Annotated in this window: 54 protein-coding genes and 4 tRNA genes; 33 read left to right on the forward strand and 25 right to left on the reverse strand. The window is 70.1% G+C overall.

What is annotated here, in order from left to right; genetic code table 11:
* From ACPT94_RS10630 to ACPT94_RS10645, 4 genes are all read right to left on the reverse strand, one after another.
* Positions 1–1,924, reverse strand: a 1,924-nt coding sequence (locus tag ACPT94_RS10630) for a 2-oxoacid:acceptor oxidoreductase subunit alpha (protein WP_425245716.1), incomplete at its 3' end; no start/stop codon positions are given.
* A 281-nt stretch (positions 1,925–2,205) separates the two neighbouring features.
* On the reverse strand, positions 2,206–2,865 hold the full coding sequence (locus tag ACPT94_RS10635) for a LuxR C-terminal-related transcriptional regulator (protein ID WP_360332665.1): 660 nt from the start codon (positions 2,863–2,865) through the stop codon (positions 2,206–2,208).
* A gap of 976 nt (positions 2,866–3,841) precedes the next feature.
* Positions 3,842–5,197, reverse strand: a complete 1,356-nt coding sequence (locus ACPT94_RS10640; protein WP_425245717.1) for a sensor histidine kinase — start codon at positions 5,195–5,197, stop codon at positions 3,842–3,844.
* 146 nt (positions 5,198–5,343) lie between these two features.
* Positions 5,344–6,603, reverse strand: coding sequence for a sensor histidine kinase (locus ACPT94_RS10645; protein ID WP_360331969.1), 1,260 nt, complete (start codon positions 6,601–6,603; stop codon positions 5,344–5,346).
* Between the two features lie 184 nt (positions 6,604–6,787).
* Between ACPT94_RS10645 and ACPT94_RS10650 the strand changes: the two genes are divergently transcribed.
* From ACPT94_RS10650 to ACPT94_RS10705, 12 genes are all read left to right on the forward strand, one after another.
* Positions 6,788–7,207 (forward strand): NADH-quinone oxidoreductase subunit A, encoded by a 420-nt coding sequence (locus ACPT94_RS10650; RefSeq protein WP_360331972.1) that lies wholly within the window; start codon positions 6,788–6,790, stop codon positions 7,205–7,207.
* Positions 7,198–7,827, forward strand: coding sequence for an NADH-quinone oxidoreductase subunit B (locus ACPT94_RS10655; protein WP_360331975.1), 630 nt, complete (start codon positions 7,198–7,200; stop codon positions 7,825–7,827). Before ACPT94_RS10650 ends, ACPT94_RS10655 begins: the two co-directional genes overlap by 10 nt.
* Positions 7,824–9,785, forward strand: a complete 1,962-nt coding sequence (locus ACPT94_RS10660; RefSeq protein WP_360331978.1) for an NADH-quinone oxidoreductase subunit C — start codon at positions 7,824–7,826, stop codon at positions 9,783–9,785. Before ACPT94_RS10655 ends, ACPT94_RS10660 begins: the two co-directional genes overlap by 4 nt.
* Positions 9,782–10,750, forward strand: a complete 969-nt coding sequence (locus tag ACPT94_RS10665) for a complex I subunit 1/NuoH family protein (protein ID WP_360331981.1) — start codon at positions 9,782–9,784, stop codon at positions 10,748–10,750. Before ACPT94_RS10660 ends, ACPT94_RS10665 begins: the two co-directional genes overlap by 4 nt.
* Positions 10,751–10,752: 2 nt before the next feature.
* On the forward strand, positions 10,753–11,322 hold the full coding sequence (locus tag ACPT94_RS10670; RefSeq protein WP_360331984.1) for a NuoI/complex I 23 kDa subunit family protein: 570 nt from the start codon (positions 10,753–10,755) through the stop codon (positions 11,320–11,322).
* The gene (locus ACPT94_RS10675; RefSeq protein WP_360331987.1) at positions 11,319–11,975 is read left to right on the forward strand and encodes an NADH-quinone oxidoreductase subunit J family protein; all 657 of its coding nucleotides are present in this window, start codon (positions 11,319–11,321) and stop codon (positions 11,973–11,975) included. The genes ACPT94_RS10670 and ACPT94_RS10675 overlap by 4 nt, the downstream gene beginning before the upstream one ends.
* Positions 11,975–12,382, forward strand: coding sequence for an NADH-quinone oxidoreductase subunit NuoK (gene nuoK / locus ACPT94_RS10680; protein WP_360331990.1), 408 nt, complete (start codon positions 11,975–11,977; stop codon positions 12,380–12,382). The genes ACPT94_RS10675 and nuoK overlap by 1 nt, the downstream gene beginning before the upstream one ends.
* A complete protein-coding gene (locus ACPT94_RS10685) occupies positions 12,379–14,373 on the forward strand; it encodes an NADH-quinone oxidoreductase subunit 5 family protein (protein WP_360331993.1) in 1,995 nt (664 codons plus the stop codon). The genes nuoK and ACPT94_RS10685 overlap by 4 nt, the downstream gene beginning before the upstream one ends.
* Before the next feature lie 6 nt (positions 14,374–14,379).
* Positions 14,380–15,954: an NADH-quinone oxidoreductase subunit M gene (locus tag ACPT94_RS10690; RefSeq protein ID WP_360331996.1), complete on the forward strand. Its 1,575-nt coding sequence runs from the start codon at positions 14,380–14,382 to the stop codon at positions 15,952–15,954.
* Positions 15,951–17,474 carry an NADH-quinone oxidoreductase subunit N gene (locus tag ACPT94_RS10695; RefSeq protein WP_360331999.1) on the forward strand — a complete coding sequence of 508 codons (1,524 nt, stop codon included), beginning with the start codon at positions 15,951–15,953 and terminating at the stop codon, positions 17,472–17,474. The genes ACPT94_RS10690 and ACPT94_RS10695 overlap by 4 nt, the downstream gene beginning before the upstream one ends.
* A 182-nt stretch (positions 17,475–17,656) precedes the next feature.
* Positions 17,657–18,520, forward strand: coding sequence for a zinc metalloprotease HtpX (gene htpX / locus ACPT94_RS10700; RefSeq protein WP_360332002.1), 864 nt, complete (start codon positions 17,657–17,659; stop codon positions 18,518–18,520).
* A complete protein-coding gene (locus ACPT94_RS10705) occupies positions 18,517–18,909 on the forward strand; it encodes a YccF domain-containing protein (protein ID WP_360332005.1) in 393 nt (130 codons plus the stop codon). The genes htpX and ACPT94_RS10705 overlap by 4 nt, the downstream gene beginning before the upstream one ends.
* 245 nt (positions 18,910–19,154) lie before the next feature.
* Here the strand turns inward: ACPT94_RS10705 and ACPT94_RS10710 are convergent, their stop codons facing one another.
* Positions 19,155–20,411 carry an APC family permease gene (locus ACPT94_RS10710; protein ID WP_360332008.1) on the reverse strand — a complete coding sequence of 419 codons (1,257 nt, stop codon included), beginning with the start codon at positions 20,409–20,411 and terminating at the stop codon, positions 19,155–19,157.
* A gap of 221 nt (positions 20,412–20,632) precedes the next feature.
* On the opposite strand from ACPT94_RS10710, the gene ACPT94_RS10715 reads away from it, so the two are divergent.
* A complete protein-coding gene (locus ACPT94_RS10715) occupies positions 20,633–20,899 on the forward strand; it encodes a GlsB/YeaQ/YmgE family stress response membrane protein (protein WP_360332011.1) in 267 nt (88 codons plus the stop codon).
* 102 nt (positions 20,900–21,001) lie between these two features.
* On the opposite strand, the gene ACPT94_RS10720 is transcribed toward ACPT94_RS10715, so the two are convergent.
* Positions 21,002–21,490 carry a YajQ family cyclic di-GMP-binding protein gene (locus ACPT94_RS10720; protein ID WP_360332014.1) on the reverse strand — a complete coding sequence of 163 codons (489 nt, stop codon included), beginning with the start codon at positions 21,488–21,490 and terminating at the stop codon, positions 21,002–21,004.
* Positions 21,491–21,713: 223 nt separating this feature from the next.
* Between ACPT94_RS10720 and ACPT94_RS10725 the strand changes: the two genes are divergently transcribed.
* Positions 21,714–21,795, forward strand: a tRNA-Tyr gene (locus tag ACPT94_RS10725).
* Between the two features lie 93 nt (positions 21,796–21,888).
* Here ACPT94_RS10725 and ACPT94_RS10730 read toward each other — a convergent pair.
* Positions 21,889–22,179 (reverse strand): hypothetical protein, encoded by a 291-nt coding sequence (locus tag ACPT94_RS10730; RefSeq protein WP_360332017.1) that lies wholly within the window; start codon positions 22,177–22,179, stop codon positions 21,889–21,891.
* A 98-nt stretch (positions 22,180–22,277) separates the two neighbouring features.
* Between ACPT94_RS10730 and ACPT94_RS10735 the strand changes: the two genes are divergently transcribed.
* Entirely contained in the window at positions 22,278–22,490 is a 213-nt protein-coding gene (locus ACPT94_RS10735) for a hypothetical protein (protein ID WP_425245718.1), read from the forward strand.
* A gap of 19 nt (positions 22,491–22,509) precedes the next feature.
* On the opposite strand, the gene ACPT94_RS10740 is transcribed toward ACPT94_RS10735, so the two are convergent.
* Both ACPT94_RS10740 and ACPT94_RS10745 read right to left on the reverse strand, forming a co-directional pair.
* Positions 22,510–23,166, reverse strand: a complete 657-nt coding sequence (locus ACPT94_RS10740) for an SDR family oxidoreductase (RefSeq protein WP_360332023.1) — start codon at positions 23,164–23,166, stop codon at positions 22,510–22,512.
* Positions 23,167–23,347: 181 nt separating this feature from the next.
* Positions 23,348–24,598: an amidohydrolase family protein gene (locus ACPT94_RS10745; protein ID WP_360332026.1), complete on the reverse strand. Its 1,251-nt coding sequence runs from the start codon at positions 24,596–24,598 to the stop codon at positions 23,348–23,350.
* 232 nt (positions 24,599–24,830) lie between these two features.
* Here ACPT94_RS10745 and ACPT94_RS10750 point away from each other — a divergent pair.
* From ACPT94_RS10750 to ACPT94_RS10775, 6 genes are all read left to right on the forward strand, one after another.
* Positions 24,831–24,903: transfer RNA gene (locus ACPT94_RS10750), tRNA-Thr, on the forward strand.
* Positions 24,904–24,949: 46 nt separating this feature from the next.
* Positions 24,950–25,022: transfer RNA gene (locus tag ACPT94_RS10755), tRNA-Met, on the forward strand.
* An 89-nt stretch (positions 25,023–25,111) separates the two neighbouring features.
* Entirely contained in the window at positions 25,112–25,276 is a 165-nt protein-coding gene (gene rpmG, locus ACPT94_RS10760; protein ID WP_003948671.1) for a 50S ribosomal protein L33, read from the forward strand.
* A 118-nt stretch (positions 25,277–25,394) separates the two neighbouring features.
* Entirely contained in the window at positions 25,395–25,847 is a 453-nt protein-coding gene (locus ACPT94_RS10765) for an FAS1-like dehydratase domain-containing protein (RefSeq protein ID WP_360332029.1), read from the forward strand.
* A 1-nt stretch (position 25,848) separates the two neighbouring features.
* Complete coding sequence (locus ACPT94_RS10770; protein WP_360332031.1) at positions 25,849–26,277, forward strand: MaoC family dehydratase; 429 nt, start codon at positions 25,849–25,851, stop codon at positions 26,275–26,277.
* Positions 26,278–26,373: 96 nt separating this feature from the next.
* Entirely contained in the window at positions 26,374–27,429 is a 1,056-nt protein-coding gene (locus ACPT94_RS10775; RefSeq protein WP_425245719.1) for a UDP-N-acetylmuramate dehydrogenase, read from the forward strand.
* Positions 27,430–27,554: 125 nt separating this feature from the next.
* On the opposite strand, the gene ACPT94_RS10780 is transcribed toward ACPT94_RS10775, so the two are convergent.
* Positions 27,555–28,583 (reverse strand): adenosine deaminase, encoded by a 1,029-nt coding sequence (locus ACPT94_RS10780; RefSeq protein ID WP_360332037.1) that lies wholly within the window; start codon positions 28,581–28,583, stop codon positions 27,555–27,557.
* 119 nt (positions 28,584–28,702) lie between these two features.
* On the reverse strand, positions 28,703–29,929 hold the full coding sequence (locus ACPT94_RS10785; RefSeq protein WP_360332040.1) for a pyridoxal phosphate-dependent aminotransferase: 1,227 nt from the start codon (positions 29,927–29,929) through the stop codon (positions 28,703–28,705).
* Positions 29,930–30,225: 296 nt separating this feature from the next.
* Here ACPT94_RS10785 and ACPT94_RS10790 point away from each other — a divergent pair.
* The 11 genes from ACPT94_RS10790 to ACPT94_RS10840 all read left to right on the forward strand — a co-directional run bounded on the left by ACPT94_RS10790 (position 30,226) and on the right by ACPT94_RS10840 (position 44,442).
* A tRNA-Trp gene (locus tag ACPT94_RS10790) sits at positions 30,226–30,298 on the forward strand.
* A gap of 108 nt (positions 30,299–30,406) precedes the next feature.
* Positions 30,407–30,694 carry a preprotein translocase subunit SecE gene (gene secE, locus ACPT94_RS10795; protein ID WP_360332043.1) on the forward strand — a complete coding sequence of 96 codons (288 nt, stop codon included), beginning with the start codon at positions 30,407–30,409 and terminating at the stop codon, positions 30,692–30,694.
* Between the two features lie 79 nt (positions 30,695–30,773).
* On the forward strand, positions 30,774–31,598 hold the full coding sequence (gene nusG / locus ACPT94_RS10800) for a transcription termination/antitermination protein NusG (protein WP_425245720.1): 825 nt from the start codon (positions 30,774–30,776) through the stop codon (positions 31,596–31,598).
* Positions 31,599–31,767: 169 nt separating this feature from the next.
* On the forward strand, positions 31,768–32,202 hold the full coding sequence (gene rplK, locus ACPT94_RS10805) for a 50S ribosomal protein L11 (protein ID WP_003998857.1): 435 nt from the start codon (positions 31,768–31,770) through the stop codon (positions 32,200–32,202).
* A gap of 113 nt (positions 32,203–32,315) precedes the next feature.
* Positions 32,316–33,041: a 50S ribosomal protein L1 gene (gene rplA, locus ACPT94_RS10810; protein ID WP_360332049.1), complete on the forward strand. Its 726-nt coding sequence runs from the start codon at positions 32,316–32,318 to the stop codon at positions 33,039–33,041.
* A gap of 124 nt (positions 33,042–33,165) precedes the next feature.
* Positions 33,166–34,017: an SCO4651 family lipoprotein gene (locus ACPT94_RS10815; protein WP_360332052.1), complete on the forward strand. Its 852-nt coding sequence runs from the start codon at positions 33,166–33,168 to the stop codon at positions 34,015–34,017.
* 101 nt (positions 34,018–34,118) lie between these two features.
* A complete protein-coding gene (locus ACPT94_RS10820; RefSeq protein WP_360332055.1) occupies positions 34,119–34,943 on the forward strand; it encodes an SCO4651 family lipoprotein in 825 nt (274 codons plus the stop codon).
* Between the two features lie 420 nt (positions 34,944–35,363).
* Positions 35,364–35,894 carry a 50S ribosomal protein L10 gene (rplJ, locus tag ACPT94_RS10825; protein WP_360332057.1) on the forward strand — a complete coding sequence of 177 codons (531 nt, stop codon included), beginning with the start codon at positions 35,364–35,366 and terminating at the stop codon, positions 35,892–35,894.
* 121 nt (positions 35,895–36,015) lie between these two features.
* Positions 36,016–36,402, forward strand: coding sequence for a 50S ribosomal protein L7/L12 (rplL, locus tag ACPT94_RS10830; RefSeq protein ID WP_360332668.1), 387 nt, complete (start codon positions 36,016–36,018; stop codon positions 36,400–36,402).
* A gap of 557 nt (positions 36,403–36,959) precedes the next feature.
* Positions 36,960–40,445, forward strand: coding sequence for a DNA-directed RNA polymerase subunit beta (gene rpoB / locus ACPT94_RS10835; protein WP_360332060.1), 3,486 nt, complete (start codon positions 36,960–36,962; stop codon positions 40,443–40,445).
* Positions 40,446–40,542: 97 nt separating this feature from the next.
* Positions 40,543–44,442, forward strand: a complete 3,900-nt coding sequence (locus ACPT94_RS10840) for a DNA-directed RNA polymerase subunit beta' (RefSeq protein ID WP_360332063.1) — start codon at positions 40,543–40,545, stop codon at positions 44,440–44,442.
* Between the two features lie 67 nt (positions 44,443–44,509).
* On the opposite strand, the gene ACPT94_RS10845 is transcribed toward ACPT94_RS10840, so the two are convergent.
* The 11 genes from ACPT94_RS10845 to ACPT94_RS10895 all read right to left on the reverse strand — a co-directional run bounded on the left by ACPT94_RS10845 (position 44,510) and on the right by ACPT94_RS10895 (position 54,368).
* Positions 44,510–44,770 (reverse strand): hypothetical protein, encoded by a 261-nt coding sequence (locus ACPT94_RS10845; protein ID WP_360332066.1) that lies wholly within the window; start codon positions 44,768–44,770, stop codon positions 44,510–44,512.
* Positions 44,767–45,003, reverse strand: coding sequence for a hypothetical protein (locus ACPT94_RS10850; RefSeq protein ID WP_425245721.1), 237 nt, complete (start codon positions 45,001–45,003; stop codon positions 44,767–44,769). Before ACPT94_RS10850 ends, ACPT94_RS10845 begins: the two co-directional genes overlap by 4 nt.
* A 24-nt stretch (positions 45,004–45,027) precedes the next feature.
* On the reverse strand, positions 45,028–45,903 hold the full coding sequence (locus tag ACPT94_RS10855) for a peptidoglycan-binding protein (RefSeq protein ID WP_425245722.1): 876 nt from the start codon (positions 45,901–45,903) through the stop codon (positions 45,028–45,030).
* Positions 45,904–45,997: 94 nt separating this feature from the next.
* Positions 45,998–46,714, reverse strand: a complete 717-nt coding sequence (locus ACPT94_RS10860) for a hypothetical protein (protein ID WP_425245723.1) — start codon at positions 46,712–46,714, stop codon at positions 45,998–46,000.
* Positions 46,714–47,847, reverse strand: a complete 1,134-nt coding sequence (locus ACPT94_RS10865) for a hypothetical protein (RefSeq protein WP_360332077.1) — start codon at positions 47,845–47,847, stop codon at positions 46,714–46,716. The genes ACPT94_RS10860 and ACPT94_RS10865 overlap by 1 nt, the downstream gene beginning before the upstream one ends.
* 28 nt (positions 47,848–47,875) lie before the next feature.
* The gene (locus ACPT94_RS10870) at positions 47,876–48,892 is read right to left on the reverse strand and encodes a hypothetical protein (protein WP_360332079.1); all 1,017 of its coding nucleotides are present in this window, start codon (positions 48,890–48,892) and stop codon (positions 47,876–47,878) included.
* Positions 48,893–48,973: 81 nt separating this feature from the next.
* The gene (locus ACPT94_RS10875) at positions 48,974–50,188 is read right to left on the reverse strand and encodes a hypothetical protein (protein WP_360332082.1); all 1,215 of its coding nucleotides are present in this window, start codon (positions 50,186–50,188) and stop codon (positions 48,974–48,976) included.
* Between the two features lie 40 nt (positions 50,189–50,228).
* Positions 50,229–51,146 (reverse strand): phage distal tail protein, encoded by a 918-nt coding sequence (locus ACPT94_RS10880; RefSeq protein ID WP_425245724.1) that lies wholly within the window; start codon positions 51,144–51,146, stop codon positions 50,229–50,231.
* Positions 51,147–51,164: 18 nt separating this feature from the next.
* On the reverse strand, positions 51,165–52,436 hold the full coding sequence (locus ACPT94_RS10885) for a phage tail tape measure protein (protein WP_425245725.1): 1,272 nt from the start codon (positions 52,434–52,436) through the stop codon (positions 51,165–51,167).
* Entirely contained in the window at positions 52,433–53,629 is a 1,197-nt protein-coding gene (locus tag ACPT94_RS10890) for a phage tail protein (protein ID WP_425245726.1), read from the reverse strand. The genes ACPT94_RS10885 and ACPT94_RS10890 overlap by 4 nt, the downstream gene beginning before the upstream one ends.
* 22 nt (positions 53,630–53,651) lie before the next feature.
* On the reverse strand, positions 53,652–54,368 hold the full coding sequence (locus ACPT94_RS10895) for a hypothetical protein (protein ID WP_425245727.1): 717 nt from the start codon (positions 54,366–54,368) through the stop codon (positions 53,652–53,654).
* Positions 54,369–54,525: 157 nt separating this feature from the next.
* Between ACPT94_RS10895 and ACPT94_RS10900 the strand changes: the two genes are divergently transcribed.
* Positions 54,526–54,717 (forward strand): hypothetical protein, encoded by a 192-nt coding sequence (locus ACPT94_RS10900; protein ID WP_360332096.1) that lies wholly within the window; start codon positions 54,526–54,528, stop codon positions 54,715–54,717.
* A 16-nt stretch (positions 54,718–54,733) separates the two neighbouring features.
* Here ACPT94_RS10900 and ACPT94_RS10905 read toward each other — a convergent pair whose 3' ends face one another.
* The 3 genes from ACPT94_RS10905 to ACPT94_RS10915 all read right to left on the reverse strand — a co-directional run bounded on the left by ACPT94_RS10905 (position 54,734) and on the right by ACPT94_RS10915 (position 56,097).
* A complete protein-coding gene (locus ACPT94_RS10905) occupies positions 54,734–54,943 on the reverse strand; it encodes a hypothetical protein (protein ID WP_360332098.1) in 210 nt (69 codons plus the stop codon).
* Between the two features lie 366 nt (positions 54,944–55,309).
* Positions 55,310–55,690 (reverse strand): hypothetical protein, encoded by a 381-nt coding sequence (locus tag ACPT94_RS10910; protein WP_425245728.1) that lies wholly within the window; start codon positions 55,688–55,690, stop codon positions 55,310–55,312.
* 116 nt (positions 55,691–55,806) lie between these two features.
* Entirely contained in the window at positions 55,807–56,097 is a 291-nt protein-coding gene (locus ACPT94_RS10915) for a hypothetical protein (RefSeq protein WP_360332101.1), read from the reverse strand.
* Positions 56,098–56,235 lie beyond the last annotated feature (138 nt).

Raw genomic sequence — 56,235 nt, forward strand, 5'->3', positions numbered from 1 at the left:
CATCGATGGCCTCCTTGAGGGCCGCGGCGAGCTGTTCGGCCTTGAACGGCATGCCGTTGACCTGGTTGTACGAGTGCGCGTCGACCAGGTACTTCGCCCGGATCAGGGTGGCGAGCTGGCCGAGGTTCATCTCGGGGATCACGACCTTGTCGTACGCCTTCAGTACCGCGCCGAGGTTCTTCGGGAACGGGTTCAGGTGGCGCAGGTGGGCCTGCGCGATCTCCTGCCCGGCGGTGCGCAGCCGTCGTACGGCCGCGGTGATGGGCCCGTAGGTGGAGCCCCAGCCCAGCACCAGGGTCCTCGCGCCGTGCGGGTCGTCGACCTCCAGGTCCGGCACCTCGATGCCGTCGATCTTGGCCTGGCGGGTACGGACCATGAAGTCGTGGTTGGCCGGGGCGTAGGAGATGTTCCCGGTGCCGTCTTCCTTCTCGATGCCGCCGATGCGGTGCTCCAGGCCCGGTGTCCCCGGGATCGCCCACGGCCGGGCCAGGGTCTTGGGGTCGCGTTTGTAGGGCCAGAACACCTCGGTGCCGTCGTCGAGGGTGTGGTTGGGGCCCTGCGCGAACTGCACGCTCAGGTCCGGCAGCTCGTCGATCTCGGGGATCCGCCAGGGCTCGGAGCCGTTGGCGAGGTAGCCGTCCGACAGCAGGAACACCGGTGTGCGGTAGGCCAGTGCGATCCGGGCCGCCTCCAGCGCCGCGTCGAAGCAGTCGGCCGGGGTGCGGGGGGCGATCACCGGCACCGGCGCCTCGCCGTTGCGGCCGTACATCGCCTGCAGCAGGTCCGCCTGCTCGGTCTTGGTCGGCAGACCCGTCGACGGGCCGCCGCGCTGGATGTCGACGATCAGCAGCGGCAGCTCCAGCGACACCGCCAGCCCGATCGTCTCGCTCTTCAGCGCCACACCCGGGCCCGACGTGGTGGTCACCGCGAGGGATCCGCCGAAGGCGGCTCCCAGGGCCGCGCCGATGCCGGCGATCTCGTCCTCGGCCTGGAAGGTGCGCACCCCGAAGTTCTTGTGCCGGCTGAGCTCGTGCAGGATGTCCGAGGCCGGGGTGATGGGGTAGGAGCCCAAGAACAGCGGCAGGTCGGCCTGGCGGGAGGCCGCGACCAGCCCGTAGGCCAGGGCGAGGTTGCCGGAGATGTTGCGGTAGGTGCCCACGGGGAAGGCTGTCGCCGCCGGAGCCACCTCGTAGGAGACGGCGAAGTCCTCGGTGGTCTCGCCGAAGTTCCAGCCCGCGCGGAAGGCGGCGATGTTGGCGGCCGCGATGTCCGGCTTCTTGGCGAACTTCGTTCTGAGGAACTTCTCCGTGCCCTCGGTCGGCCGGTGGTACATCCACGACAGCAGCCCCAGCGCGAACATGTTCTTGCTGCGCTCGGCCTCCTTACGGCTGAGGTCGAACTCCCCCAGCGCCTCCACCGTCAGCGTGGTCAGCGGCACCGGGTGCAGCTGGTAGCCGTCGAGGGAGCCGTCCTCCAGCGGCGAGACGTCGTAGCCGACCTTCTGCATCGCCCGCCGGGTGAACTCGTCCGTGTTGACGATGATCTCCGCACCGCGCGGCAGGTCGCCGATGTTCGCCTTCAACGCCGCCGGGTTCATCGCCACGAGCACGTTGGGCGCGTCACCGGGGGTGAGGATGTCGTGGTCGGCGAAGTGCAGCTGGAAGGAGGAGACGCCGGGAAGGGTACCGGCGGGCGCGCGGATCTCGGCGGGGAAGTTCGGCAGCGTCGACAGGTCGTTGCCGAACGACGCCGTCTCCGAGGTGAAACGGTCACCGGTGAGCTGCATACCGTCACCCGAGTCCCCCGCGAACCTGATGATCACCCGGTCGAGACGGCGCACGTCCTTCGACCCGGCCGGTTTGCGCTGCTCTCCTACTACGGTTCCGTCGGCCTGTTCCGCTGCGCTGCTGACCTGACTGGTCACTGAACTGGACCTCCCTCGAGGTGGCTGTCCCGGAGCGGCCTTCCGGAAGGCCCTCCTGGATCAACCCTACGTCGGTGAGGGTCGCCTTCCCTCGGCCATTCGTATGACGGTCACTCTTCTGAGACGGCCCGGCGCCCTGACTTGTCATGATTTCCCGCCCCCCGGCGCTGTACCGGGAGACGCACCGGCCCGCTCACCGGTTCTCGTGAGATACGCCGACCGGCTCGCGGCTCGCTTGTGACGAGCCGGTCGCCGCCTGACGAGGGCACAGTGCCACTCCGCTACGAATTGAGGTAGGTAAGGACCGCCAGAACGCGGCGGTGATCCCCGTCACTGGGGGAGAGGCCGAGCTTCAGGAAGATGTTGCTGACGTGCTTCTCGACCGCCCCGTCGCTCACCACCAACTGCTTGGCGATCGCCGAGTTCGTCCGCCCCTCGGCCATCAGCCCCAGGACCTCCCGCTCACGCGGGGTGAGCCCGGCCAGCACGTCCTGCTTACGGCTGCGCCCCAGCAGCTGCGCGACCACCTCGGGATCGAGAGCCGTACCGCCCTCGGCGACCCGCACCACCGCGTCCACGAACTCCCGCACCTCGGCCACCCGGTCCTTCAGCAGATAACCCACTCCCCGGCTGGAACCGGCCAGCAGTTCGGTCGCGTACCGCTCCTCCACATACTGCGACAGCACCAGCACCCCCAGCCCCGGATGCGCCCTGCGCAGCTGTACGGCGGCCCGCACGCCCTCGTCCGTGTGCGTCGGCGGCATCCGCACATCCGCAACGACCACGTCGGGCAGCGCACCCTCCGCGTCCAACTCGGTGACCGTCTTCACCAGCGCCTCGGCGTCCCCGACCCCCGCCACCACGTCATGCCCCCGGTCGGTCAGCAACCGGGTCAGCCCCTCCCGCAACAACACCGAGTCCTCAGCGATGACCACCCGCACCCTGACCTCCACGCTCTCCGGCCCCCCGCCCACGTCCCTGTCCACCCGTCTGGTCGAACAGCCCCAGCATTCCAGCAATGCGACGGAGCGCGCCTTGACGACGGGGGGTTTCGGCCGTTTGAGAGGAGGGAGAGGGAGACGCGGGTCGGGGGACGGGGACTGGGGCCCGGTGGGAGCATCTCAGCCGGTCAGGGGCACCCGACGAGACCCGGTCACCAGATCCTCAGCCCACCCGCCGCGTTCGAGAACAAGCCACGGCCATCCCGATCCCCCACCCGCCCGGCGGCGAGCCTCTCCCCGCCGGGCGAGGCGATCCGGTCCGTTCGAGGCCGACTGGTGAGCGCTGGTCAGGGTGGTCCAGTCCGTTCGAGGCCGATTGGCGAGCGCTGGTCAGGGTGGTCCAGTCCGTCGGAGGCCGATTGGCGAGCGCTGGTCAGGGTGGTCCAGTCCGTCGGAGGCCGATTGGTGAGCGCTGGTCAGGGTGGTCCAGTCCGTCGGAGGCCGATTGGTGAGCGCCGGTCAGGGCAACTCACCCCCTCCGGTGCCCTGTGAGCTGGGCCGGTGAAAACCAGCCCGTCTGGGGGCACCACCTCTAGGGAGGGGAGTTCGAGGACGGACGAGGCCCGTTCAGGGCCGAAGCGGGGTGCGGGGCGGCAGCCCCGCAAGGGTGCAAGGGCGCGGCCCCCACTGGGGTGCAGGGTGGCGGCCCCGCTGAGGGCGCAGGGTGGCGGACTCCGCGTGGGGTGCGGGGGCGCGGCCCCGCTGGGAGTGCAGGTTGGTGGAGCCCGCGTGGAGTGCAGGGGCGCGTCCCTGCAGGGTTACAGGGGCGCAGCCCCGCCGGGGTGCAGGGCACAGCCTCGTAGGGGTCCAGGGGGCGCAGCCCCCGGCGGGGTCGAAGGGGCGGAGCCCCTGGAGGACGGGAAGGGTAGGGGCGGCGGGGGCGAAACCTGCTGGGGCGAACCCCCCACCCCCAGCCCTACGCCCGCCAGGGCAACTCCGCAGTAACCCGCGTAGGCCCCCCCACCGGCGAATCCACCACCAGGATCCCGTCCACCGCGTCCAACCGCCCGGCCAACCCCGCCAGCCCCGACCCGCCGGAGGCATCCGCACCCCCCACCCCGTCATCGACAACCTGGACCATCAGCCGGTTCTCCACCCGCCACACATCGACCGAGGCCGACCGCGCCCCACTGTGCTTGCTGATGTTCTGCAGCAGCTCGGAGACGGTGAAGTAGGCGATCCCCTCGATGGCCGGCGCCGGCCGCTGCGCCAGATCCACCTCCACCTGCACCGGCACCGTGCACCGGGAAGCCACCGCCGACAGTGCCGCGTCCAGCCCCCGGTCCGTCAGCACCGCGGGGTGAATCCCCCGCGCCAGATCCCGCAGCTCCTGCAGCGCCGTCTTCACCTCACCGTGCGCCTCGTCCACCATCCGCGCCGCCGCCTGCGGGTCCTCCCGCAGCTTCTCCTTCGCCAGCCCGAGATCCATCGCCAGCGCCACCAGCCGCGCCTGCGCCCCGTCGTGCAGATCCCGCTCGATGCGCCGCAGGTCGGCCGCCGCCGTGTCCACCACGACCCCCCGGTCGGACTCCAGCTCCACCACGCGCGACGCCAGCCGCGACGGCCCGAGCAGCCCGTGCACCAGCACTCGGTCCACCGTCGTCAGCGCCCGCACGATCCACGGCGTGGCCATCGTGACCAGCAGCCCCACCAGCACGGTCACAGTGATCTCGAACGGGTTGTCGAGATAGATCTGGTGCTGCTCGTCGCCGTACAGCTGGAGCCCGCCCTGACCGCCGTACACCGGGAAGAGCCAGAACCACAGCGGGTACGTCAGCATCGACCACCCGTACGTCCAGAAGACCACCGCGACGCAGAAGGAGAACACCGCCCACGGCAGGTGCACCACCGCGTACAGCACATGCCGCCAGGACGCGCCGCTCTTGAGGACGGCGCCCATCCAGGCCGACGCGCCCTTGCCGCGCAGCCGCAGCGGCTCGGGGGGAGCCACATCGAGGCCGAGCAGCCCGCGCGCCCGGGTCCGCTCCAGCGACCCGAAGCCCCGGCACACGGCCAGCCCCGCCGCCAGCACCGGGATGCCGACGAACGTCACCAGCAGGCCGGCCCCCAGCGCCAGCATCGTGACGGCGAAGGTGAACAGCGTGATGCTGATCGGCAGGCTCAGCAGCACATAGGCGAACTCGCGCCATGCGCGCGCCTCGACCGGCGCCCGCAGCGCCAGCGGCAGCCGATGCCGCCGCTCGCCGCCGCCGGATCCATGTCCGTCGGCGTACCGCGTGTAGTCCCCGTACTCGCTGTACTGCGTGGCCATCGGCGTGGTCCGTTCTACTCGTCTCGTCCGCAAGGTCGGCAGGTGTCGGCAGGCGCGTCGTCAGGTGCCGTCCCCTACCTCCACCCTGCTCGGCGGCGAGCGCGTGGACCATGGAGTCCGTCGGCGTCTTGGACGGGGGGTTTTCCCTACCCCGCGCGTCCTCCCGCGCGCTGCGGCCGGCCCGGCTGCTCCACCCGGTCCCGCCAGGGCAGCTCCGCGGTCACCGTCGTCGGACCACCCGGCGGAGACTCCACGACGAACAGGCCGTCCACGGCGTCCAGCCGCTCCGCGAGCCCCCGCATCCCCGTGCCGCCGTCCAGCCGCGCCCCGCCCCGGCCGTCGTCCCACACCTGTATGAGCAGCCGGTTCTCCACCCGCCACACGTCGACCGAGGCCGACCGCGCCCCGCTGTGCTTGCTGACGTTCTGCAGCAGCTCGGAGACGGTGAAGTAAGCGATGCCCTCGATGGCCTGCGCCGGTCTCGACGCCAGGTCGGCCGTCACGGTCACCGGCACCGTGCACCGGGAGGCCACCGCCGACAGCGCCGCGTCCAGTCCCCGGTCGGTCAGGACGGCCGGATGGATGCCCCGGGCCAGGTCACGCAGCTCCTGGAGCGCGAGCTTCACCTCGCCGTGCGCCTCCTCGACCATGGCCGAGGCCGCGTCGGGGTCCTCCAGCAGCTTCTCCTTCGCCAGGCCCAGCCCCATCGCCAGGTTGACGAGCCGGGCCTGCGCCCCGTCGTGCAGATCGCGTTCGATGCGCCGCAGGTCTGCCGCGGCCGTGTCGACGACGACCCCCCGGTCGGACTCCAGCTCGGCGATCCGCCGCTCCAGCTCGTCGGAGGGCGACAGGAGGGCCCGCACCATCGCCCGGTCCGCGTTGGTCAGCCCACGCGCCAGAAACGGCAGCACCGGCCACAGCACGAACAGTGAGGTGAGAGTGACCGTGAACGTGACGATGCCCCACGGCAGCCGCATGAAGTCGTAGAGCACCGTCCGCCAGGCCACCGGGTCCTTCAGCGCCAGCCACATCCCCTGGAAGACGTTGCCCGCCCGGCGTAACGGCAGCGGGCTGGGCTCCTCGATCCGCACCCCGAGCAGCAGCCGCGCCCGGCCCCGCTCGAACCGGCCGATCAGCCGCGCCCCCAGCAGCCCCAGCGCGAGCAGCGGCAGCCCCACCACCGTGATCGTCAACGTGGCACCGGTGAACAGCACCGTCATCACGTAGGTGAACCCGATGACCGACATCGGCAGGTTCGCCAGGAGGTGCGCGATCTCCTTCCACGTCTGCGGGTCGTAGGCGAGGCGGGCGGGCGGCAGGCGGTCGTCGCGCCCCGCCGTCCCCCGGCCGGCGGCGGGCACGGAGGGCCGGTGGGCGGCCGTGGGTGCGGACTTCGATGCGGTCATACGGGCCAGCGTGCCGTGCGACGGGGCCCCGCGCCATCAGGTTCGCCCCTACCGCCACCCGGAGAAAACCCGGACCCCCGTTGCTCCAGGCAGGACGGGCTGCTTACCGTGCCTTTATCAGGCCCTAGACTCCCGTGCGTACAGATCGTCGAACAGGCCGAGGTCGGGGAGCGAGGGACGGACGGTGCCGCAGACGTCGCACGAAACGTTGAGGGATTCCACGGTCGTCGTCGCGTCGGACTACTTCCACTCCTACGCGGTCGTCGGGCTCCTCGCCGCTGTCGGCGTGCTGTTCGTCGCGGTCGCCTTCGGCGCGGGCCGCCTGCTGCGCCCCGTGGTCCCCACCCCCGAGAAGCTCCTGACGTACGAGTGCGGCGTCGACCCCGTCGGCGAGGGCTGGGCCCACACCCAGGTCCGCTACTACGTGTACGCCTTCCTCTACGTGATCTTCGCGGTCGACTCGATCTTCCTCTTCCCCTGGGCGACGGTCTTCGCGGCCCCCGGCTACGGCGCGACCACCCTCGTGGAGATGTTCATCTTCCTCGGCTTCCTGGCCGTGGGCCTGCTCTACGCCTACAAGAAGGGCGTCCTGGCATGGACGTGACGCCAGAAGTGACTCCTTCCGGGCCCGAGCCCGTGTACCTGCCCGAGCCGAAGCGGCTGGGCGCGCTCGCCCGCCTCGCCCCGGAACCGATGAAGGTCGTCCTCAACTGGGGACGCCGCTACTCGCTCTGGGTCTTCAACTTCGGCCTCGCCTGCTGCGCGATCGAGTTCATCGCCGCGTCGATGGCCCGGCACGACTTCATCCGCCTGGGCGTGATCCCCTTCGCGCCGGGCCCGCGCCAGGCCGACCTGATGGTCGTGTCCGGCACGGTCACGGACAAGATGGCCCCGGCCGTGAAGCGCCTCTACGAGCAGATGCCCGAGCCGAAGTACGTCATCTCCTTCGGCGCGTGCAGCAACTGCGGCGGCCCCTACTGGGACTCGTACTCCGTGACCAAGGGCGTCGACCAGATCATCCCCGTGGACGTCTACGTCCCCGGCTGCCCGCCGCGGCCCGAGGCGCTGCTCCAGGGCATCCTCAAGCTCCAGGAGAAGATCGCCCGGGAGTCGCTGGGCGAGCGGTACGCCTCCGGCACGGCCCGCCCGTCGGCGGCGGCGCTGCAGAGCGGGCTGGTGCCGCCGCCGGCCCTGACCGCGGACGCGGGGGAGGCGGGCCGATGAGCGAGGTCGGCTGGCTGCCCGCCGGAGCCGAGGAACTGTTCGGCCCGCAGGCCACGGCCGAGGAGTCGTACGAGGTCCTGACGGTGGACGTGCCGTCCACGTCCTGGATCACGGCGCTGGAGACGGCCCGCGACCGCCTCGACTGCACCTACTTCGACTGGCTGAGCGCGGTCGACGAACCGGGCACCGGCTTCCGGGTCTCGGCGCATGTCGTCGCCCTCACCCCGGTACGCCGACTGCTGCTGCGCACGACGGTCCCGCACGAGTCCCCGACGCTTCCCTCCGCCGTCGACGTCTACGCGGGCGCGGCCTGGCACGAACGCGAGACGCACGAGATGTTCGGCGTCGTCTTTCAGGGTCACCCCGCCCTGGACCACCTCCTGCTGCCGGAAACCTTCGAGGGCCACCCCCTCCGCAAGGACTTCGTCCTCGCGGCCCGCGTCGCCAAGGCCTGGCCCGGCGCCAAGGAACCCGGCGAGTCCGAGCACGGCGGCCCCAAGCGCCGCCAGATGCTTCCCCCGGGCGTCCCCGACCCGAACGAGTGGGGCCCCCTCAAGGGCCAGCTCCCTCCCGCCCCGGCCCGCCCCGCACGGGGCGCCGCGGCTGGACGCGCGACCGGGGAACGCCCGGCGCGGACGCCCGGCGAACGTCCGGCGCGGCCCGCGGGCGAACGGCCCGCGCGGCGCACGCGGACGGCGGCCGAGGGATCGGCGAGCCAGGCGGCAGCGGCGCCGGAATCATCGCCGGGCGCGGCGACCGAGGGCGCCTCAACCGCGCCGACGGCTGCGGAGGCCACGCCTTCGACGGGTGCGACCGGTGCGACCGGAACGACGGGAACGACCGGCGCTACCGGAACGACGGGAACGACGGGCGCTACCGGAACGACGGGAACGACCGGTAGGGCCGGTGCGGCGGATACGGCCGGTATGTCGCCATCTCCGGAACCGTCGGCTCCGCGCCCTCCCCGGGGCACGGCCGGACCCCGCCGTTCCCGCAGCGTGAGCGAGGGCTCGGCTTCCCAGCGGGCGCAGGATACGACTGCCGCGGAAGAACCCGCACCCCCGGAGCAGACGACCGCCGCGGAGTCGCCGACTCCCACGACACCAGCGCCTTCCCAGGCCCCGGAACCTTCACCCACTTCCGAAACCCCGACGACCGCGCAGCCCCCGGCGGGACCGCGCCGCGCACGCAGCGCGTCGGAGGGCTCGGCGAGCCGGCGATCGGCGCCTCCTGGCGATGCCGCCCACGAGGCCACAGGCGGTACCGGCCGACCCCCCGCAGGTCCGCGCCGCGCACGCAGTGCGTCGGAGGGCTCCGCCAGCCGGCGGGCGGTCACCCCACGCGAGACCACCCGTCCCTCCCCGGCCTCCCGCAGCTCCGACGCCCCCTGGCACCACGCCCGCCCCGCCTTCGACGAACCAGAGCCGAAGCGGACCGCCCCGGAGCAGCCGAAGCCGGAGCCGGAGCGGGCCGAGCCCGGACAGCCGACTTCGCGGCGGACCGACCCCGGACAGCCGGATCCGGGCCAGGCCGAGCCCGGGCAGCAGGAGCCGGACCGGGCCCACCCTGGGCAGCCGCAGCCGCAGCCGCAGCCGCAGCCGGATCCGAACCGGGCCGAGCCCGGGCAGCAGGAGCCGCGGCCGAGCGAGCCCGGACAGCCGGAGTCGCAGGCGCCCGAGTCCGGACAGCCGGATCCGGGCCAGGCCGAGCCCGGGCAGCAGGAGCCGGACCGGGCCGATCCTCGGCAGCCGGAGCGGCGTCGGGGTGAGCCCGGGCAGCCGGAGTCGGACGGGAAGCGGACCGAGTCCGGGCAGTCGGGGGTGCGGCAGCCCGCCCCCGAGCGGCCCGTGGCGGGCGAGGAGCCGTCCCCCGGCAGGAACGACGCATCGACCTTCGCCCCTGAGAACAGCACCCCGGACAACGACACCCCCGAGAACCCCCAAGGAGGCCCGCAGTGAACGACGCTCTCGACGTCGCCCTGCGACTCCTGGTCGTATTCGTCGTCTTCCTCACCTTCCCCCTGATCGTCGGTCAGACAGAGCACAAGGTGATGGCCCACATGCAGGGCCGCCTCGGCCCGATGTACGCCGGCGGCTTCCACGGCTGGGCCCAGCTCATCGCGGACGGCGTGAAGTTCGCGCAGAAGGAGGACGTCGTCCCCGCGGGCGCGGACCGCCGTATCTTCCAACTCGCCCCCGCCGTCGCCCTCCTCCCGTACCTCCTCGTCCTCCTCGCGATCCCCATCGGGCCGAGCGAGGGCGCGGTGGGCGAGGTCATCGACGCGGGCGTCTTCTTCGTGCTCGCCGTGATGGGCGTGGGCGTCCTCGGCTCCCTCATGGCCGGCTGGGCCAGCGCCAACAAGTTCTCCCTCCTCGGCGGTCTGCGCACCGCCGCCCAGCTCCTCGCCTACGAACTCCCGATGCTTCTGGCCGCCGCCTCGGTGGCGATGGCCGCCGGGACCGTGTCCCTCCCCGGCATCCTCGACGCCTTCGAGTGGTGGTGGCTGCCCTGGCAGATCGTCGGCGCGATCGTCTTCTTCGTCGCCGGCCTCGCCGAGCTCCAGCGGCCTCCCTTCGACATGCCCGTCGCCGACTCGGAGATCATCTTCGGCGCGTACACCGAGTACACCGGTCTCCGCTTCGCTCTCTTCCTCCTGGCCGAGTACGCCGGAATCATCGTGCTGTGCGGCCTGACCACCGTCCTCTTCCTGGGCGGCTGGCACGGCCCCTGGGGCGCCGACGGCCTCGGCTGGGTCTGGACCCTCCTGAAGATCGCGATCCTCGCCTTCCTCGTCATCTGGCTCCGCGTCACCTACCCCCGCCTGCGCGAGGACCAGCTCCAGAAACTCTCCTGGACTCTCCTCGTCCCCCTCTCCCTCGCCCAGATCGCCCTCACCGGCATCGTCAAGGTGGTGATCCAGTAGCCATGGCCCCCATCCCCGGCTCCGGCCTGGCCAAAGGCCTGGCCGTCACCCTTCGCACGATGACGCGAAAGACCGTCACCGAGCAGTACCCGGACACCCAGCCCGACCTCCCGCCCCGCACCCGCGGAGTGATCGGCCTGTTCGAGGAGAACTGCACGGTCTGCATGCTGTGCGCCCGCGAGTGCCCCGACTGGTGCATCTACATCGACTCCCACAAGGAGACGATCCCGGCCGCGACCCCCGGTGGCCGCGAACGCAGCCGCAACGTCCTCGACCGCTTCGCCATCGACTTCTCCCTGTGCATGTACTGCGGTATCTGCATCGAGGTCTGTCCTTTCGACGCCCTGTTCTGGTCCCCGGAGTTCGAGTACGCCGAGACCGACATCCGCGACCTCACCCACGAACGCGACAAGCTCCGCGAGTGGATGTGGACCGTCCCGGCCCCGCCCGCCCTCGACCCCGGCGCGGAGGAACCGAAGGAGATCGCCGCCGCCCGCAAGACGGCCGAGAAGCTGGCGGCGACCCAGGCCCAGGAGCAGGCCGAGCCGCAGCAGGGGAAGGGGGACGCGTGAACCTCGCAGCCGAAGCACACGGCTTCCTCTCCCCGACCGGCGTCGAGATCGCCTTCCTCCTCGTCGGTCTGGTCACCTTCGGCGCCGCCCTCGTCACCGTCACCACCCGGCAGCTCGTCCACGCCGCCCTGTGGCTGGTGGTCACTCTCGGTGGCCTCGCCGTCGAGTACCTCCTGCTCACCGCCGAGTTCATCGCCTGGGTGCAGGTCCTGATCTACGTGGGCTCCGTCGTCGTCCTCCTTCTCTTCGGTCTGATGCTCACCAGGGCTCCCATCGGCCGCTCCCCGGACGCCGACTCCGGCAACCGCTGGGCCGCCCTCACCGTGGCCGTCGCCGCCGCGGCCGCGCTGGTCTGGGTGGTCGTCGACGCCTTCCGCACCACCTGGATCGACCTCGACGGCCCGGCCGCCGGCTCCACGAAGGTCACCGGCGCGAGCCTCTTCCAGAACTGGGTCCTCCCCTTCGAGGCCCTCTCCGTCCTCCTCCTCGCCGCCCTGGTCGGCGCCATCGTCCTGTCCCGCAAGGCGAAGGCGGAGACGAGCCCTCCCCCTGTGAACTCCCGAGCGGCGACCGGCAGTTCCCTATCCGCCCCGGATTCCCGGAATCACCCGATCGAGGGAGATCACCCGGCCGAGCAGGAAGGCGCCCGCTGATGCACCTCGCCTATCCCGCCGTCCTGTCCGCCCTCCTCTTCTGCACGGGCCTGTACGGCGTCCTCGCCCGCCGCAACGCGATCCTGGTCCTGATGTCGGTCGAGCTGATGCTCAACGCCGTCAACCTCAACCTCGTCGCCTTCGACGTCTGGCTCAGCAGGACCGCCGAGGAGACGCTGCACTCCGGTCAGGCCCTGGCCCTGTTCACCATCGCCATCGCCGCCGCCGAGATCGGCATCGGCCTGGCGATCGTGCTCGCCGTCCACCGCAACCGCGGCACCGCCGACATCGACAAGCTCCGCGACACCGCCGAGGGCCACGAGAGCCACCCGGTCGACGGCTCCGACAGCGACGCCCCGACGGCCGAGCCGACCGGGCGGACCGAGAAGGCTGAGGCCACCGCGTGACCACGACCACCCTCGCCGTCCTCGTCCCCCTTCTGCCGTTCCTCGGGGCGGCCGCCGGCCTGCTCCTGGGCCGCACGGCCCCCGGCTTCGCCCGCCCGCTCGCCGTCCTGCCGACCCTCACCTCCCTCGTCCTGGCCGTCCTGGTCGCCGTACGCCAGGGCGGAGGCGCGGCCGTCGACGCGGCCACCGAACTCACGCCCACCGGGTCCATCCCGATCGAACTCGCCCTGTACATCGACGGCTTCGCCGCCCTCGTCGCCGTCCTGGTCGGCCTGGTCGCCACCTGTGTGCAGGTCTACTCGACCGGCTACCTCCGCGAGGACCCGCGCTACCCCTCGTACGCGGCTCTCGTCTCCCTGTTCACCTCCGCGATGTTCCTGGTCGTCTACTCCGGCGACCTGATCGTGCTGCTGGTCGGCTGGGAGGTCATGGGCATCTGCTCCTACTTCCTGGTCGGCCACTACTGGGAGACCCCCGAGGCCCGCGCCGCCTCGATCAAGGCCTTCCTGGTCACCAAGCTCGGCGATGTCCCCTTCCTCATCGGCCTGTTCGCCCTCGCGACCGACGCCGGCTCCTTCCGGATCACGGAGGTTCTCGGCGCCGTCGCACACGGCGGGCTCGACCACCCGACGCTGATCGCCCTGCTGCTCCTGGCGGGCGTGGCCGGCAAGTCGGCGCAGTTCCCGCTGCACACCTGGCTCCCGGACGCGATGGCGGGCCCGACGCCCGTCTCCGCGCTGATCCACGCCGCGACGATGGTCGCCGCCGGTGTCTACTTCATCGCCCGTCTCCTCCCGGTGTTCGAGGCCTCGCAGGCCGCGATGGTCGTCCTCGCCGTCATGGCCGCCGTCACGATGGCCGGTTCGGGTCTCGCCGCGCTGGCCCAGGACGACATCAAGCGCGTCCTCGCCTACTCGACGATCGGCCAGCTCGGCTACATGACCGGTGCCCTCGCCGTCGGCGACCGCGGTGCCGCCGTCTTCCACCTCCTCTCGCACGGCGCCTTCAAGGCGTTGCTGTTCCTCGCGGCCGGCGTGATCATCCATGCCGCCGGCACCAACTCCCTGGCCGCCATGTCCCGCATGACCGGCCTGCGTGACCGCGTCCCCGACGCCTTCTGGACCATGACCGTGGCGCTCCTCGCGCTGGCCGCGATCCCGCCGTTCAGCGGTTTCTTCTCCAAGGAGTCGGTCCTCGGCGCCGCCGAACACGTCACCACCGGCCACACCGAGCACGCCCCGGCCGCCGCGGGCTGGATCGTCCTCGTCGCCGGCCTGGTCACCGCCCTTCTCACCGCCGCCTACGCGGCCCGCCTGTGGCTGCTGGCCTTCCAGGGCCGGGGCACCGAGGCCCCCGACCACGGCCGTCAGCCGCTGACCATGACCGTCGTCCTGTGGGTGCTCGCCGCCCCGTCCCTCGCCCTCGGCGGCTTCGCCTACCGCTCGCTCCCCGACTGGTTCGACGGCCGCGACCTCGCGCCTGCCCTCGCCACCTCCGTCCTCGGCACAGGCATCGCCCTGATCGGCGCCCTCGTCCTCTACGCCGCCTGGCGCCACACCACCGCTCAGGCCGCCCGCGTCCCGCTGGGGGCGGTCGCCGCCCACCCGGAGGGCGACGCCGGGCTGGTGGAGGCCGAGGCCATCGCGACGCACGCGCCCGCCTACGGAGACGTGGCCTCGGCCCCCGACCCGGCCGATCCCGGACGGCTTCTGCTGGGGCCGCTGCACCGCCACGCGGCCGTCGGCTTCCACCTGGACGCCGTCTACCGGGCCCTGTTCGTCCGCCCGATCCAGGCCGGAGCGAGCCTCGTCCGCTTCCTCGACCGTGAGGTCGTCGACACCTACGTACGCGGCGCCGGCACCCTGCCCCGCTGGCTCGGCACCGCCGTACGGCGCGCACAGACCGGCAACGTCCAGACCTATGTGAGCGCGCTGCTCGCCGGCACCGTCGTCCTGGCGGTCGTCGCCCTCCTCGTCGCCACGGGAGCGTGAGCAGGCGTGATCGATATCAGCGAGTCCGTGATGCAGTTCCTTCTGGCGTTCATCGTCGTCGGCCCGCTCCTCGGCGCGGCCACCGCTCTCCTGCCCGCCCCGCCGGGACTGAAGGGGAAGTCACCCGAGCAGGCCGTGCTCCGGCACGGCGTGACCGTGACCGGTGCGATTCTCATCGCCGCGATCGTCCTCGTGCTCGGCTTCGACCACGACCACCCCTCGAAGATGCAGGCCACGACCGACATCAGCTGGATCCCCGCACTCGACGTGCGGATCCACCTCGGCATCGACGGCATCTCCCTCCCCCTTCTGGTCCTGACCGCGCTGCTGACCTTCCTCTGCGCGCTCTACTCGTACTTCAACCTGCCCAAGGGCCCGAGCCCGAAGGCCTTCGTCGCGCTGCTGCTCGTCCTCGAGTCCGGCACCCTCGCCACCTTCGCCGTCCTCGACCTGCTGCTGTTCTTCCTCGCCTTCGAGATGGTCCTGATCCCGATGTACTTCCTCATCGCCCGCTGGGGCGGTGAGCAACGGACCCAGGCGGCCTGGAAGTTCATCCTCTTCACCCTGCTCGGGTCCGTGGTCATGCTGCTCGGCCTGCTCCTGATCGGAATCACGGCGGGCACGTTCGACATGGTGGCACTCGCCACTGACAACGGCCGGTCGCTGACCACATCCGTGCAGGTCATCGCCGTTCTCGCGGTCGGAATCGGGCTCGCGGTCAAGACGCCGATGTGGCCGCTGCACAGCTGGCTGCCCGACGCCCACACCGCCGCCCCGACCGTCGGCTCGGTCCTCCTCGCCGGCGTCCTGCTGAAGATGGGTACGTACGGGTTCGTCCGGATCGTCCTCCCGGTCGCGCCCGACGGCTTCCACACCTTCGCGCCCTACCTCGCCGCCTTCGCCGTCGTCGGCATCATCTACGGATCCCTCGCCTGTCTGGCCCTCGCCAAGCAGGGCGCGAAGGGCGACCTGAAGCGACTCATCGCCTACTCCTCCGTCGGCCACATGGGCTTCGTCCTGCTCGGCATCGCCTCGACGACCCCGACCGGCGTCAACGGAGCCCTGTTCGCCAACATCGCCCACGGCCTCATCACCGGCCTGCTCTTCTTCCTGGTCGGCGCCCTGAAGGACCGCACCGGCACCACCGACCTCGACACCCTCGCCGAGGAGACCGGCGCCGCCCTCTACGGCAAGGCCCCCCGCCTCGGCGGCCTCCTCGCCTTCGCCGCGGTGGCCTCGCTCGGTCTGCCCGGCCTCGCCGGATTCTGGGGCGAGATGCTCGCCCTGTTCGGCGCCTTCGACCCGGCCGGCGACCTCAGCCGTCCCGCCTTCCTCACCTTCACCGCGATCGGCGCGTTCGGCACGCTCCTGACCGCCGGCTACCTGCTCGTCGTCGTCCGCCGCGTCTGCATGGGCGCCGCCCCGCAGGACGCCCAGCGGCTCACCGACGTCCGCACGTACGAGTTCGCGGCCTGGACGCCGCTTGTCGTCCTCACCGTCGTCGCCGGCCTCTGGCCCAAGGCCCTCCTCGGCCTGACCGACCCGGCCGTGCAGCAGCTCCTCGCAGGAGGCACCCGATGAGCTCCCTGGCCCAGCCCCTGGCCGAGTCGGTGGTCCAGTCCGTCGACTGGCTCGCGATCGCCCCGCCCACTCTCGCGGCCGTCGTCGGCCTCGCCGTCCTCGTCACCGACCTGTTCGTGTCCGACGGCAGGAAGCCGCTCCTCGGCTGGCTCTCCGTCGCCGGTCTGGCCGCCTCCACGGCCCTCCTGCTGCCCCTCCTGGACGGCGACCGCTCCACCTTCTGCCTGACCGGCGGCACATCCGTGTGCAGCTACACGGCCGACCGCTTCACTCTGGTCATCCAGTTCCTGGTCCTCGGCGGAGCACTGCTGGCCGCTCTCCTGTCGGTCACGGCCCTGAAGGACGCCCGCAAACGACTCCCCGATGGGGAGTTCTGGTTCCTGCTGCTGTCCTCCGCCGCCGGCGCCGCCCTCCTGCCCGCCTCCCGCGACCTCGCCACCCTGATCGTCGCCCTGGAGGTCGCCTCCCTGCCCGCCTTCGCCCTCGTCGGCATCCGCCACGGCAACCGCCAGTCCTCCGAGGCGGCCCTGAAGTTCTTCCTGTCGTCCGTCACCGCCACCGCCGTCAGCCTTCTGGGCGTCAGCTTCGTCTACGCCACGACCGGCACCCTGTACCTCACCCAGGTGGCCGACCGCATCCAGGACGTCGACGGTCAGCTGCACACCCTCGCCCAGACGGGCGTGGTCCTCACCCTGATCGGCTTCGCCTTCAAGACGGCCGCCGTCCCCTTCCACTTCTGGGTCCCCGACACCTACGTCGGAGCCCCGCTCCCGGTCGCCGCCTACCTGTCGGTCGTCGGCAAGGCCGTCGGCTTCTCCGGCCTCATCCTCGTCACGGTCATCGGCTTCCCCTCGTACGCCGACGTCTGGGGACCGTCCCTGGCGGCGCTGGCCGCCCTCACCATGACCGTCGGCAACGTCGGCGCCCTCCGCCAGCAGGCCACACGCGCGTACAGCGCCGTCCGCCTGCTCGCCTGGTCCTCCGTCGGCCAGGCCGGCTACCTCCTCGTCCCGATCGCCGCGGCCGCGTACTCCGACGACGCCGACCACGCGATCGGCTCCACCGTCGCCTACGCCCTCATGTACGGCGCCGTGAACCTGGGCGCCTTCGCGGTGGCGGCCCTGGTCGGACGGACCAAGACCCACAACCGCATCACGGACTACCGCGGCCTGTACGCGAAGAACCCCCTGGCAGCCCTGCTCCTGGCCTTCTTCCTGCTCTGCCTCGCCGGACTGCCGCCGGGCATCATCGGTTTGTTCGCCAAGGTGACCGTCTTCTCCGCCGCCGTCGACGCGGGTCTGGGCTGGCTCGCGGTCGTCATGGCCGTCAACGTGGTGATCGCCCTGTACTACTACCTCCAGTGGACTGCCCTGCTGTTCCGCGCTCCCGAGGGCGAACCCGTCCAGCACCGCGTCCCGGCTCCCCTCACCGCGGCGCTCACCCTCACCGCGGTCCTCGGCGTCGCCCTCTCCGGAGCACCCCAGCTGGTCCTGCGCTTCGCCGACACCACCCTCTTCTGATCCGTCACCCGGACGGCGCACGCACGCCGCCGCGCTCACAAGGGAACTCGTCGTCCTCGCCTGGCGTTGACCAAAACGGGAGGTTCCACTGGACGTGACACCACGACACCAGTGGCGCCGCAGATCAGAGGCAAGATCAACCAGCAAAGGGTTCCCCTGCCGCACGACTTGGAGGGCGTACCGTGCACCGCCGGCACAACGGGCTCAGGACCGCAGTACTCCTCGGGGGACTGTCCGCACTCATCATCGTCATCGGCAGCTTCTTCGGTCGCACCGGTCTCGTCGTCGCGGTCCTGATCGCGCTCGGCACCAACGCGTACGCGTACTGGAACAGCGACAAGCTGGCGCTGCGTGCCATGCGCGCCCGCCCGGTGAGCGAGTTCGAGGCCCCGGCCCTCTACCGCATGGTCCGCGAGCTCTCAACCCAGGCCCGCCAGCCCATGCCCCGCCTTTACATCTCCCCGACCGACGCGCCCAACGCCTTCGCCACCGGCCGCAACCCGCGCAACGCCGCCGTGTGCTGCACGGACGGCATCCTCCGCCTCCTCGACGAGCGCGAACTGCGCGGCGTCATCGGCCACGAGCTGAGCCACGTCTACAACCGCGACATCCTCATCTCCTCGGTCGCCGGCGCCCTCGCCTCCGTGATCATGTTCCTGGTCAACTTCGCCTGGCTGATCCCGGTCGGCCGCTCCAACGACGACGACGGCCCCGGCATCCTCGGCATGCTCCTGATCATGTTCCTCGGCCCGCTCGCCGCCAGTCTCATCCAACTGGCCATCAGCCGCTCCCGGGAGTACGAGGCCGACGCCTCCGGCGCCCAGCTCACCGGCGACCCGCTCGCCCTCGCGAGCGCCCTGCGCAAGCTCGAACACGGCACCAAACAGCTTCCGCTGCCCCCCGAGCCCCGCATCGAGACCGCGAGCCACATGATGATCGCGAACCCGTTCCGCCCGGGCCAGGGACTGTCCAAGATGTTCTCGACGCACCCGCCGATGGCGGAGCGCATCGCCCGTCTCGAGAAGATGGCAGGTCACCACCAGTGAAGACCATCCTGAACGTCATTTGGCTCGTCCTGAGCGGCTTCTGGCTGTTCCTCGGCTACGTGCTGGCGGGCCTGCTGCTGTGCGTCACGATCATCGGCATTCCGTTCGGCGTCGCGGCGTTCCGTATCGGCGTCTACGCCCTCTGGCCCTTCGGCTACACGACGGTCGAGCGCCGCGACGCGGGCGCGCCCTCCTGCCTCGGCAACGTCCTCTGGCTGATCCTTGCCGGCTGGTGGCTGGCCCTGGCCCATATCGCCACCGGTATCGCCCTCTGCCTCACGATCATCGGCATCCCGTTCGGCATCGCCAACTTCAAGCTGATCCCGGTCTCCCTGCTCCCACTGGGCCGCGAGATCGTGCCCACGGACCAGCCGTTCACCGCGCGCTGACCACGCACGTCGTCCCTTTCCGTCTCGCCGACTCGCGCACCCCACCCCGCGGCACTCGTCGTCCACAGAGGCTGCTTGTCCACAGTCGGCCGGTTGTCCACAGGCCGGCCCGGCTGTCAGTGGCGGCCTGCATCATGAACGCATGACCGAGAACGAGCAGGCGAAGACACGACCGGCGCCCGACCGTGGCCCGCCCCCGGCATACCCCGGCGGGCGCAGGCACCGACCTCGTAGCGCGGCCCGGCCTACCGCCGCCCCGCAGCCACCCTCGCCCGCACCCCGTACGCGACCACACCCACCGCCAGCACAGCCGCCCCGACGACCACCGAGATCCCCGGCAGCGCGAACGCCAGCACCACGCACCCCAGAAGCCCCACCGCGGGCAGCGCCCGCTTCAGGGGAGCCGGATCCAGGGTCCAGGCCGACGCGTTGGCCACCGCGTAGTACGCCAGCACGCCGAAGGAGGAGAAGCCGATCGCGCCCCGCACGTCCACCGTGGCGGCCAGGGCCGCGACCACCGCGCCCACGGCCAGTTCGGCCCGGTGCGGAACCTGGAAGCGCGGATGCACGGCGGACAGCGCGCCGGGCAGATGGCGGTCCCGCGCCATGGCCAGCGTCGTACGCGAGACGCCCAGGATCAGGGCGAGCAGCGAACCCAGCGCGGCCACGGCGGCCCCGACCCGGACCACCGGCACCAGCCCCGGCACGCCCGCCGCCCGCACCGCGTCCGCCAGCGGCGCGCCCGCGCGCCCGAGATCCCCCGACCCCAGCACGGAAAGGACAGCCACCGCCACACACGTGTAGACGACCAGCGCGATGCCCAGCGCCAGCGGAATCGCGCGGGGAATGGTGCGCGCCGGATCCCGCACCTCCTCGCCGAGGGTCGCGATGCGCGCGTACCCGGCGAACGCGAAGAACAGCAGGCCGGCGGCCTGGAGGACCCCGCCGAAGCCTCCGGAGGCCCCGATGTCCAGTCGCCCGGCGTCGGACTCCCCGGAGCCCAGGCACACCACGACCACGGAAGCGAGAACCGCCAGCACCACCGCCACGATCACCCGCGTCAGCCAGGCCGACTTCTGGATGCCGCCATAGTTCACCGCGGTCAGCACCACCACGGCCGCGACCGCCACCGCGTGCGCCTGCGCCGGCCAGACGTACGCCCCGACCGTCAGCGCCATCGCCGCACAGGAGGCCGTCTTGCCGACCACGAACGACCAACCCGCGAGGTACCCCCAGAAGGGGCCGAGCCGCTCGCGGCCGTACACGTAGGTGCCGCCCGAGGCCGGGTAGACGGCGGCCAGGCGGGCCGACGACGTGGCGTTGCAGTAGGCGACGAGCGCGGCGAGTCCGAGGCCGAGCAGCAGCCCGGAGCCCGCGGCGTGCGCGGCGGGAGCGAGGGCGGCGAAGATGCCCGCGCCGATCATCGAGCCGAGCCCGATGACCACGGCGTCTCCGACGCCCAGGGTGCGCCGTAGCTCGGCGGCCGATGCGGGCTGTGTCATGAGCCGCACCCTACTGGCGGGGGGAACCGCAGGGTGTCGCCAGGGCGTCGTCCCCCTCAACACGGTACGAATCAACACGGCACGAACGCGCGCACAAGCACGACGCACGACGAGAACGGCCGCCACGAGAACGGCGCACGACGCACTACGCACAGCCTGTCCGGAGCAACATCACAGTGCCGGGACAGCGCGCGCACAGCACGGAAGGGCAGGTTCAGGGCATGAGCATCATCAGCTGGATCATTCTGGGGCTGTTGGCCGGAGTCATCGCCAAGGTCCTGCTGCCGGGCCGCGACCCGGGCGGCTTCATCGGCACGACCTTCATCGGCATCGCGGGCGCGTTCATCGGCGGCTGGATATCGGCCCGCTGGCTGGACCACCCCATCACCAAGGACTTCTACGACGGCGCAACGTGGGCCGCGGCGATCGGCGGATCGCTCGTGCTCCTGATCGTCTACCGCATCCTGTTCGGCCATTCGCGCGACTGAGCGCGCCCCTGACCCGCAGCCAGCGGGCGAGAAGGGTGGGCGCCGCAGGGGCGCCCACCCTTCCTCGTCACCGGTAGCACGAGGGCGACCGGTACCGGATGCCTACCGGTAGTTCACGAACTGCAGCGCGAAGTCGAAGTCCTGACCCTTCAGCAGAGCGATGACGGCCTGCAGGTCGTCGCGGCTCTTGGAGCTGACGCGCAGTTCGTCGCCCTGCACCTGGGCCTTCACGCCCTTGGGGCCCTCGTCGCGGATGAGCTTGGCGACCTTCTTCGCGTTCTCCTGGGAGATGCCTTCCTTGATCTCCGCGAAGAGCTTGTACTCCTTGCCGGAGAGCTGGGGCTCGCCCGCGTCCAGTGCCTTCAGCGAGATCCCGCGCTTGATCAGCTTCGACTGGAAGACGTCGAGGACAGCCTTCACCCGGTCCTCGGAGTTCGCCTCCATCAGGATCTTTTCACCGGACCACGAGATCGAGGCGCCGACGCCCTTGAAGTCGTAGCGCTGCGAAATCTCCTTGGCGGCCTGGTTGAGGGCGTTGTCGACCTCCTGCCGCTCGACCTTCGAGACGATGTCGAAACTGGAGTCGGCCATGTCCTGTGGCTCCTTGTATCGGGTGCGTGTCGGGTGCGTGTCGGCGTCCTATGGGCTGCCGCCGAGCCCGGCGTGGGCTCGGGCCGCATCCGGACAAGCCTAGCCACCCGGCTCCGTACCGGCGCCCAGGAATCCAGGTGGCGAAGCACCCCTCCCCATCGGGTATCGTTTACGTCGTTGCCAGGGAGCACCGCCGAAAAGCGGTTCGATCGGCAGCAAACCCGGCGGTGTGCCCGAGCGGCCAAAGGGAGCAGACTGTAAATCTGCCGGCTCAGCCTTCCCAGGTTCGAATCCTGGCGCCGCCACGCTGAGAGACCCCCTCCGAACTGCGGAAACGCAGAGCGGAGGGGGTTTCTCGTTGCGTTTCTCGTGGCGAGGGCTGGTGTGGGTGACCTGGATCACTCCTCCCCGGACGGGGTCTCCTGCGGTGTCTTCGCAGTCCTCTTCACTTCCGCCTCGACGTCCGTGCGGGGTTTGCCCTCGTCCTTGGCGTACTCGGTCACTGCGGCCTGCACGTCCCGGGCGAGGTCGCGCCAGGCGCGCCATGCGGTTTCGTAGGTGTCGGTCTGGGTTTCCGACCAAGGGGCCGCCGTGGGCGCGCCGTAGGTGTCCCGCAGGTGCAGGACCCTCGCGTGTGCCTCGTCGGCCGCGCGCTGCTTCTCCACGAGTTCCTCGAAGGTATGTGCCACATGTACGGATGCTAGGGAGAGGGGCGTACTTCCGCGCGGCGAGCGGGGCGTGCGCCGCGCCGGGGTAGCCATGTGGCGCACTGGGGCACACTGACTCCATGTCCAGCCGCCGCAGCACCTGCCCCGAGTGCCGTCGCGAGATCGCCGTCGTCGCCGGTCGGTTCGCCCGGCACGACCCGACGGGGGCACGGGAGAACGGGCGGCTCATCTCCTGCCCCGGCTCGCGCCGGACGGCACAACTGGGTGCGGTGCAGCCGTCGTTGGACGGCTACGTCGTGCCCGACATGCCCGGGCAACTGCCCCTGTTCTGACAACGGGCCCCCGGGACGCTCAGTTCCCGGCCACCGACTTCACCGCCACCGACACCGGTGTCGACCCGCTGATCAGTTCCAGGGTCAGACCGGCCGTCGCCGGGGTGTCCAGCAACTCCGCCAGCACGGTGGCCACGTCGTCGCGCGGGACCGAGCCGCGGCCCGTGTGGGCCTCCAGACGGACCAGACCCTTGCCCTCCTCGTCCGTCAGTGAACCCGGGCGCAGGATCGTCCAGTCGAGGGTGTCCAGGCCCTGGACGTACGCGTCCGCCTCGCCCTTGGCGCGCAGGTAGACGTCGAAGACCTCGTCGCCCTGGTGGCCGGGGTCCGCGCCGAAGGACGACACGACCACGAAGCGGCGTACGCCCGCCCGGACCGCCGCGTCCGCGAACAGCACCGCCGCGCCCTTGTCGACGGTCTCTTTGCGGGCCGTCCCGCTCCCCGGACCAGCGCCCGCCGCGAACACCGCCGCGTCCGCGCCCCTCAGCCGCTCCGCGACCTCCTCGACCGATGCCGACTCCAGGTCCAGCACGACCGGTTCGGCGCCGACGGCCCGCAGGTCGTCGGTCTGTTCGGGCCTTCGGATGATCCCCGCGACCTCTTCCCCGCGCGCGGCGAGCAGCCGCTCCAGCCGCAGCGCGATCTGACCATGACCCCCAGCGATGACAATGCGCATGCTTCCGACCGTACGCCCGTACCCTCCCGACCGCCGCTTCACCCGAACGCCTCAACGCCCGAACGCCTCAACGCCCGAACGCCCGAACGCCCGAACGACGAACGCCGAACGGGCCGAGTGCCGCCCGGCCCGAGCCATCGGCTCCTGCCCGCGACGGACGGGCACGGGCGGGAGCACGTCCCTACGGCAACTCCCCCCGCCCCTGCCGTGGCAGCCCCAGCTCCGCTGCCGCAGCCGAGTCGCAGTACTCCCGCACCGCGCTCGTGCGGGCCACCAGCCGGCCCTGGTGGATCACGATGCGGCTGTAGGCCAGGGAGAGGGCGGACGGGAGACGGTCGCCGCGCACTGCCAGGAGGTCGGCGGGGAAGCCCGCCTCCACACGGACCTCGGGGAGTCCGAGGGCCGCCCGGGCGGAGGCGCTCACGGTGTCGTAGGCGTCCTCGGGGCGCAGGCCGTGGCGGGAGGCGAGGAGATAGGCGGCCTCCAGGGGATCACCGCGGCCGACGGGGTTGGAGACGTCCCGCAGGGCGCCGCTGCCGGCGGCGACGCGGACGCCGGCCGCGCGCAGCAGCCGTACGGGGGCGGTGCCGCGGCGTTCCGCGACGCCGCAGCCGCCCTGGGGGAGGCACACCACCGTCACGCCGGCGGCGGCGAGCTGGTCGGCGGTGCGGGTGGCGGCCTCGGCGGGGAGGTGGGCGAGGGCGGAGCAGGGGCCGAGGGTGACACCCGGGCGCAGGCCGCCGGCCATCGCGGCGAGGCGGGCCAGGCGCGCCGGGTCGGTGGCGTCCGTGTGCAGGTCGACGGGGCAGCCGTGGTCCGACGCGACCCGCAGGACGGTCTCCACGTAGCCCGTCGGATCGGGGTCCAGGTCCGGGCAGCCGCCCACGACGGAGGCGCCCATCGTCACCGCCTCGCGCAGCATCGCCACCCCGTCCGCGCCGGCCACCCCGGTCAGCACCCGGGGCATCGCCACCGTCGTCAGCTCGGCCAGCCCGCGCAGCGCACGCCGGGACTCCAGGACGGCGGCCAGCGCGCCCAGGCCCTGCACGTCGCCCACGCGGACATGGGCGCGCAGCGCGGTCGCACCATGGCCGAGTTGCAGCAGCGCGGCCTCCGTGGCGCGGCGCTGGACGTCCTCGGGCACGTACGAGACGGGACCGTCGGCGTCGGCGGACAGGGCGGTGTCGACGTGCGCGTGGGGCTCGGCCGGGGCGGGGAGGAGGAGGTAGCCGCGGAGGTCCACGCGGATGCCGCGGGCCGCGCCGGCCGCCAGGCTGCCGGCCGTGCCGACCGCCTCGATGCGCCCGCGGCCCAGCCGTACGTCCACGGTCCGGCCGTCCGTGAGGCGCGCGCCGCAGAGCAGGAGGGCGGCCGGGTCCGACGGGCCGGGCAGGGGCGACGGCGGGGGCGGCTGCGACTGGCTTTCGGGCATCGCGCTCCAGAGCTCGGGAACTGCGCGGGGGGACGCAAGATCACGGAGAGTGAGTCGAGCCTAGGGCGGCCGTCAGGCGTCGGCCGGGAGGAGCGCAATAGTCGTACCGGTGTGGTCCGGCGGCCTCGAGAGGGCCATGGGCCTGCGGGGACCTCGGGGAAACGGCCTGCGGCGGGGTACCTGAATCGGATTTGGGTGAACGGCGGCGGACCGTGTAATGTCTTCATCGCTCGCCCCAATAGCTCAGTCGGCAGAGCGTCTCCATGGTAAGGAGAAGGTCTACGGTTCGATTCCGTATTGGGGCTCTGGTGTGAGAGGTTCCCGCCGCGAGGCGGGACCCGATCGCATCACAGCGGTGTAGCTCAGTCGGTAGAGCAAGCGGCTCATAATCGCTGTGTCACCGGTTCAAGTCCGGTCACCGCTACTGGCAGTAGCCGATTGCGGGGTCGGTCCTTCGATCGGCTACTCTTTCTTGCGTTAAATCGTCCCATCCGTTCGTCAAGGAGCACTCACGTGGCTGCCACCGACGTCCGCCCGAAGATCACGCTGGCCTGCGTGGAGTGCAAGGAGCGGAACTACATCACCAAGAAGAACCGGCGCAACAACCCGGACCGTCTTGAGATGAAGAAGCACTGCCCGCGTTGCAACGCGCACACCGCGCACCGCGAGACGCGATAAATCAGGCTCGTACGCGAGGCCGTCCCCGAGTGATCGGGGGCGGCCTCGCGTCGTTGAGCGACCGGTACCGGTCAGTAGAGCAACCAGGTCAGTAGAGCAACCAGGAGGTGCCGAGCCCATGGCGCTCGACCAGTCCTTCGTGGGGCGGACCTACCCGCCCACCGATCCCTACGAGGTCGGACGGGAGAAGATCCGCGAGTTCGCGGAGGCCGTGGGGGACGCCAACCCGGCGTACACCGACCCGGAGGCCGCCAAGGCGCTCGGGCACCCCGATGTGATCGCCCCGCCGACCTTCGTGTTCTCCATCACCTTCAAGGCCGCGGGACAGGTCGTCCAGGACCCACAGCTGGGCCTGGACTACAGCCGGGTGGTGCACGGCGACCAGAAGTTCGCCTACAAGCGCCCCGTGCGCGCCGGTGACCGGCTCACGGTGACCTCGACCATAGAGGGCATCAAGTCCCTGGCCGGCAACGACATCCTGGACATCCGCGGCGAGGTCCACGACGAGGCCGGCGAGCACGTCGTGACCGCCTGGACCAAGCTCGTGGCCCGCGCGGCGGAGGAGAGCTGACATGACGGCGAAGATCGCTTACGACGACGTCGAGGTCGGTACCGAACTGCCGGCGCAGTCGTTCCCTGTGACCCGTGCCACCCTCGTGCAGTACGCGGGCGCGTCCGGGGACTTCAACCCGATCCACTGGAACGAGAAGTTCGCCAAGGAGGTGGGCCTGCCGGACGTCATCGCGCACGGCATGTTCACCATGGCCGAGGCCATCCGCGTCGTCACCGACTGGACCGGCGACCCGGGCGCGGTCGTCGACTACGGCGTCCGCTTCACCAAGCCCGTCGTCGTCCCCAACGACGACCAGGGCGCCCTGATCGAGGTCAGCGGCAAGGTCGCGGCCAAGCTCGACGACAACACCGTGCGGGTCGACCTCACAGTCACCAGCGCGGGCCAGAAGGTGCTGGGGATGTCACGGGCGGTCGTACGGCTGGCCTGACACGCGCGCGTGCGGCGAGGTAAGGGGCGTTCTCCATTGCGGGGCGCCCCTTACACATGCCGGGGGCTGTCGGTGGGGTCTCGTAGGCTTGGGCGCGTGCAGGTACTCCACGACGCCCCTCTCGCCCCGCTGACCACCTTCCGCCTCGGTGGCCCCGCGACCCGGCTGGTGACCGCGACGACCGACGCCGAGGTGATCGACGTCGTCCGCGAGGCCGACGCCACCGGGACGCCGCTGCTCGTCATCGGCGGCGGCTCCAACCTGGTCATCGGCGACAAGGGCTTCGCCGGCACCGCCCTGCGCATCGCCACGCGCGGCGTCGAGCTCGTCGGTACGCGGCTGGAGCTGGCCGCCGGCGAGGTGTGGACCGACGCCGTCGCCCGCACCGTCGAGGCCGGGCTCGCCGGGATCGAGTGCCTGGCCGGCATCCCCGGCTCGGCGGGCGCGACCCCGATCCAGAACGTGGGAGCGTACGGCCAGGAGGTCTCCTCCACGATCACCGAGGTGATCGCGTACGACCGGCGGACGGGCGAGACGGTCGCGGTCGGCAACGAGGAGTGCGCGTTCTCCTACCGCCACAGCCGCTTCAAGTCCGCCCCCGAGCGGTACGTCGTCCTGCGCGTGCGGTTCGAGCTGGAGGACGCCGGCGGGCTGTCGGCGCCGATCAAGTACGCCGAGACCGCACGGGCGCTGGGCGTCGAGCCAGGGGACCGGGTGCCGCTCGCCGAGGCGCGGGAGGCCGTGCTGAAGCTGCGGGCCGGCAAGGGCATGGTGCTCGACCCCGAGGACCACGACACCTGGTCCGCCGGGTCCTTCTTCACCAACCCGATCCTCACCGACGCCGACTTCGCCGTGTTCCACGCGCGCGTGAAGGAGCGGCTGGGCGAGGGCGTCGAGCCGCCCGCCTACCCCGCGGGGGAGGGACACACCAAGACCTCCGCGGCCTGGCTGATCGACAAAGCCGGCTTCACCAAGGGCTACGGCAGCGGGCCCGCCCGCATCTCCACCAAGCACACCCTCGCCCTCACCAACCGCGGCGAGGCCACGACCGAGGACCTGCTGGCGCTGGCCCGCGAGGTCGTGACCGGGGTCCGGGAAGCCTTCGGGATCACACTGGTCAACGAGCCGGTGACCGTCGGCGTGCGGGTGTAGGCCCCCGTCGCGGAGGGCGTCATGCGCCGGTCGGCCCGCTCCCCGCAGTTGCCGGAGGTGGGACCGACGGCCGACGCCGGCTGAGCGCCTGGCGGGGGCGGTGAGCGGTCACCGCCCCGGCACGCTCACGCCAACCAGTCGTCGACCCCCGCCGACAGCTTCGCCTTCACGTCCTCAGGGGCCGCCGAGCCCCGGATCGACTGCCGGGCCAGCTCCGCCAACTCCTCGTCCGTGAAGGCGTGATGGTGGCGGGCCAGCTCGTACTGGGCCGCAAGGCGCGAGCCGAAGAGGAGGGGGTCGTCGGCGCCCAGGGCCATCGGGACACCCGCGTCGAACAGGGTCCGCAGCGGCACGTCCTCGGGCTTCTCGTACACGCCCAGGGCCACGTTCGAGGCGGGGCACACCTCGCAGGTCACGCCCCGGTCGGCCAGCCGCTTCAGCAGCCGTGGGTCCTCCGCCGCCCGCACCCCGTGCCCGATCCGTGAGGCGTGCAGGTCGTCCAGACAGTCCCGGACCGAGGCCGGCCCGGTCAGCTCGCCCCCGTGCGGCGCCGACAGCAGCCCACCGTCCCGTGCGATGGCGAACGCCCGGTCGAAGTCCCGCGCCATGCCCCGCCGCTCGTCGTTGGAGAGCCCGAACCCGACCACGCCCCGGTCCGCGTACCGCACCGCCAGCCGGGCCAGCGTCCGGGCGTCCAGCGGATGCTTCATCCGGTTCGCCGCCACCAGCACCCGCATCCCGAGCCCGGTCTCCCGCGAGGTCGTCTCCACCGCGTCGAGGATGACCTCCAGCGCCGGAATCAGCCCGCCCAGCCGCGGCGCGTACGACGTCGGGTCGACCTGGATCTCCAGCCACCCGGAGCCGTCCCGCAGGTCCTCCTCGGCGGCCTCCCGCACCAGACGCTGTATGTCCTCCGGCTCCCTGAGGCACGAGCGGGCCGCGTCGTACAGCCGCTGGAAGCGGAACCAGCCCCGCTCGTCCGTGGCCCGCAGTCTCGGCGGCTCCCCGCTGGTCAGCGCGTCGGTCAGCGCCTCGGGCAGACGCACTCCGTGCTTGTCGGCCAGTTCCAGCACGGTGCCCGGCCGCATCGACCCCGTGAAGTGCAGGTGCAGATGGGCCTTCGGCAGCTCAGAGACATCACGTACATGCTCCATCCCAGGATCCTGCCGTACGCCGGTGCCGTCCGGGTAGCGGATTCCCCGAACGTGGTCTTGCTCGCACAAACGACAGGGGAGCACCCGGGAACTTCCCGGGTGCTCCCCTGTGCCGAAGATCAGTCCCTGGCCTCCGCCAGCAGCTTCTGGATACGGCTCACACCCTCGACGAGATCCTCGTCACCCAGCGCGTACGACAGCCGCAGATAGCCCGGCGTGCCGAAGGCCTCGCCCGGGACCACCGCGACCTCGGCCTCCTCCAGGATGAGCGCGGCCAGCTCGACGGTGTCCTGCGGACGCTTGCCGCGGATCTCCTTGCCGAGCAGGGCCTTGACCGACGGGTACGCGTAGAACGCGCCCTCGGGCTCCGGGCAGAGGACGCCGTCGATCTCGTTGAGCATCCGTACGATGGTCCTGCGGCGCCGGTCGAAGGCCTCGCGCATCTTCGCGACGGCTTCCAGGTCGCCGGAGACGGCGGCGAGGGCGGCCACCTGGGCCACGTTCGAGACGTTCGACGTCGCGTGCGACTGCAGGTTCGTCGCCGCCTTCACGACATCCTTCGGGCCGATGATCCAGCCCACCCGCCAGCCGGTCATGGCGTACGTCTTGGCGACACCGTTGACCACGACGCACTTGTCACGCAGCTCGGGCAGGAGCGCGGGCAGCGACACGGAGGCCGCGTCGCCGTAGACCAGGTGCTCGTAGATCTCGTCCGTCAGCACCCACAGCCCGTGCTCGACGGCCCAGCGGCCGATCGCCTCGGTCTCGGCCTCGCTGTAGACCGCGCCGGTCGGGTTCGACGGCGACACGAAGAGGACGACCTTGGTCTTCTCCGTGCGCGCCGCCTCCAGCTGCTCCACCGAGACCCGGTAACCGGTCGTCTCGTCGGCGACGACCTCCACCGGCACACCCCCGGCCAGGCGGATCGACTCCGGGTACGTCGTCCAGTACGGCGCCGGGACGATGACCTCGTCACCCGGGTCGAGGATCGCGGCGAAGGCGTTGTAGATCGCCTGCTTGCCGCCGTTGGTGACCAGGATCTGCGACGGGTCGACCTCGTAGCCCGAGTCGCGCAGCGTCTTCGCGGCGATCGCGGCCTTCAGCTCGGGCAGTCCGCCGGCCGGCGTGTAGCGGTGGTACTTCGGGTCCTTGCAGGCCGCGACGGCGGCCTCGACGATGTAGTCCGGGGTCGGGAAGTCGGGCTCTCCGGCGCCGAAGCCGATCACCGGACGCCCGGCGGCCTTCAGGGCCTTGGCCTTGGCGTCCACGGCGAGGGTGGCGGACTCGGAGATCGCGCCGACTCGGGCGGAGACCCGGCGCTCGGTGGGAGGGGTTGCAGCGCTCATGCAGCCCATGTTTTCAGACAGGAAACCGGCCCGGCACGCGGGTTTCACAGACTGAACATGCGCGGGCAAATCCCTGAACACCCGTCCGTATCCGGGCCGCGATCCGGGCGATGGCCCGGGTGATCTTCCGGTCCTTTTCCCGACGATCTTCCGCCACGGGCGCCCCACAGGGCGGTTTCCGTTCGACGAGGCGCTCAGGACCACGTACACTCCTACGTCGTTGGCCTTCGACAGCCGCGCCCCAACCGGTGCACACCAAGCATCCGGGTGGATGCGGTACGTTGGGGGACACACAAAGGGTCGTAGCTCAATTGGTAGAGCACTGGTCTCCAAAACCAGCGGTTGGGGGTTCAAGTCCCTCCGGCCCTGCTACACACACCATCGCCAGGATGTGTGCGCATGTACGTACAGCAATGCACCGCCGTGCGGCTCAGACCGGGCGCGGCACGGCCACGACCCGGGAACAGGTGAGGACGAATGGCGGATGCCGTGGGCTCCATCGACACGCCTGATGCCCAGGACGAGGTCCCTGAGGCCAAGAAGAAGACACGTAAGGGCGGCAAGCGCGCCAAGAAGGGCCCGCTGAAGCGGCTCGCGCTCTTCTACCGTCAGATCATCGCCGAGCTTCGCAAGGTCGTCTGGCCGACGCGGGGTCAGCTGACGACTTACACGACCGTGGTGATCGTCTTCGTCGTCATCATGATCGGCCTGGTGACCGTGATTGACTATGGACTCAGCCACGCCGCCAAGTACGTCTTCGGCTGAGCCAGGAGCGAAGGGCGCCGGGTGATCGGCGCCCCTTTCGCGTGTTCCACCCCTATGTATCCAGGAAGAAGCAGCCACCGTGTCTGACCAGAACCTGAACGACGCCATCGAGCCGGACGAGGCTGACGACGAGCTCGACATCGTCGAGGGCGCGGACGAGGACCTGGACGAGTTCGAGGCTGCCGACGCCGAGGTGGGCGAGCCCGCCGAGGAAGCCGCGCTCCACGTCGAGGACGAGGCCGACGAGGAGGACGAGGCGGTCGCCGAGGAAGAGCCGGCCGAGCCCGTCGACCCCGTCGCCGCCCTGCGCGAGGAGCTGCGCACCCTGCCCGGCGAGTGGTACGTCATCCACACCTACGCCGGCTACGAGAACCGCGTGAAGACCAACCTGGAGCAGCGCGCCGTCTCGCTGAACGTCGAGGACTACATCTTCCAGGCCGAGGTGCCGCAGGAGGAGGTCGTCCAGATCAAGAACGGCGACCGCAAGACGATCAAGCAGAACAAGCTCCCGGGTTACGTCCTGGTCCGCATGGACCTGACGAACGAGTCCTGGGGCGTCGTCCGCAACACCCCCGGCGTCACCGGCTTCGTGGGCAACGCCTACGACCCGTACCCGCTGACCCTGGACGAGATCGTCAAGATGCTCGCCCCGGAGGCCGAGGAGAAGGCCGCGCGTGAGGCCGCCGAGGCCGAGGGCAAGCCGGCTCCGCAGCGCAAGGTCGAGGTCCAGGTGCTGGACTTCGAGGTCGGGGACTCGGTCACCGTCACCGACGGCCCGTTCGCCACGCTGCAGGCCACCATCAACGAGATCAACGCCGACTCCAAGAAGGTCAAGGGTCTGGTGGAGATCTTCGGTCGTGAGACCCCGGTCGAGCTGAGCTTCGACCAGATCCAGAAGAACTGACACCTTCTGGACGTACTGCTTCCGAACAGGTCAGGTCGGCTCTTCGTAGCCGGTCTGACCTGCTCGGTTTCAAGCCGCGCATCCATACCCGTTATCGTTGTGCGGTATGCCTGCATCCGGGTGGTCCCCGGGGGCGGGCAGGACCCGAACCGAAAGGACCCGGAGAGCTATGCCTCCCAAGAAGAAGAAGGTCACGGGGCTCATCAAGCTCCAGATCCAGGCCGGCGCCGCCAACCCGGCTCCGCCGGTCGGCCCGGCGCTGGGTCAGCACGGCGTCAACATCATGGAGTTCTGCAAGGCCTACAACGCCGCGACCGAGTCGCAGCGTGGCTGGGTGATCCCGGTGGAGATCACGGTCTACGAGGACCGTTCCTTCACCTTCATCACCAAGACGCCGCCGGCCGCGAAGATGATCCTGAAGGCCGCGGGCATCGAGAAGGGCTCCGGCGAGCCGCACAAGACCAAGGTCGCCAAGATCACCGAGGCGCAGGTCCGCGAGATCGCCCAGACCAAGCTGCCCGACCTCAACGCCAACGACCTGGACGCCGCCGCGAAGATCATCGCCGGTACCGCGCGTTCCATGGGCGTCACGGTCGAGGGCTGACCCCAGCCCCGTAGCACCCTCGTAGATCCATGCAGCTGCCGTGAGGGCAGCCGCACGTGGCAGGGCCTGCTCGGCCCGTACCACGACTCCTTTCAGAACACACAGGAGCAGTTGTGAGCAAGCGCAGCAAGGCTCTCCGCGCTGCGGACGCCAAGGTCGACCGGGAGAAGCTGTACGCCCCGCTCGAGGCCGTCCGTCTCGCCAAGGAGACCTCCACGACCAAGTTCGACGGCACCGTCGAGGTCGCCTTCCGTCTGGGTGTCGACCCGCGCAAGGCCGACCAGATGGTCCGTGGCACCGTGAACCTGCCGCACGGCACCGGCAAGACCGCCCGGGTCCTGGTCTTCGCGACCGGTGACCGTGCTGCGGCCGCGGAGGCCGCGGGCGCCGACATCGTCGGCTCCGACGAACTGATCGACGAGGTCGCGAAGGGCCGTCTGGACTTCGACGCCGTCGTCGCCACCCCGGACCTCATGGGCAAGGTCGGCCGCCTCGGCCGGGTGCTCGGTCCGCGTGGTCTGATGCCGAACCCGAAGACCGGCACCGTCACCCCCGACGTGGCCAAGGCCGTCACCGACATCAAGGGCGGCAAGATCGAGTTCCGGGTCGACAAGCACTCGAACCTGCACTTCATCATCGGCAAGACGTCGTTCGACGACAGCAAGCTGGTGGAGAACTACGGCGCGGCCCTGGAGGAGATCCTCCGTCTGAAGCCGTCCGCCGCCAAGGGTCGCTACATCAAGAAGGCCGCGGTCAGCACCACCATGGGCCCCGGCATCCCGGTCGACCCGAACCGCACCCGCAACCTCCTCGTCGAGGAGGACCCGGCCGCGGTCTGAGCCCTCAGGCTCACCGAACAGTCGGTCACGGGCCCCGCACCTTCCCAGGTGCGGGGCCCGTTCCCATGTGGGGGCGCCGTGACCTGGGTTAGCGTGCGGACACGGCGAACGCACAGGGGGATCGATGAAGTGGACGACGGGCCGTGGGGGACTCTCGTCGGCGGTGGTGGCCGCGGTCGTACTGGCCGGGACGGCCGCCTGCACCTCCTCCGGGGAGCCGGACGACGACGAGCGCCGGGCGACCCCCGTCTCCCTCACCGCCCTGCGGTCCGCCGAGCGCTCCACCGGGCGGGCCGCGTCGGCCAGGGTGAGGTCCACCGCCGTCATGGGCACCGCACTGTCCCTGAAGGCCACCGGCGCCCTCGGCTGGGGCGACGGCCTCACCGGCACCCTCACCATCACGTACACCGGCGGCACGACGGCCCGGACGATGCGCGACCTCGGCATCACCTCCATGGAGGCCCGCTACCTGTCCGACGCCTACTACGCGCGGACGGGCGAGGCCTTCGCCGCGAAGACCGGCGGCAAGCACTGGCTCCGGTACGCGTACGACGATCTCGAGGGCCTCGGCGCCGGCGCGAACTTCGCCGACCAGATGCGCAACATCACCCCGAACCAGTCGGTGAAGCTGCTGCTGGACTCCGAGGACGTGCACGAGGTCGGCGAGGAGACCGTGGAGGGACGGCGCGCGACGCACTACTCGGGGACCGTGACCGTGGAGGATGTCACCGACTCCGGGCTCAGGAAGCAGCTGGAGCAGGCCGGCGTCACCACCGAGTCCGTCGACATATGGGTCGACGAGAGGAACCTGCTGGTCAAGAAGGTCGAGCAGGGCCGGACGACGACCGGCGAGTACAGCCAGACCGCGTACTACAGCGACTACGGCACCGACGTCGCCGTCGAGGCGCCGCCGGCGAACGACACCGCGGACTTCTCCGAGCTGCTCCGGCGGCAGGGCGGCGGCAGCGGCTCGTAGGAATTCACGGGACCTCACCCGTCTCGGTGGGATACCTTCACACCGCGCTGTGAATCGACCATGTGTTCACTGTGCTCGTTTGTGTTCCTGGGGGGAATCGCATGAGATCTTCCGTCGGCGTCCTCGCGCTGTCCGCACTGCTCGTCGCGGGCTGTGGCGCGGTGGGCGGTACGGAGAACAGCGGGGGCGACTCGGCGGCCGCGACCGCCGTCGGGCAGGCCGTGGCCAAGACGGAGCAACTCCCGTCCCTGCGCTACCGGATGACCGGCCGGATGCCGGAACAGGGCCGGATCGAGGCCGAGGGCGCCATGGCCAGGAAGCCGCCGGTCATGAGCCTGAAGTCGGTCGTGCTCAGCGGGCCCGACAAGGGCAGGGGCGAGGTCCGGCTGGTCGGCGGGGCGGTGTACTGGGGGAGCGACGAGGCCAACGAGGACGGCAAGCACTGGATCAAGTTCGGCGCGCCCGGCCGCTCCGAGACCCCGAGCGGCGTCGAGGTCGACTCCGGCCCGATGGCCGACAAGGTCAGCCAGAACCCGGCCCGGGAGGGCGCCTTCCTCGCCGCGGCCGACGACCTGAAGAAGACCGGCACCGAGACCGTCGACGGGGCGCGCACCACCCACTACCAGGGCACGGCCACCCTCGACGACATCCGTGCCTTCTACAAGGACGAGGACAAGGGCGTCCGCCAGCGCCAGGAGCAGGCCCTCGCCCAGTACGAGAAGCTCGGTGTCGACGAACTGACCATGGACGTGTGGATCGACGACGCCGACCACACCCGGCGGCTGCGCATGCGAGGCTTCGGCCGGCACGGCGAGCTCGACGTCACCACCACCTTCCTCGACCTCGGCAAGCCGGTGACCGTGAAGGCGCCGCCCGCCTCGGACACGGTCGACATGGCCAAGGAGATGGAGAAGGCGCGGCGTTAGCGCTGCTCGGCGGATCGGGCCGCAGCCCGGCCGCAAGGCGGAGGAGGGCGTCGACGCGGACGTCGGCAGCCGGCGCCGACGCGGCGGACGGGCCTGCCGGGCTCCGCGTCCGGCGCGGGATCCGCCGGGCAGGCCCAGGCGCCGTACCGGCGGATTTGCTTGGCGGCGATCCGTTCACGTACTCTCCTTTCGAAGCCAAAGACCGCTGGTCGTTGCCGTGCGCTCGGGAGAGGGTGCGGTGGCCGAAGGATCCGCTGATATGCGGGCGACCCGCGCAGGTGACAGTGGAAGTGCTCCCGGACGGAATCCGCCCACGGAATTCGTTTGGTCGAGCTACGCCCCGTGCGCCTGCGCCGGGGCGTTTCGTTTGTCCCAGCCCCTTCCGAGCGGTCGTCATCACCCGGAAGGAGGCCGACGCTCATGGCAAGGCCCGACAAGGCTGCCGCGGTAGCCGAGCTCGCGGAGCAGTTCCGCAGCTCGAACGCCGCCGTGCTGACCGAGTACCGGGGTCTCACCGTGGCGCAGCTGAAGACGCTGCGCCGGTCGCTCGGTGAGAACGCCCAGTACGCCGTGGTGAAGAACACGCTGACCAAGATTGCGGCCAACGAGGCCGGGATCACGACGCTCGACGACCTGTTCAACGGTCCGACGGCGGTCGCCTTCGTCACCGGTGACCCGGTGGAGTCGGCGAAGGGTCTTCGTGACTTCGCCAAGGACAACCCGAACCTCGTCATCAAGGGCGGTGTCCTTGACGGCAAGGCGCTGTCCGCCGACGAGATCAAGAAGCTTGCGGACCTCGAGTCCCGCGAGGTTCTGCTCGCCAAGCTGGCGGGCGCCCTGAAGGGCAAGCAGACGCAGGCTGCTCAGGTCTTCCAGGCGCTCCCGTCGAAGCTCGTCCGCACCGTGGACGCGCTTCGCGCCAAGCAGGACGAGCAGGGCGGTGCCGAGTAACTCGGCTCGCATCATGACCGCCGCCTGAGGCTCCGCGCCTGAGGCAGAGGTCGTAGCGGGCCGAACGTACGCCCGCCATACATGTACATCCGGCACCAGCCGAATTAGTGGAAGGAAAGCCATCGTGGCTCTCACCCAGGACGAGCTCCTCGCCGAGTTCGAGAACATGACCCTCATCCAGCTCTCCGAGTTCGTCAAGGCGTTCGAGGAGAAGTTCGACGTCACCGCTGCCGCCGCCGCGGTCGCCGTCGCCGCCCCGGGTGCCCCCGGTGCCGCTGCCCCGGTCGAGGAGGAGAAGGACGAGTTCGACGTCGTCCTCACCGGCGCCGGCGACAAGAAGATCCAGGTCATCAAGGTCGTGCGCGAGCTGACCTCGCTGGGTCTGAAGGAGGCCAAGGACCTCGTGGACGGCGCCCCGAAGCCGGTCCTGGAGAAGGTCAACAAGGAGGCCGCGGACAAGGCGAAGGAAGCCCTCGAGGGCGCCGGCGCCTCCGTCGAGGTCAAGTAAGACCCCACGGTCGGCTCACGACCGTAGCGAAGGCTGAAACGGCTCCTGTGGGGCTGTAACGCTCACGCACCGAAGAGCGATCATCCATCCGGGTGGTCGCTCTTCGGCGTTCTCGGGGTGCGGCCGGGGTTGCCTTGAACCCGCGTTCGCGGGGGGTATGGTGATCTTCGTCGTGTCTCGGGAACCTCCGTTCGGGCAACGGGGCCTTGACGAACCGCACGCAGCGCGCAATTCTCAGGACGCGTCGTCACAAGGATCCGAATCCGAGGCATGGATCGACGACGAAGAGGGCAGTATCACCGTGCGTTGAGGGCAGTGCCTTGTCGCAGGAGTTGAGAACAACGAGGGTCTCGAAAACCCGCACTGGACATCAGTGTGCCAAGTGGCTACACTGACCCTTTGCGCTGCCTGTTAGCTGTCCCCTGCCCGTCACCAGGGGCATGCCCTCGCCCGAGCATCGATGATGGAAAGATCCCTGACCTGGGTTTTCTGTCTCTTTCCGTGGGAGAGGGGCCGGTACGCGCGTAGTGAGTCCGAGCCCTCGGAAGGACCCCCTCTTGGCCGCCTCGCGCAACGCCTCGACCGCGAATACGAACAACGGCGCCAGCACTGCCCCGCTGCGCATCTCCTTTGCAAAGATCAAGGAGCCTCTTGAGGTTCCGAACCTGCTCGCGCTGCAGACCGAGAGCTTCGACTGGCTGCTCGGCAACACCGCCTGGCAGAGTCGGGTCGAGGAGGCTCTGGAGAACGGTCAGGACGTCCCCACCAAGTCCGGCCTCGAGGAGATCTTCGAGGAGATCTCCCCGATCGAGGACTTCTCCGGGTCGATGTCGCTGACGTTCCGGGACCACCGCTTCGAGCCGCCGAAGAACTCGATCGACGAGTGCAAGGAGCGCGACTTCACGTACGCCGCGCCGCTCTTCGTCACGGCCGAGTTCACCAACAACGAGACCGGTGAGATCAAGTCCCAGACGGTCTTCATGGGCGACTTCCCGCTCATGACGAACAAGGGCACGTTCGTCATCAACGGCACCGAGCGTGTCGTGGTGTCGCAGCTGGTCCGTTCGCCCGGTGTCTACTTCGACTCCACCATCGACAAGACCTCCGACAAGGACATCTTCTCCGCCAAGATCATCCCGTCCCGGGGTGCCTGGCTGGAGATGGAGATCGACAAGCGCGACATGGTCGGTGTCCGTATCGACCGCAAGCGCAAGCAGTCCGTGACCGTTCTGCTCAAGGCGCTCGGCTGGACGACCGAGCAGATCCTCGAGGAGTTCGGCGAGTACGAGTCGATGCGCGCCACCCTGGAGAAGGACCACACCCAGGGCCAGGACGACGCGCTGCTCGACATCTACCGCAAGCTGCGTCCGGGCGAGCCCCCCACGCGTGAGGCCGCGCAGACGCTTCTGGAGAACCTGTACTTCAACCCGAAGCGCTACGACCTCGCGAAGGTCGGCCGCTACAAGGTCAACAAGAAGCTGGGTGCGGACGCTCCGCTGGACGCGGGCATCCTGACCGTCGAGGACATCATCTCGACGATCAAGTACCTGGTGAAGCTGCACGCCGGCGAGACCGAGACGACCGGTGACAGCGGCGACACGATCGTCGTCGAGACCGACGACATCGACCACTTCGGCAACCGTCGTCTGCGCAGCGTCGGCGAGCTCATCCAGAACCAGGTCCGCACGGGTCTGGCTCGTATGGAGCGCGTCGTCCGTGAGCGCATGACGACCCAGGACGTCGAGGCGATCACGCCGCAGACACTGATCAACATCCGGCCGGTCGTCGCCTCCATCAAGGAGTTCTTCGGCACCAGCCAGCTGTCGCAGTTCATGGACCAGAACAACCCGCTGTCGGGTCTCACCCACAAGCGCCGTCTGTCGGCTCTTGGTCCGGGTGGTCTCTCCCGTGAGCGGGCCGGCTTCGAGGTCCGTGACGTGCACCCGTCGCACTACGGCCGTATGTGCCCGATCGAGACCCCTGAAGGCCCGAACATCGGTCTGATCGGCTCGCTCGCCTCCTACGGTCGCGTCAACGCCTTCGGTTTCGTGGAGACCCCGTACCGCAAGGTCGTCGACGGCCAGGTCACCGACGAGGTGGACTACCTGACCGCCGACGAGGAGGACCGCTTCGTCATCGCGCAGGCCAACGCCGGCCTGACCGACGACCTGCGCTTCGCCGAGAACCGCGTGCTGGTCCGCCGCCGTGGCGGTGAGGTCGACTACGTCGCCGGTGACGACGTGGACTACATGGACGTCTCGCCGCGCCAGATGGTGTCGGTCGCGACCGCCATGATCCCGTTCCTCGAGCACGACGACGCCAACCGTGCCCTCATGGGCGCGAACATGATGCGTCAGGCCGTGCCCCTCATCAAGTCCGAGTCCCCGCTCGTCGGCACCGGCATGGAGTACCGCTCCGCCGTCGACGCCGGCGACGTGGTCAAGGCCGAGAAGGCCGGTGTGGTCCAGGAGGTCTCCGCGGACTACATCACCACGGCCAACGACGACGGCACGTACATCACGTACCGCCTCGCCAAGTTCGCCCGCTCCAACCAGGGCACCTCGGTCAACCAGAAGGTCATCGTCAACGAGGGCGACCGGATCATCGAGGGCCAGGTCCTGGCCGACGGTCCGGCCACCCAGAACGGCGAGATGGCGCTCGGCAAGAACCTGCTCGTGGCGTTCATGCCGTGGGAGGGTCACAACTACGAGGACGCGATCATCCTGTCGCAGCGCCTCGTGCAGGACGACGTCCTCTCCTCGATCCACATCGAGGAGCACGAGGTCGACGCCCGTGACACCAAGCTCGGCCCCGAGGAGATCACCCGGGACATCCCGAACGTCTCCGAGGAGGTCCTCGCCGACCTCGACGAGCGCGGCATCATCCGCATCGGCGCCGAGGTCATCGCCGGTGACATCCTGGTCGGCAAGGTCACGCCCAAGGGTGAGACCGAGCTGACGCCCGAGGAGCGCCTGCTGCGCGCGATCTTCGGTGAGAAGGCCCGTGAGGTCCGTGACACCTCGCTGAAGGTGCCGCACGGCGAGACCGGCAAGGTCATCGGTGTGCGCGTCTTCGACCGCGAGGAGGGCGACGAGCTTCCCCCCGGTGTGAACCAGCTGGTGCGCGTGTACGTCGCGCAGAAGCGCAAGATCACCGACGGTGACAAGCTCGCCGGCCGGCACGGCAACAAGGGTGTCATCTCCAAGATCCTGCCCATCGAGGACATGCCGTTCCTCGAGGACGGGACCCCGGTCGACATCATCCTCAACCCGCTCGGTGTGCCGTCCCGAATGAACCCGGGACAGGTCCTGGAGATCCACCTCGGCTGGCTCGCCAGCCGCGGCTGGGACGTCTCTGGTCTCGCCGACGAGTGGGCGCAGCGTCTGCAGGCCATCGGCGCCGACAGTGTCGCTCCCGGCACCAACGTCGCCACCCCGGTCTTCGACGGTGCGCGTGAGGACGAGCTCGCGGGTCTGCTGCAGCACACCATCCCGAACCGCGACGGCGAGCGCATGGTGCTCCCGTCCGGCAAGGCGCGGCTGTTCGACGGCCGTAGCGGTGAGCCGTTCCCGGACCCGATCTCGGTCGGCTACATGTACATCCTGAAGCTGCACCACCTGGTCGACGACAAGCTGCACGCCCGCTCGACCGGTCCGTACTCGATGATCACCCAGCAGCCGCTGGGTGGTAAGGCCCAGTTCGGTGGCCAGCGGTTCGGTGAGATGGAGGTGTGGGCCCTCGAGGCCTACGGCGCCGCGTACGCCCTCCAGGAGCTGCTGACCATCAAGTCCGACGACGTCACCGGCCGCGTGAAGGTCTACGAGGCCATCGTCAAGGGCGAGAACATCCCCGAGCCCGGCATCCCCGAGTCCTTCAAGGTGCTCATCAAGGAGATGCAGTCCCTTTGCCTGAACGTGGAGGTGCTGTCCAGCGACGGTATGTCCATCGAGATGCGTGACACCGACGAGGACGTCTTCCGCGCTGCGGAGGAGCTCGGCATCGACCTGTCCCGGCGCGAGCCGAGCAGCGTCGAAGAGGTCTGACGGGAGTCCGGCGGACCTTGAACCACCAAGGTCCGCCGGCCCCGGGACCCCCGTTTCAGACCCCAAGACTTACAACCCTGAGAGGGATTGACGCATAGTGCTCGACGTCAACTTCTTCGACGAGCTCCGGATCGGTCTGGCCACCGCTGACGACATCCGTCAGTGGAGCCACGGCGAGGTCAAGAAGCCCGAGACCATCAACTACCGCACGCTCAAGCCCGAAAAGGACGGACTCTTCTGCGAGAAGATCTTCGGTCCGACCCGGGACTGGGAGTGCTACTGCGGCAAGTACAAGCGTGTCCGCTTCAAGGGCATCATCTGTGAGCGCTGTGGCGTCGAGGTCACCCGCGCCAAGGTGCGCCGTGAGCGGATGGGCCACATCGAGCTGGCCGCTCCCGTCACGCACATCTGGTACTTCAAGGGTGTCCCGAGCCGGCTGGGCTACCTGCTCGACCTGGCTCCCAAGGACCTCGAGAAGGTCATCTACTTCGCGGCGTACATGATCACGTACGTCGACGAGGAGCGCCGTACGCGCGACCTGCCCTCCCTGGAGGCGCACGTCTCCGTCGAGCGGCAGCAGATCGAGAACCGCCGGGACGCCGACCTGGAGGCCCGCGCCAAGAAGCTCGAGACCGACCTGGCCGAGCTCGAGGCCGAGGGCGCCAAGGCCGATGTGCGCCGCAAGGTGCGCGAAGGCGCCGAGCGCGAGATGAAGCAGCTGCGCGACCGCTCCCAGCGCGAGATCGACCGTCTCGACGAGGTGTGGACCCGCTTCAAGAACCTCAAGGTCCAGGACCTCGAGGGCGACGAGCTGCTCTACCGCGAGCTGCGTGACCGCTTCGGCACGTACTTCGACGGTTCGATGGGTGCCGCGGCGCTGCAGAAGCGCCTGGAGTCCTTCGACCTGGACGAGGAGGCCGAGCGCCTCCGCGAGATCATCCGTACCGGCAAGGGCCAGAAGAAGACCCGTGCGCTCAAGCGCCTGAAGGTCGTCTCCGCGTTCCTGCAGACCAGCAACAGCCCCAAGGGCATGGTGCTCGACTGCGTGCCGGTCATCCCGCCGGACCTGCGTCCGATGGTGCAGCTGGACGGTGGCCGCTTCGCGACCTCCGACCTGAACGACCTGTACCGCCGTGTGATCAACCGCAACAACCGTCTGAAGAGGCTCCTCGACCTCGGCGCGCCCGAGATCATCGTCAACAACGAGAAGCGCATGCTTCAGGAGGCTGTTGACGCCCTCTTCGACAACGGTCGTCGTGGTCGCCCGGTGACCGGTCCCGGCAACCGCCCGCTGAAGTCCCTCAGCGACATGCTGAAGGGTAAGCAGGGTCGATTCCGTCAGAACCTGCTCGGCAAGCGTGTGGACTACTCCGCGCGTTCCGTGATCGTCGTCGGTCCGCAGCTGAAGCTGCACCAGTGCGGTCTGCCCAAGGCGATGGCGCTGGAGCTCTTCAAGCCGTTCGTGATGAAGCGCCTGGTCGACCTGAACCACGCGCAGAACATCAAGTCGGCCAAGCGCATGGTCGAGCGCGGCCGCACCGTGGTGTACGACGTCCTCGAAGAGGTCATCGCCGAGCACCCGGTGCTGCTGAACCGTGCGCCCACGCTGCACCGTCTCGGCATCCAGGCCTTCGAGCCGCAGCTGGTCGAGGGCAAGGCCATCCAGATCCACCCGCTCGTGTGCACCGCGTTCAACGCGGACTTCGACGGTGACCAGATGGCCGTGCACCTGCCGCTGTCCGCGGAGGCGCAGGCCGAGGCCCGCATCCTGATGCTGTCCTCGAACAACATCCTCAAGCCCGCCGACGGCCGTCCGGTGACGATGCCGACCCAGGACATGGTCCTCGGTCTGTTCTTCCTCACCACCGACGGTGAGATGCGGGACGTCAAGGGTGAGGACCGCTCCTTCTCCTCCGTCGCCGAGGCGATCATGGCCTTCGACGCGGGCGAGCTCTCGCTCCAGTCGAAGATCGACATCCGCTTCCCGGTCGGCACCATCCCGCCGCGCGGCTGGACTCCGCCGGCGCAGGAGGAGGGCGAGCCGGAGTGGCAGCAGGGTGACAGCTTCCGTCTGAAGACCACGCTGGGCCGTGCGCTCTTCAACGAGCTGCTGCCCGAGGACTACCCGTTCGTCGACTACGAGGTCGGCAAGAAGCAGCTCTCCGAGATCGTCAACGACCTCGCCGAGCGCTACCCGAAGGTCATCGTGGCGGCGACGCTCGACAACCTGAAGGCGTCCGGCTTCTACTGGGCCACCCGTTCCGGCGTGACCGTCGCCATCTCCGACGTCGTCGTTCCCGAGGCGAAGAAGGAGATCGTCCGCGGTTACGAGGCGCAGGACGAGAAGGTCCAGAAGCAGTACGAGCGCGGTCTGATCACCAAGGACGAGCGCACGCAGGAGCTCATCGCGATCTGGACCAAGGCGACCAACGAGGTCGCCGAGGCGATGAACGACAACTTCCCGAAGACCAACCCGATCTTCATGATGGTGAACTCGGGTGCACGAGGCAACATGATGCAGATGCGTCAGATCGCCGGTATGCGTGGTCTGGTGTCGAACGCGAAGAACGAGACGATCCCGCGTCCGATCAAGGCGTCGTTCCGTGAGGGTCTGTCCGTGCTGGAGTACTTCATCTCCACGCACGGTGCGCGTAAGGGTCTGGCGGACACCGCTCTGCGTACCGCCGACTCGGGTTACCTCACCCGTCGTCTGGTCGACGTCTCCCAGGACGTCATCATCCGCGAGGAGGACTGCGGCACCGAGCGCGGCCTCAAGCTGGCGATCGCCGAGCGCGGCGAGGACGGTGTCCTGCGCAAGACGGGCAACGTCGAGACGTCCGTGTACGCGCGCTGCCTCGCCGAGGACATCGTGGTCGACGGCAAGGTGCTGGCCCCGGCCGGTACCGACCTCGGCGACGTGCTCATCGACGAGCTGGTCCGCCACGGCGTGGAGACGGTCAAGACCCGCTCGGTCCTGACCTGCGAGTCCGCCGTCGGCACCTGCGCCATGTGCTACGGCCGCTCGCTGGCCACCGGCAAGCTGGTCGACATCGGTGAGGCGGTCGGCATCATCGCCGCCCAGTCCATCGGTGAGCCCGGTACCCAGCTGACGATGCGTACCTTCCACACCGGTGGTGTGGCCGGTGACGACATCACCCAGGGTCTGCCGCGTGTCGTCGAGCTCTTCGAGGCCCGTACCCCGAAGGGTGTCGCCCCGATCTCCGAGGCCTCCGGCCGCGTGCGGATCGAGGAGACCGAGAAGACCAAGAAGATCGTCATCACGCCGGACGACGGCAGCGACGAGACGGCCTACCCGATCTCGAAGCGCGCCCGACTCCTGGTCAGCGAGGGCGAGCACGTCGAGGTGGGCCAGAAGCTCACCGTGGGTGCCACCAACCCGCACGACGTGCTGCGCATCCTGGGTCAGCGTGCCGTCCAGGTCCACCTGGTCGGCGAGGTCCAGAAGGTGTACAACTCGCAGGGTGTGTCGATCCACGACAAGCACATCGAGATCATCATCCGGCAGATGCTGCGCCGTGTGACGATCATCGAGTCCGGCGACGCCGAGCTGCTGCCCGGTGAGCTGGTCGAGCGCTCGAAGTTCGAGCACGAGAACCGTCGTGTGGTCCAGGAGGGCGGTCACCCGGCCTCCGGTCGTCCGCAGCTCATGGGTATCACCAAGGCCTCGCTGGCCACGGAGTCCTGGCTGTCGGCGGCGTCCTTCCAGGAGACGACCAGGGTCCTCACGGACGCGGCGATCAACGCCAAGTCCGACTCCCTGATCGGCCTCAAGGAGAACGTCATCATCGGTAAGCTCATCCCGGCCGGTACGGGTCTGTCCCGCTACCGCAACATCCGGGTCGAGCCGACCGAGGAGGCCAAGGCCGCGATGTACTCGGCCGTCGGCTACGACGACATCGACTACTCGCCGTTCGGCACCGGCTCCGGCCAGGCCGTTCCGCTGGAGGACTACGACTACGGTCCGTACAACCAGTAAGGCGTACGTCTGAAGGACTGAAGGGCGGTCACCCCGTTGCGTACGGGGTGGCCGCCCTTCGGCGTGTTCAGCGGCCGGTCAGTTCCCAGAGCGCGACGGCCGCCGTCGCCATGGCGGCCAGGGCGCCGATGCTGGCGACGGGCCAGCGGGAGCGTTCCAGCGCGTCGAGGCGCTGTTCGTGGTCGGCGAGCTGCTTGTCGGTCTGGTCGCTGCGCTGGACCAGCAGCGCGAGCTGTCCGTCGGCGCGGGCGAAGCCGGCCTCGACGGTGCCGCGCAGCCGCTCCAGTTCGACGGCGACGACGGCCGGATCGGAGAGGGATTCGTTCACGCGCCGCTCCCTTCGCTGTGCGGGGTGTCCGTGCGCAGCCAGGAGGGCAGCAGGGCCTGTACGGCCGGCAGGGCCATGACGCGGGTCACGGCACCGGCCGTGGCCAGGGCCCCGGCGACCCAGGGGAGGGTCTCGGGGACGCCCACGGTGTCGACGACCGTCGGCAGCAGGACGCACAGGCCGACGGCGGTTTGCAGGACGGTGCGGAGAGACCGCTTCATGGCCACTGACATGGGGTACCTCGTGTTCTCGGACGATCAGGAGCTGTACGGGACCTGGAGGGCCGCCCAGGACTTGGCGCCCGGCCAGCCGTCGGCGGCGGCGCCGGTGTAGCCGAGCCTGCGCTGCCACTGGGCGTACGACCTCCGGTCCGCCTCGGTCCACTGCGGGCCCGGCCCCTCGGTGTACGCGGAGCAGCCGACGGCGACCAGGCGTCTGCCCATCGCCGTGACGATCGGGGAGCGCGGCTGCCTCCTGAACCACGCGGCGCCGGGGAACGGCTGGTACCGCGGAGTGGTGGAGCCGGAGCCCGTGGGCTTCTCGTCGAGCCGGGCGGCGATCCGGGCGCGCAGGTCGGCCATGGCGAAGCCGCGCGGGTCGATCTTGGCGCTGGTCCATTCCTTGTGGCCGATGACGGAGCGGGCGCTCCAGCCGTGGGCCCGGCACAGGGCGGCCGAGGCGCGCACGATGGCCTCCAGCTGGACCTCGGGCCACGGGTCCTTGCCGTCGCCGAGGTTGACGCACTCGAAGCCGTAGAAGTGGGCGTTGCCGTCGGTGGTGCGCCGGCGGGGAGCGGGCAGGGGGGAGCGCTCGGCGGCGACGGCGGCCAGCACGTCGGGGTCGCCGGTGCCGGCGTGGTTGGCGCGGCCGTTGCCGACGAGGTGGACCGTGCCGTCCTTGGCGATCACGCCGTGGCAGAGCGGGCCGGGCAGGTCGGAGCGGCCGTGGAAGCACATGCTCACCGTGGAGCTGGTGCCGGTGGTGACGGTGTGGTGGACGACCACGCCGTTGACCGGGCCCCAGCTTCCCTTGTGGTTGCGGTTGTTGGTGCGCCAGCCGGCGTGCTCGACGACGGCGACGCCCTCGGCCCGCAGAGCGGACACGAGGGCGGTGGCGGAGAGGGGGTTGGCCATGGGCGGTACCTCCCGGGGTGGGTTTGCGGCATGAGAAGAACCCCGGCCGGCGGCTCGGGGTGTCGGGGTGGGGAGGAGGGGGCGGGGCGGAAGGTCAGCTCTGCCGGCCGTGCATGAGGATCGGGGTCGCGTGGACGGTGCCGGAGGTGCTGGTGACGATGGCCTGGATCTCGACCTTGAGCAGGGTGGTGTAGGCGGAGGCGAAGTCGGCCGTGATCACGTCGGTGTGGTCGAAGTCGGTGGGGGCGGTGACCGTGGGGCCCCACTGGCTGCCGTTGACGAGCACCCGGACCTGGCCGGTGGCGCCGGAGCTGACCCTGGTGTTGAGCCAGAGCCGCATCTTCGGCTGCCAGACGGGGTTGTGCGACACCGCGATCGTGGTCCAGGAGGTCGACGAGGTCTGCGGCCAGCGGGCCTGCCCGGTGTCCTGCGGGGGCAGCATCGCCAGCCAGGGCCGGGCCAGGCCGCCGTTGGCGATGTCGTCGGAGATGATCTCGCGGCCGGCGGAGTCGTAGATCCGCAGCGGCTGCAGCGCGGTGGCGGTGCCGTTGCCGTTGTACAGGCTCAGGGCGAAGGTGCCGGTCTGGCGGCGGATCGCGAGGCCGAACTCGTCCCGGTCCCACTTGCCGACCCGGAACACCTCGGCGCCCTCTTCGCCGGTGGCCTTCCTGGGCGCCCGTACGGAGAGGTAGCCGCCCTCGCCGGACCCCTTGTTGAGGGCGGGCAGGCCGTTGACGGCGGTGGACAGCTGCTGGATCCGGCGTTCCATCTGGGTCAGCCGGTCGATGATGTCTTCGGGGAGCTGCGGCATCAGATCTCCTCCAGGTAGAGCTCGGCGGTGTCCGGGCGGCCGCGCTGGGCCGGGCTGACCTTGACGCCGACGATCCGGTAGCGGGCGTCCAGGCCCTCGGTCCACCACTCGTCGGTGATGCGCAGCCGGACGGTCCGGCCGAGCAGCGCGGGCGGCACCAGGTCGTCGAGGCGGACGCTGATCTCGGGGATCACCACGGTCCCGGTGGCCGAGGCCAGCTCGGCCTTGGCCAGGGAGTCCAGGGTGGCCTTGCTGGTGACCTCGGTGTGGTCGGAGGACAGGTCGATGCGCGGGTAGCCGGCCTTCTCGATCAGCTCCGTCGCGACCTGGATGTCGGAGCACTGCGGGTAGGACTCGGCGGCCTGGTTGTTGTTGACGGACGCGCCGCGCGTGCGGGCGGTGGTGCCGCCGCGGGTGGCGTCGCGGGGGAAGGAGTACGAGAGGATCGTGCCCGGCCGGTCCAGCAGCAGGTCGGTGGTGTCGATCAGGATCTTCGGGCTGCCCAGGCGCAGCCGGCGCACCCGCGCCCCGGTGCCGGGGTCGCGGTAGACGGCGATGTGGTGCTCGAAGCCGTTGTCGACGGCGGCGAGCGCGTCGATCGCCTCCAGGTAGACCGTTTCGTCGCCGTCGCGGTAGGAGACGGTCCGGTTCTGGGAGGAGGTCTCGGTCCCGTAGGTGACGCCGATGTCGCCGCCGATCTCCACGGGCCCCTGCTCGTTGTCGAACTTCCCGGTCTGCAGGTGCTGCCACAGCCTGCGTGCCACCTCCAGCTGGTCCTGGCCCGAGAAGGTCAGGTTCTCGCGGATCCGGCGGCGTCCGGCGTAGGACTCGAAGGTGGCCGCCTGGATGCCGAGGGTCATCACGCCGCGGTCGTCGCTCTGCAGGGTGGACGTCCAGACGATGCCGCCCCACCACAGGTCGTTGCCGCGCTGGAGGTAGACCGAGGTGCGGCCCTCCTCGATGCGGCGGACCCGGGCCGCCATCGCCGCGTCGGGCACGGGGACGGTGCCGGAGAGCGAGCCGGCCCTGCCGATGTAGTCGTCGACGGTGACATCGCGCAGCGGCAGGATGTCGATGGTGCGGTCGGTGCGCAGATCGCAGAAGATCGCGCGGTACGGGGTGTTCGTGGTCATGCGCGGTCAGCTCCTCGGCGGCGGGCGGTCACAGGACGTAGCAGCTGGAGACGCGCACGACGTTGTTGGTCTGGATCACCCCGCTGGTCGTCCAGTTGAGCAGGTACACGGCGCCGTCGGTGGCGATGCGGACGGCGCCGCTGCCGTTGCCGTCGCCGGCGACCGCGAACATCTCGGTGGCCGGCCGCCAGCCGGAGGGCAGGGTGCAGATCAGCTCGTCGGTGAGCTGGCCCGGGTTGGCGGTACCGGCGGCGCTCGCGGTGAGGTTGGCGCCGGTGCGGGTGAGCTGGATGTTGAAGGAGCACACCCCGCGGGTGCGGCGGGCGTTGAACGAGGTCACCGACCAGCCGGTTCCGGCGGTGGCGCCGGTGGTGGCCGTGTCCACGACGACCGCGGGCTCGGCCCAGGCGCTGCCGGTCCAGCGCTGCAGCACACCGTTGTTGTCGCGGTACTGGCCGGGGTAGGAGCCGCCCGCGGTGTCGGACGTGACGGGCAGGATGCCGCCGACGGCGACCGTGGTGGTACGGCGGCCCGACAGCGCGGAGTTCCAGACCATGTCGCCGGACCCGGCGCTCGCCCCGGCCGGTATGGACACCGAGTACAGGGGGAGGGCGAGGGCGGGCGTGGCGGGCACGACCGGGACGGCCTTCGCCTCGCCCTTGACGATCTCGACGACGGCCTCGCTGCGGCCGAGGCCGTCCTGGACGGTGTCGTAGACCCGCAGCACGACCAGGTCGATGCGCGTGTACTGGGGGTCGCCGTCGTCGAAGGTCAGGGTCATCGGCTCGGTCAGGGCGACCGGGTAGGCGCCCTGGGCGTCGGTGCCCTGGACGACGGCCCGGCCGGGGCTGACCGTGGCGGTCATGGTGTCGTCGGTGCCGGTCATGGTGAAGCCGGCGAGGCGGGTCAGGCCGTCGGAGGAGCCCGGCAGGATGCCGGAGCGGGTGGCGACGGGCGAGGTAGGGGTGAGGGCGCCGAGCGAGACGAGCCGGGTGTCCTCACGGGACTGGCCGTCGGGGGACAGCCATCCGGAACGTACGGGCATGGTCGACTCCTTGTCTGCGGGGGTCGGTTCGGGTGCTGGTGTCGGCGGTCGGGCCGAAGACGCGCGACCGGGGGGAGCGGATCAGGGAGCGGCCGACTCGTAGGTGCCGTAGATCGACAGCACGTCCCCGGCGGACCAGGCGAACGGGAAGTTCTTGTCCCAGATGTCGGCGGCGAGCTTGAGGCTGTCGCGCAGCGAGCGGACGATGCCGCCGTTGGTCGTGGCGAGCAGCCCGGTGCCCGGGTACATCAGGCTCTCGGAGCTGTCGAAGCCGAGCACGTTCAGCACGCGCCCGTCCAGCTTCCAGGCCGATCCGTGCGGTGCGGTCGGCAGCGAGAAGGTCCAGTTGCCGTTGCCGTCCTGCGCCGACAGATTGGTCGTCGAACCCATCTTGAGGTAGATCCGGATGTGCACGAGCGTGCCCGTCTTCACGTACGAGCCGGCCAGTGTGCCGTTGCCGATGACCGGCTGGGCGCCGTTCTCGGCGCCCCACTTGGGTGTGTAGTCCGTCCACCTGGGCTCCGGCTGGTACGACACCCAGGCGGAGCCGTTCCAGCGCTGGAGGACCCCGCCGGAGTCCCGGTACTGCCCGGTGTAGGTGGCCGTGGTGAGCGTTCCGGACGGCGCGATGCCGCCGAGCGCGCTCGGGTACGACACCCAGGCGGAGCCGTCCCAGCGCTGGAGGGCGCCGCCGGAGTCCCGGTACTGGCCCGGATAGGCGCCGTTGCCGGTGTCGCCGACGACCGGCAGGATGCCGCCGATCGCGACGGTGGGCGTACGCAGGTCCAGGGTGTCGTTGTTCCAGTTGATGCCGCCGTTGCCGGAGCTGACCCCGGCCCGGACGCGGATCCGGTAGATCGGCAGCGCGATGCCCGGCAGCGCGGGTTCGACCGGGTTGGCGTCCGCCTCGCCCTGGACGATCTCGACAGCGGCCTTGGTCTGGCCGGACTCGTCGTACAGGTCGTCGTAGATCCGCAGGACGACCATGTCGTAGCGGTCCTGGGCCTGGCCGTCGGCGAAGGTGAGGGGGAACGGCTCGGCGAGGGTGACGGGGTAGGCGCCCTGGCCGCTGCCGGCCTGGATGACGGCGCGGCCCTCGTGGACGGTGGCGTTCATGGTGCCCGCGTGGCCCTCCGTCCAGAAGCCGGAGAGGCGGTACTGCCCGTCGTAGGAGCCGGGCAGGATGCCGGAGCGGACCTGAAGAGGGTTGGCCGGGGTGGTCGCGCCGATCTGGGTCAGGCGGGTGTCCTCGCGGGTCTGGCCGGTCTCGGCCACCCATGAGCTGCGCAGGTTCACTGGTTTTCTCCTCGGGGGTTGGGTCGGCCGGCGGGCACGTTCACCACTCGGCGTCGCGCCAGCGGACCGTCATACGGGCGCCCGTGGCGTGCGCCTGCGGCCGGAACGCGAGTTGGGCACGGCCCGGTTCGAAGGCGAACAGTTCCTCGGGGCTGCTGTCCGCGGCGGCGGTGTTGCGGCGGGAGGCGGTGCCGTTGAGGGTGACCGTGCCGGCGGCGGTGTCGACGACGAGCTCGTCGCCGGCGGTGAGCGTGATCCGGTAGCTCAGCCGGCGGGTGGAGGCGCGGTCGGTCACCGTCGGGTCGGTGCACGGCCCGGTGAAGGTGATCACCGGGTGGGTGGGCGCGGATCCGGCGTTGTCGGCGTTCACGTCTCCGGTGGAGGCCGTCTGGCCCCAGTACAGCGGCCAGGTCAGCGGCCAGGTCAGGCCGCTCTCCGGCTGCGGGGGGCCGGTGACGGCGGTCTGCTCGGTGATCGAGTAGCGGCGCGGGTCGGTGGCGTACCACTGCACGGACGCCCGGGAGACGCCCTGTGTGGTGTACGTCCGGTCGGCGGCCAGCACGCGCTGGCTGACCCGGGCCCGCACGGCCAGGGTCTCGCCGTGCAGCCGTACGGCCAGCCAGCGCTCCGCGTCGCCGAGCAGCAGGGCCTGGCGCAGGGCGCGGGTCGCGGCCAGCGCGGTCGCGGCGCCCTCCTGCCCGGGCAGGGTCCACACCGTGGCGCCGACCTTGCGGGGCTTGGCGTAGCGGGCACCGGGCCAGGCGCCGTGCGCGGTCGGGTGGTCGGCGTCGGAGGAGTCGTACTCCGGCAGGTCCTCCCAGCCGGTCAGGCCCCCGCGGTCGATCTCGTACGGGGTGCCGGGGCCCAGCAGCAGTCCGGCCCACTGCATCTGCCCGTCGCGGGTGATGAGTGAGCCGGGGGGAAGGTCCTCGGTGTATGCGGTTGTCGTCTCGGCCATGGGGCCGTCACCTCACTGTCATGGGCAGGCATGGGCGGATGCCAGGAAGAGCAGGTCCTCTGCGGTGCCGTGGGCACCGGCGCCCCGGCTCTCGTGGAACTCCTCGATGTGGTGGCGGTATCGGCGGGCCGCGGCCGCCCGCCGATCGAGGACGAGCGCGCGCCGGCGTTCCAGGTCGGTCAGCGGCAGCACCCGGCCCGCCCGGCGGGAGGCGCCGGGGACGGCGATGCCGCCCTCGGCGAGCATCGGGATCTTGTCCAGATGCACGCCGAACTTCTTGCCGAGGATGCTGAAGCTGAGGCTGTTGAGCTTGTCGATGACCCAGTTGGCGAAGGCGATGAGCCCCTGGATCGGGCCCTTGACCACGCCGGCGACGGTCTGGGCGCCGGTCGTCACGAACTTCCCCATCGCGCCGAGGGTGCGGGAGGTGGCCTCCTTGATCCGGGTGAACATCCGGGGGATGTCCTTGCTGATCCAGGTGAGGGCCGGCTTCACGGCGTCCTTGAACCCCCGCCAGATCGACGACACCCTGCCGCTGAGTGCCCGGGTGTCCCCGGTGGTCAGCGCCTTGAGGACGGCGAAGCCGGTGCCCACCAGGGCGCCGATGGCGGTGAGCGCGGTGGTGATGAGGGTCAGGTAGCCGGTGACGTACGTGTTCACCGCGCTCGCGATGCCCTTGAGCAGCGGGGTCATGACGGTCAGGTAGCCCTCGACGTACTTCAGTACGAGGGTGGCGAGCTGTTCCATCAGCCGTTGCCCGGTCTCGGAGTTGAGCGCGAGGTCGAGCAGCCACCCGGCGACGGGGAGGAGCAGGCCGGTGACGAAGCCGATGGGGTTGGCGCGGGTGAGGGCGTTGATGACGAGCATGACGCCGGAGGCGATGGTCATGACGGTGCCGAAGGTGCCCAGGAGGTTGCCGAGGACGCCGGATGCCTCGATCAGCGCGCCGACGACGGCGAGGACACCGCCGAGGGCGGACTTGAGTTTTCCGAGGGCCTTCGTGGCGCCCTTCCCGCCGGCGTTCCTGATCCGGGGCGCGGCGGTGGCGGCGGTCTGTCCGGTCCTGGTGACGGAGCGGGCGGCGGCCTCGGCGTGCGCCTTCGTTCCGCGTACCGCGCCGGCGGCCTGGCCGGCGGCGGCACCGACGCGGTCGGCGCCGGTGCCGGCGTTCTTGATGCGCTGGGTGAGGGCGCGCAGCGCGCTGCGGCTCTCCTCCACCCGGGACCGGAAGGAGCTCACGGTCGGCGCGAACCCGCCCAGCGGGTCGGCCGGTACTGCCGGGGTACTCATCCGCGCGCCTTCGCCAGGAACATCAGGGCGTCGGCGGTCCGCTGCGGGCTGCTGGTCTCGGCCGCGTGGTAGTGCTCGATGTGCAGCGCGCCGCCACCCGCGCCGGCGGCCCCGGCGTACGGCAGGCCCTGGGCGGCGGCCCGCCTGAGTAGCCGGTCCAGCTTGCTCAACGGCAGGACGGCCTCCGCCTCACCGGCCTCGGCGAGGATCGCCGGTACGCCGCCGGAGCGGGGCATGACGACACCGCCGGCGGCCAGCATGGGGATCTTCGGCAGGCTGACGCCGAAGGACTTGCCGCCGACGCCGGGCACCCAGCCCGGGATCGACACCTTGATGCCGTTGAGGGCGCCGATCGCGCGGTTGATGATGCCGATGACCCCGTTGATGGGGCCCTTCACCGCGCTCTGGATGCCGTCGAAGGCCCGTCCCGCGATGCCCTTCAGCCCGCCCCAGATGCTGGACAGCTTGTCCTTCACGGCTCGGAAGGCGTTCGGGATCGCCGACCTGACCCAGTTCACGACGGGCGAGATGACGGCCTTGATGCCCTTCCAGACGCTGGAGACGACCGTCCTGATCGCCTTCAGCGCGGTGCTGATGGTCTTCTTCCAGATGTTGACGTAGGTCCTGATGACGGTGGCGACGGCCTTGACGACCTTCGAGATCGCCGTCTTGATGCCGTTCCAGACCGACTTGATCAGCTTGGCCGCGTTCTTCATGATCGGCCCGATGGCCTTCATGACGGTGCTGATCACGGACTTGATGACGCCGAAGGCGGTCTGCAGGACCTTCTGCATGGTCTTCGACTTGGTCGCCATCTCGACGACCTTCTCGATCAGCGGCATGAGCAGGTCCATGAGCATGCCGAAGAAGTTGCCCTTCATCGACTTGTTCATCTTGTCCTGGCCCTTGGCCGCCTTGCTCGCCCCGGACTCGTACTTGCCGAGGTTCTTCCCGGCGGTGGAACCCGCTTTCCCGGCCTTCGAGAGGGACTTCTCGGCCTGGCCGGATGCGGTCTTGAGGTCCTTGAGTTCCTTCTCGGCGCCCTGGGCGGCCGTCCTGATGGCCTTGAGCTGGGTGGCGCCCCTCTGACCGGAACTGCCGAGCTCTTTCGCGGCCGTGCCCGCCCCGGAGGCCTTCTGCCTGAAGTCCTGCAGGGCACCGGACGCCTTCTTCAGTGAACTGACGACGCTCATGTGTTGTCTCCTCGGCGTGTGGTCAGCCCGCGGTTCCGGCCAGTTCGCGCAATTCCCTGTTGAGGCCATTGATCGAGCCGGCGAGTGTGTCGATGGCCTGGTGCTTCTGCGCCGCGCTCTCCAGCTTCTTGGCCGCCGAGGCCATCTGCTTCATGGCGCGGGGGGTGGCGAGGCCGCGGACCTTGCCGCGGTAGGTGTCGATCTCGGCGTTGAGGTGGCCCATCGCCTGCTTGACGGCGTTGATCTGGTCCACGGAGGGGAGGTTGGGCTGCTGGGCGCCCGGATCTTCCCCCGGTTGCATTCCCCACTTGCCGCTCTCGGCTCGGCCGAAGTACCGGGGCTTGCGCTTCTCGTCCGGCCTCACCTTGCCGAAAGCGCCCAACGTCCGCGTGCGGCCCGTGAAGGCGAGGGTTATTTCCTTGAACTTCGCCACGAGGCCGGCGATGAGGGCGACGGCGGCGACAACTGCGGTGGCGCCGAGGATGATTTTGGCAGGGAGGTCCGCGCCCTTGGTGATGGCCAAGAATTCCTTGATGGGGGATGTTTCCTTGGCGATTTCCTGCCATTTCTTGGCTTCTTCTTCCTCCTTCTTCTGTGCGCCCTTCTCGAACGCTTCCTTGAGTTCTTTGATCTTCGTGTCGAAATGTGTGGTTGTCACAGCCGACTTGGAATGGTTGTCGAGCTTCTGCTCGACGTCCGTCACCTTGTCGTAGACCTCATCCGTGGTGTGCTGTCCCATGGATCGGCTCCTTCTCGGTAGTCGAGCGCCTCCGAGGTGCGCCTAAAAATTCCGAAACAGGCAGAATCTGGCGGTGTGGCAGGATGATTCCACCCTTGTTCGAATTAGGTGCCTCCGGTATTCTTTTGCCGCGACTGCCCGGCTGAATGGGGGAAACGTGAGACTCTGGTACTTCTTCATGGGGACCGGGGCCATGGCGATTGCGGGACTTTTCTTCTTCGCTTCCTTCGCGCTGTGGCATTCCGGCCGATATGACGGCGGCGGCTCGCCGAGACCCATGCTTGTCGTGCTGAACGCGGCCGCCGGTTTGGCGTTCCTGGGGCTCTGCGTGTGGCTTTATTCGCTCTGAGCGGGGCGGGTTTCCGTCAAGGGCGAGTGCCCCGCCGCGCCCGCCGGGCCTCCGTCAGGGCGTCCGACCAGCCCGCCGCGTAGGCGCGGGACTCCCGGGCGAGCAGTTCTTCGTACACCCGGTCGAGCAGGGCCTCGCCGTCGGGGGCGTTGGTGTGCAGGAGGTGCGCGAGGCGGGTGTAGGTGTCGATCGGCTGCTTCGGGGAGTTGCTCGTGCCAGTCGCCATGTCGGGCCTGCTTTCCGGTCTGTCCGCTGGTCTGTGATGCAGATGGCGCTCCTGAGGTGTTCGAAGCGCCAGTTCGAACTAGTGTACGAGTAATCCCGTGGTGTCGTTCCGTGTTTGCCGAGGACTCTCCGTGGTGGCGCGGTACGAGACCTGCGGCGATGCAGGGTGCACGGAAATGTTGTGCCGGGTTTGTGGACGCGCGGGGGCGCGGAGAGGAGGAGGGAGGCCGGGCTGCAGAGGGCATCCGGCTTGCGTATGTCCAGCGGTCCGTGGTGGACGGGACACGGCACGCCTGATCGCGCCCCCGCGGGGGCCCTGGCGAGCCCTCGGACGACTTCCCCCTCTCCGCTCGCGCCGGGCCCCGGATCAGGCGAAGAACCGGGCCAGTTGGGCAGCGGACGGCGCCCGGTCGTCGGCCTGGGCTCCTCGCCGGGCCGCGTCGGTCGCGGGCCCGGTGGCCGTACCGGTGCCCGGCCCTGTGCCGCGGTCGGCGTCTGCGCCGCCGGTCCCGCTGTCCCAGGGCCCGTCCTCGTCCATCTCCTCCGGCCCGTCCCCCGGACGCGGCACCGGCACCGGGGGATCCGGCTGGTCGCCCTCGTCCGAGTTGACGCACGCGAACATCCAGTTCGCCGCCGCGAGATGGTCCACGGCGGCGGCCAGCAGATGGTCCGTCACCGACCACTCGGCGGCCTCGCCGTGCAGGTCCCGGTTGAGGGCGCTGTCGCGCGGCAGATGCTTGATGAGCACCGCGAGCCGCCGCGCGGAGAGGCGGTCGCGGTGCCAGTCGAGCAGGTCGATGCCGTAGTAGCGGAGCAGGTCCGCTTCGAGGGCCTCGGCGTGTTCGTCGACGAACCCGACGAGGCTCAGCCTTCCCCCAGGCCGAGCCCGGTCTCCTTGCCGTAGGCCTCCAGGATGGCGGCGATGTCCTGCATGGTGACCTCGTGCCGCTCGAAGCGGGCGAACTGCTGCTCGCCCATGAGCAGCCCGAGCAGCCCGTCCACGTCGTTGTCGTCGAGCTTGCGCAGCGCCTTGGCGGTGGCGCGGGTCAGCTCCGTGGGCAGGGTGAAGCTCTCGCCGTCGAGCTCGAACGACCAGGTGCGGCCGAGGGCTTCCAGGCGCTGGGCGCGGGCGGCGTTGACGTCGAAACGGGCCATGGTGATGGGTGCTCCTTGGGGTCCGTGAAGCCTGGTGGGGACAGAGGTGCGGGATCCGGGGTGGGGGGGGGCCCGCCGCGCCCCCCCCCCCCCGGGGGCCCCCCCCCGCGGGCCCCGCCCCCATCATAACCAAACCCG

It is taken from the genome of Streptomyces aurantiaciflavus, assembly GCF_049808595.1.
Taxonomy (GTDB): Bacteria; Actinomycetota; Actinomycetes; order Streptomycetales; family Streptomycetaceae; genus Streptomyces.

Bases quoted from the DNA above. Each gene is read 5' to 3' on its own strand.
- ACPT94_RS10640 (WP_425245717.1), bottom strand. From the start codon at position 5,197: ATGGCCACGCAGTACAGCGAGTACGGGGACTACACGCGGTACGCCGAC.
- ACPT94_RS10645 (WP_360331969.1), bottom strand. From the start codon at position 6,603: ATGACCGCATCGAAGTCCGCACCCACGGCCGCCCACCGGCCCTCCGTG.
- ACPT94_RS10655 (WP_360331975.1), top strand. From the start codon at position 7,198: ATGGACGTGACGCCAGAAGTGACTCCTTCCGGGCCCGAGCCCGTGTAC.
- ACPT94_RS10660 (WP_360331978.1), top strand. From the start codon at position 7,824: ATGAGCGAGGTCGGCTGGCTGCCCGCCGGAGCCGAGGAACTGTTCGGC.
- ACPT94_RS10670 (WP_360331984.1), top strand. From the start codon at position 10,753: ATGGCCCCCATCCCCGGCTCCGGCCTGGCCAAAGGCCTGGCCGTCACC.
- nuoK (WP_360331990.1), top strand. From the start codon at position 11,975: ATGCACCTCGCCTATCCCGCCGTCCTGTCCGCCCTCCTCTTCTGCACG.
- ACPT94_RS10695 (WP_360331999.1), top strand. From the start codon at position 15,951: ATGAGCTCCCTGGCCCAGCCCCTGGCCGAGTCGGTGGTCCAGTCCGTC.
- ACPT94_RS10710 (WP_360332008.1), bottom strand. From the start codon at position 20,411: ATGACACAGCCCGCATCGGCCGCCGAGCTACGGCGCACCCTGGGCGTC.
- ACPT94_RS10715 (WP_360332011.1), top strand. From the start codon at position 20,633: ATGAGCATCATCAGCTGGATCATTCTGGGGCTGTTGGCCGGAGTCATC.
- ACPT94_RS10720 (WP_360332014.1), bottom strand. From the start codon at position 21,490: ATGGCCGACTCCAGTTTCGACATCGTCTCGAAGGTCGAGCGGCAGGAG.
- ACPT94_RS10735 (WP_425245718.1), top strand. From the start codon at position 22,278: ATGTCCAGCCGCCGCAGCACCTGCCCCGAGTGCCGTCGCGAGATCGCC.
- ACPT94_RS10740 (WP_360332023.1), bottom strand. From the start codon at position 23,166: ATGCGCATTGTCATCGCTGGGGGTCATGGTCAGATCGCGCTGCGGCTG.
- ACPT94_RS10745 (WP_360332026.1), bottom strand. From the start codon at position 24,598: ATGCCCGAAAGCCAGTCGCAGCCGCCCCCGCCGTCGCCCCTGCCCGGC.
- ACPT94_RS10765 (WP_360332029.1), top strand. From the start codon at position 25,395: ATGGCGCTCGACCAGTCCTTCGTGGGGCGGACCTACCCGCCCACCGAT.
- ACPT94_RS10770 (WP_360332031.1), top strand. From the start codon at position 25,849: ATGACGGCGAAGATCGCTTACGACGACGTCGAGGTCGGTACCGAACTG.
- ACPT94_RS10780 (WP_360332037.1), bottom strand. From the start codon at position 28,583: ATGGAGCATGTACGTGATGTCTCTGAGCTGCCGAAGGCCCATCTGCAC.
- ACPT94_RS10785 (WP_360332040.1), bottom strand. From the start codon at position 29,929: ATGAGCGCTGCAACCCCTCCCACCGAGCGCCGGGTCTCCGCCCGAGTC.
- secE (WP_360332043.1), top strand. From the start codon at position 30,407: ATGGCGGATGCCGTGGGCTCCATCGACACGCCTGATGCCCAGGACGAG.
- rplK (WP_003998857.1), top strand. From the start codon at position 31,768: ATGCCTCCCAAGAAGAAGAAGGTCACGGGGCTCATCAAGCTCCAGATC.
- ACPT94_RS10815 (WP_360332052.1), top strand. From the start codon at position 33,166: ATGAAGTGGACGACGGGCCGTGGGGGACTCTCGTCGGCGGTGGTGGCC.
- ACPT94_RS10820 (WP_360332055.1), top strand. From the start codon at position 34,119: ATGAGATCTTCCGTCGGCGTCCTCGCGCTGTCCGCACTGCTCGTCGCG.
- rplJ (WP_360332057.1), top strand. From the start codon at position 35,364: ATGGCAAGGCCCGACAAGGCTGCCGCGGTAGCCGAGCTCGCGGAGCAG.
- ACPT94_RS10850 (WP_425245721.1), bottom strand. From the start codon at position 45,003: ATGTCAGTGGCCATGAAGCGGTCTCTCCGCACCGTCCTGCAAACCGCC.
- ACPT94_RS10855 (WP_425245722.1), bottom strand. From the start codon at position 45,903: ATGGCCAACCCCCTCTCCGCCACCGCCCTCGTGTCCGCTCTGCGGGCC.
- ACPT94_RS10860 (WP_425245723.1), bottom strand. From the start codon at position 46,714: ATGCCGCAGCTCCCCGAAGACATCATCGACCGGCTGACCCAGATGGAA.
- ACPT94_RS10865 (WP_360332077.1), bottom strand. From the start codon at position 47,847: ATGACCACGAACACCCCGTACCGCGCGATCTTCTGCGATCTGCGCACC.
- ACPT94_RS10870 (WP_360332079.1), bottom strand. From the start codon at position 48,892: ATGCCCGTACGTTCCGGATGGCTGTCCCCCGACGGCCAGTCCCGTGAG.
- ACPT94_RS10880 (WP_425245724.1), bottom strand. From the start codon at position 51,146: ATGGCCGAGACGACAACCGCATACACCGAGGACCTTCCCCCCGGCTCA.
- ACPT94_RS10885 (WP_425245725.1), bottom strand. From the start codon at position 52,436: ATGAGTACCCCGGCAGTACCGGCCGACCCGCTGGGCGGGTTCGCGCCG.
- ACPT94_RS10890 (WP_425245726.1), bottom strand. From the start codon at position 53,629: ATGAGCGTCGTCAGTTCACTGAAGAAGGCGTCCGGTGCCCTGCAGGAC.
- ACPT94_RS10895 (WP_425245727.1), bottom strand. From the start codon at position 54,368: ATGGGACAGCACACCACGGATGAGGTCTACGACAAGGTGACGGACGTC.
- ACPT94_RS10905 (WP_360332098.1), bottom strand. From the start codon at position 54,943: ATGGCGACTGGCACGAGCAACTCCCCGAAGCAGCCGATCGACACCTAC.
- ACPT94_RS10915 (WP_360332101.1), bottom strand. From the start codon at position 56,097: ATGGCCCGTTTCGACGTCAACGCCGCCCGCGCCCAGCGCCTGGAAGCC.